General features: G+C 68.9%; 61 protein-coding genes, 3 tRNA genes and 1 pseudogene (2 of these 65 only partly in view). 38 read left to right on the forward strand and 27 right to left on the reverse strand.

Going from position 1 to position 53,748, the window contains the following annotated elements; translation table 11 throughout:
- On the forward strand, positions 1 to 539 hold the 3' portion of the coding sequence (locus NO364_RS10170; protein WP_157691271.1) for a DJ-1/PfpI family protein. Its footprint begins 67 nt before the window's first position; only the last 539 of its 606 coding nucleotides appear in the window; its start codon lies off the left edge, out of view; it ends in the stop codon at positions 537 to 539.
- 10 nt (positions 540 to 549) lie between these two features.
- On the opposite strand, the gene NO364_RS10175 is transcribed toward NO364_RS10170, so the two are convergent.
- Positions 550 to 1,719 (reverse strand): MFS transporter, encoded by a 1,170-nt coding sequence (locus NO364_RS10175; RefSeq protein ID WP_157690885.1) that lies wholly within the window; start codon positions 1,717 to 1,719, stop codon positions 550 to 552.
- Between the two features lie 130 nt (positions 1,720 to 1,849).
- On the opposite strand from NO364_RS10175, the gene sod reads away from it, so the two are divergent.
- The 3 genes from sod (at position 1,850) to NO364_RS10190 (ending at position 3,466) form a co-directional block, all read left to right on the forward strand.
- Positions 1,850 to 2,449 (forward strand): superoxide dismutase, encoded by a 600-nt coding sequence (sod, locus tag NO364_RS10180; protein WP_157690884.1) that lies wholly within the window; start codon positions 1,850 to 1,852, stop codon positions 2,447 to 2,449.
- A 131-nt stretch (positions 2,450 to 2,580) separates the two neighbouring features.
- Positions 2,581 to 3,156, forward strand: a complete 576-nt coding sequence (locus tag NO364_RS10185) for a nitrous oxide reductase accessory protein NosL (protein WP_257627451.1) — start codon at positions 2,581 to 2,583, stop codon at positions 3,154 to 3,156.
- A 40-nt stretch (positions 3,157 to 3,196) separates the two neighbouring features.
- Positions 3,197 to 3,466, forward strand: coding sequence for a DUF5827 family protein (locus NO364_RS10190; RefSeq protein WP_257627452.1), 270 nt, complete (start codon positions 3,197 to 3,199; stop codon positions 3,464 to 3,466).
- On the opposite strand, the gene NO364_RS10195 is transcribed toward NO364_RS10190, so the two are convergent.
- Positions 3,463 to 4,041: an MBL fold metallo-hydrolase gene (locus tag NO364_RS10195; protein ID WP_257627453.1), complete on the reverse strand. Its 579-nt coding sequence runs from the start codon at positions 4,039 to 4,041 to the stop codon at positions 3,463 to 3,465. The two genes, NO364_RS10190 and NO364_RS10195, sit on opposite strands and share 4 nt — an antisense overlap.
- A 152-nt stretch (positions 4,042 to 4,193) precedes the next feature.
- Positions 4,194 to 4,670, reverse strand: coding sequence for a dihydrofolate reductase (locus NO364_RS10200; protein WP_157690880.1), 477 nt, complete (start codon positions 4,668 to 4,670; stop codon positions 4,194 to 4,196).
- Between the two features lie 173 nt (positions 4,671 to 4,843).
- Between NO364_RS10200 and thyX the strand changes: the two genes are divergently transcribed.
- From thyX to NO364_RS10215, 3 genes are all read left to right on the forward strand, one after another.
- Positions 4,844 to 5,587 carry an FAD-dependent thymidylate synthase gene (gene thyX, locus NO364_RS10205; protein WP_257627454.1) on the forward strand — a complete coding sequence of 248 codons (744 nt, stop codon included), beginning with the start codon at positions 4,844 to 4,846 and terminating at the stop codon, positions 5,585 to 5,587.
- A gap of 68 nt (positions 5,588 to 5,655) precedes the next feature.
- Entirely contained in the window at positions 5,656 to 5,865 is a 210-nt protein-coding gene (locus NO364_RS10210; protein WP_157690878.1) for a TRAM domain-containing protein, read from the forward strand.
- Between the two features lie 159 nt (positions 5,866 to 6,024).
- Positions 6,025 to 6,765 carry an MBL fold metallo-hydrolase gene (locus tag NO364_RS10215; RefSeq protein ID WP_257627455.1) on the forward strand — a complete coding sequence of 247 codons (741 nt, stop codon included), beginning with the start codon at positions 6,025 to 6,027 and terminating at the stop codon, positions 6,763 to 6,765.
- On the opposite strand, the pseudogene NO364_RS10220 reads toward NO364_RS10215, so the two are convergent.
- The 5 genes and pseudogenes from NO364_RS10220 to NO364_RS10240 form a co-directional block, all read right to left on the reverse strand.
- Positions 6,762 to 6,966, reverse strand: a pseudogene (locus NO364_RS10220) (DUF7967 family protein). The gene NO364_RS10215 and the pseudogene NO364_RS10220 sit on opposite strands and share 4 nt — an antisense overlap.
- 242 nt (positions 6,967 to 7,208) lie before the next feature.
- A complete protein-coding gene (locus NO364_RS10225; protein ID WP_157690875.1) occupies positions 7,209 to 7,403 on the reverse strand; it encodes a cold-shock protein in 195 nt (64 codons plus the stop codon).
- Positions 7,404 to 7,553: 150 nt separating this feature from the next.
- Positions 7,554 to 8,300 (reverse strand): isopentenyl phosphate kinase, encoded by a 747-nt coding sequence (locus NO364_RS10230; RefSeq protein ID WP_157690874.1) that lies wholly within the window; start codon positions 8,298 to 8,300, stop codon positions 7,554 to 7,556.
- A complete protein-coding gene (gene mvk, locus NO364_RS10235; protein ID WP_257627456.1) occupies positions 8,297 to 9,301 on the reverse strand; it encodes a mevalonate kinase in 1,005 nt (334 codons plus the stop codon). The genes NO364_RS10230 and mvk overlap by 4 nt, the downstream gene beginning before the upstream one ends.
- 126 nt (positions 9,302 to 9,427) lie before the next feature.
- Positions 9,428 to 9,712, reverse strand: coding sequence for a hypothetical protein (locus NO364_RS10240; RefSeq protein ID WP_157690872.1), 285 nt, complete (start codon positions 9,710 to 9,712; stop codon positions 9,428 to 9,430).
- Between the two features lie 86 nt (positions 9,713 to 9,798).
- Between NO364_RS10240 and NO364_RS10245 the strand changes: the two genes are divergently transcribed.
- Together NO364_RS10245 and NO364_RS10250 are read left to right on the forward strand one after the other, a co-directional pair.
- Positions 9,799 to 12,561 (forward strand): ATP-dependent helicase, encoded by a 2,763-nt coding sequence (locus NO364_RS10245; protein WP_257627457.1) that lies wholly within the window; start codon positions 9,799 to 9,801, stop codon positions 12,559 to 12,561.
- 176 nt (positions 12,562 to 12,737) lie between these two features.
- Positions 12,738 to 14,471 (forward strand): sensor histidine kinase, encoded by a 1,734-nt coding sequence (locus NO364_RS10250; protein ID WP_257627458.1) that lies wholly within the window; start codon positions 12,738 to 12,740, stop codon positions 14,469 to 14,471.
- 14 nt (positions 14,472 to 14,485) lie between these two features.
- On the opposite strand, the gene NO364_RS10255 is transcribed toward NO364_RS10250, so the two are convergent.
- Genes NO364_RS10255 through NO364_RS10265 form a run of 3 tightly spaced genes read right to left on the reverse strand, consistent with a single transcriptional unit; the run spans position 14,486 to position 18,270 of the window.
- On the reverse strand, positions 14,486 to 17,161 hold the full coding sequence (locus NO364_RS10255) for an AAA domain-containing protein (protein ID WP_257627459.1): 2,676 nt from the start codon (positions 17,159 to 17,161) through the stop codon (positions 14,486 to 14,488).
- A 39-nt stretch (positions 17,162 to 17,200) separates the two neighbouring features.
- On the reverse strand, positions 17,201 to 17,812 hold the full coding sequence (locus NO364_RS10260) for a hypothetical protein (RefSeq protein ID WP_257627460.1): 612 nt from the start codon (positions 17,810 to 17,812) through the stop codon (positions 17,201 to 17,203).
- Positions 17,809 to 18,270 (reverse strand): hypothetical protein, encoded by a 462-nt coding sequence (locus NO364_RS10265; RefSeq protein ID WP_257627461.1) that lies wholly within the window; start codon positions 18,268 to 18,270, stop codon positions 17,809 to 17,811. The genes NO364_RS10260 and NO364_RS10265 overlap by 4 nt, the downstream gene beginning before the upstream one ends.
- 85 nt (positions 18,271 to 18,355) lie before the next feature.
- Between NO364_RS10265 and NO364_RS10270 the strand changes: the two genes are divergently transcribed.
- Positions 18,356 to 18,907, forward strand: a complete 552-nt coding sequence (locus tag NO364_RS10270; protein WP_257627462.1) for a hypothetical protein — start codon at positions 18,356 to 18,358, stop codon at positions 18,905 to 18,907.
- Here the strand turns inward: NO364_RS10270 and NO364_RS10275 are convergent, their stop codons facing one another.
- Positions 18,908 to 19,879, reverse strand: a complete 972-nt coding sequence (locus NO364_RS10275) for a transcription initiation factor IIB (RefSeq protein ID WP_257627463.1) — start codon at positions 19,877 to 19,879, stop codon at positions 18,908 to 18,910. It lies immediately after the preceding gene.
- Between the two features lie 249 nt (positions 19,880 to 20,128).
- Here NO364_RS10275 and NO364_RS10280 point away from each other — a divergent pair, with 249 nt between their 5' ends.
- The 5 genes from NO364_RS10280 (at position 20,129) to NO364_RS10300 (ending at position 22,972) form a co-directional block, all read left to right on the forward strand.
- The gene (locus tag NO364_RS10280) at positions 20,129 to 20,368 is read left to right on the forward strand and encodes a glutaredoxin family protein (RefSeq protein ID WP_257627464.1); all 240 of its coding nucleotides are present in this window, start codon (positions 20,129 to 20,131) and stop codon (positions 20,366 to 20,368) included.
- Positions 20,365 to 20,898 (forward strand): cob(I)yrinic acid a,c-diamide adenosyltransferase, encoded by a 534-nt coding sequence (locus tag NO364_RS10285; protein WP_257627465.1) that lies wholly within the window; start codon positions 20,365 to 20,367, stop codon positions 20,896 to 20,898. Before NO364_RS10280 ends, NO364_RS10285 begins: the two co-directional genes overlap by 4 nt.
- Before the next feature lie 84 nt (positions 20,899 to 20,982).
- Complete coding sequence (locus NO364_RS10290; RefSeq protein ID WP_157690862.1) at positions 20,983 to 21,240, forward strand: DUF7553 family protein; 258 nt, start codon at positions 20,983 to 20,985, stop codon at positions 21,238 to 21,240.
- A gap of 42 nt (positions 21,241 to 21,282) precedes the next feature.
- Positions 21,283 to 21,357 (forward strand) — tRNA-Val (locus NO364_RS10295).
- A 466-nt stretch (positions 21,358 to 21,823) separates the two neighbouring features.
- Positions 21,824 to 22,972: a CBS domain-containing protein gene (locus NO364_RS10300; protein ID WP_157690861.1), complete on the forward strand. Its 1,149-nt coding sequence runs from the start codon at positions 21,824 to 21,826 to the stop codon at positions 22,970 to 22,972.
- Here NO364_RS10300 and radB read toward each other — a convergent pair.
- On the reverse strand, positions 22,967 to 23,677 hold the full coding sequence (gene radB / locus NO364_RS10305; protein WP_199243683.1) for a DNA repair and recombination protein RadB: 711 nt from the start codon (positions 23,675 to 23,677) through the stop codon (positions 22,967 to 22,969). The genes NO364_RS10300 and radB overlap by 6 nt on opposite strands.
- A 94-nt stretch (positions 23,678 to 23,771) precedes the next feature.
- On the opposite strand from radB, the gene NO364_RS10310 reads away from it, so the two are divergent.
- The gene (locus NO364_RS10310; protein ID WP_257627466.1) at positions 23,772 to 24,500 is read left to right on the forward strand and encodes a hypothetical protein; all 729 of its coding nucleotides are present in this window, start codon (positions 23,772 to 23,774) and stop codon (positions 24,498 to 24,500) included.
- On the opposite strand, the gene NO364_RS10315 is transcribed toward NO364_RS10310, so the two are convergent.
- Together NO364_RS10315 and larC are read right to left on the reverse strand one after the other, a co-directional pair.
- The gene (locus NO364_RS10315; RefSeq protein ID WP_157690858.1) at positions 24,497 to 24,904 is read right to left on the reverse strand and encodes a RidA family protein; all 408 of its coding nucleotides are present in this window, start codon (positions 24,902 to 24,904) and stop codon (positions 24,497 to 24,499) included. The genes NO364_RS10310 and NO364_RS10315 overlap by 4 nt on opposite strands.
- A gap of 37 nt (positions 24,905 to 24,941) precedes the next feature.
- Positions 24,942 to 26,306: a nickel pincer cofactor biosynthesis protein LarC gene (larC, locus tag NO364_RS10320; RefSeq protein ID WP_257627467.1), complete on the reverse strand. Its 1,365-nt coding sequence runs from the start codon at positions 26,304 to 26,306 to the stop codon at positions 24,942 to 24,944.
- Between the two features lie 185 nt (positions 26,307 to 26,491).
- Between larC and NO364_RS10325 the strand changes: the two genes are divergently transcribed.
- The 3 genes from NO364_RS10325 (at position 26,492) to NO364_RS10335 (ending at position 30,632) form a co-directional block, all read left to right on the forward strand.
- Complete coding sequence (locus tag NO364_RS10325) at positions 26,492 to 28,720, forward strand: CDC48 family AAA ATPase (protein WP_157690856.1); 2,229 nt, start codon at positions 26,492 to 26,494, stop codon at positions 28,718 to 28,720.
- 45 nt (positions 28,721 to 28,765) lie between these two features.
- Positions 28,766 to 30,463, forward strand: coding sequence for a histidine kinase N-terminal 7TM domain-containing protein (locus NO364_RS10330; RefSeq protein ID WP_257627468.1), 1,698 nt, complete (start codon positions 28,766 to 28,768; stop codon positions 30,461 to 30,463).
- 49 nt (positions 30,464 to 30,512) lie between these two features.
- Positions 30,513 to 30,632: transfer RNA gene (locus NO364_RS10335), tRNA-OTHER, on the forward strand.
- A gap of 7 nt (positions 30,633 to 30,639) precedes the next feature.
- Here the strand turns inward: NO364_RS10335 and NO364_RS10340 are convergent.
- Positions 30,640 to 30,798 (reverse strand): DUF7563 family protein, encoded by a 159-nt coding sequence (locus tag NO364_RS10340; protein ID WP_199243682.1) that lies wholly within the window; start codon positions 30,796 to 30,798, stop codon positions 30,640 to 30,642.
- A gap of 150 nt (positions 30,799 to 30,948) precedes the next feature.
- Here NO364_RS10340 and NO364_RS10345 point away from each other — a divergent pair, with 150 nt between their 5' ends.
- The 4 genes from NO364_RS10345 to NO364_RS18380 all read left to right on the forward strand — a co-directional run bounded on the left by NO364_RS10345 (position 30,949) and on the right by NO364_RS18380 (position 33,841).
- Positions 30,949 to 31,182, forward strand: coding sequence for an LSM domain-containing protein (locus NO364_RS10345; RefSeq protein ID WP_257627469.1), 234 nt, complete (start codon positions 30,949 to 30,951; stop codon positions 31,180 to 31,182).
- Complete coding sequence (locus tag NO364_RS10350; RefSeq protein WP_049936239.1) at positions 31,179 to 31,352, forward strand: 50S ribosomal protein L37e; 174 nt, start codon at positions 31,179 to 31,181, stop codon at positions 31,350 to 31,352. Before NO364_RS10345 ends, NO364_RS10350 begins: the two co-directional genes overlap by 4 nt.
- A gap of 194 nt (positions 31,353 to 31,546) precedes the next feature.
- Entirely contained in the window at positions 31,547 to 32,989 is a 1,443-nt protein-coding gene (purF, locus tag NO364_RS10355; protein WP_157691270.1) for an amidophosphoribosyltransferase, read from the forward strand.
- 90 nt (positions 32,990 to 33,079) lie between these two features.
- The gene (locus NO364_RS18380; protein WP_420191824.1) at positions 33,080 to 33,841 is read left to right on the forward strand and encodes a halocyanin domain-containing protein; all 762 of its coding nucleotides are present in this window, start codon (positions 33,080 to 33,082) and stop codon (positions 33,839 to 33,841) included.
- Here NO364_RS18380 and NO364_RS10365 read toward each other — a convergent pair.
- From NO364_RS10365 to NO364_RS10375, 3 genes are all read right to left on the reverse strand, one after another.
- Positions 33,838 to 34,479, reverse strand: coding sequence for a helix-turn-helix domain-containing protein (locus NO364_RS10365; RefSeq protein WP_157690852.1), 642 nt, complete (start codon positions 34,477 to 34,479; stop codon positions 33,838 to 33,840). The two genes, NO364_RS18380 and NO364_RS10365, sit on opposite strands and share 4 nt — an antisense overlap.
- A gap of 82 nt (positions 34,480 to 34,561) precedes the next feature.
- Positions 34,562 to 35,677, reverse strand: coding sequence for a copper-containing nitrite reductase (nirK, locus tag NO364_RS10370; RefSeq protein WP_157690851.1), 1,116 nt, complete (start codon positions 35,675 to 35,677; stop codon positions 34,562 to 34,564).
- Between the two features lie 164 nt (positions 35,678 to 35,841).
- Positions 35,842 to 36,246, reverse strand: a complete 405-nt coding sequence (locus NO364_RS10375; RefSeq protein ID WP_157690850.1) for a MoaD/ThiS family protein — start codon at positions 36,244 to 36,246, stop codon at positions 35,842 to 35,844.
- A 123-nt stretch (positions 36,247 to 36,369) separates the two neighbouring features.
- Between NO364_RS10375 and NO364_RS10380 the strand changes: the two genes are divergently transcribed.
- Positions 36,370 to 36,747, forward strand: coding sequence for a winged helix-turn-helix domain-containing protein (locus NO364_RS10380; protein WP_257627470.1), 378 nt, complete (start codon positions 36,370 to 36,372; stop codon positions 36,745 to 36,747).
- The gene (locus NO364_RS10385) at positions 36,744 to 37,019 is read left to right on the forward strand and encodes a DUF7521 family protein (protein ID WP_157690848.1); all 276 of its coding nucleotides are present in this window, start codon (positions 36,744 to 36,746) and stop codon (positions 37,017 to 37,019) included. Before NO364_RS10380 ends, NO364_RS10385 begins: the two co-directional genes overlap by 4 nt.
- A gap of 79 nt (positions 37,020 to 37,098) precedes the next feature.
- Here the strand turns inward: NO364_RS10385 and NO364_RS10390 are convergent, their stop codons facing one another.
- On the reverse strand, positions 37,099 to 37,659 hold the full coding sequence (locus NO364_RS10390) for a DUF420 domain-containing protein (protein WP_157690847.1): 561 nt from the start codon (positions 37,657 to 37,659) through the stop codon (positions 37,099 to 37,101).
- A gap of 153 nt (positions 37,660 to 37,812) precedes the next feature.
- Here NO364_RS10390 and NO364_RS10395 point away from each other — a divergent pair.
- From NO364_RS10395 to artA, 6 genes are all read left to right on the forward strand, one after another.
- Positions 37,813 to 37,897: transfer RNA gene (locus tag NO364_RS10395), tRNA-Leu, on the forward strand.
- A 251-nt stretch (positions 37,898 to 38,148) separates the two neighbouring features.
- Entirely contained in the window at positions 38,149 to 38,487 is a 339-nt protein-coding gene (locus NO364_RS10400; protein WP_157690846.1) for a DUF7471 family protein, read from the forward strand.
- Entirely contained in the window at positions 38,484 to 38,999 is a 516-nt protein-coding gene (locus NO364_RS10405) for a winged helix-turn-helix transcriptional regulator (protein ID WP_257627471.1), read from the forward strand. The genes NO364_RS10400 and NO364_RS10405 overlap by 4 nt, the downstream gene beginning before the upstream one ends.
- Before the next feature lie 58 nt (positions 39,000 to 39,057).
- The gene (locus tag NO364_RS10410; protein ID WP_257627472.1) at positions 39,058 to 40,347 is read left to right on the forward strand and encodes a DUF7405 family protein; all 1,290 of its coding nucleotides are present in this window, start codon (positions 39,058 to 39,060) and stop codon (positions 40,345 to 40,347) included.
- A 57-nt stretch (positions 40,348 to 40,404) separates the two neighbouring features.
- On the forward strand, positions 40,405 to 41,481 hold the full coding sequence (locus NO364_RS10415; protein WP_157690843.1) for a DUF7350 domain-containing protein: 1,077 nt from the start codon (positions 40,405 to 40,407) through the stop codon (positions 41,479 to 41,481).
- A gap of 39 nt (positions 41,482 to 41,520) precedes the next feature.
- A complete protein-coding gene (artA, locus tag NO364_RS10420) occupies positions 41,521 to 42,465 on the forward strand; it encodes an archaeosortase A (protein ID WP_157690842.1) in 945 nt (314 codons plus the stop codon).
- A 262-nt stretch (positions 42,466 to 42,727) separates the two neighbouring features.
- On the opposite strand, the gene dph5 is transcribed toward artA, so the two are convergent.
- Both dph5 and NO364_RS10430 read right to left on the reverse strand, forming a co-directional pair.
- Positions 42,728 to 43,519, reverse strand: coding sequence for a diphthine synthase (dph5, locus tag NO364_RS10425; protein WP_157690841.1), 792 nt, complete (start codon positions 43,517 to 43,519; stop codon positions 42,728 to 42,730).
- A 27-nt stretch (positions 43,520 to 43,546) separates the two neighbouring features.
- Positions 43,547 to 43,702 carry a DUF7563 family protein gene (locus NO364_RS10430; RefSeq protein WP_166033678.1) on the reverse strand — a complete coding sequence of 52 codons (156 nt, stop codon included), beginning with the start codon at positions 43,700 to 43,702 and terminating at the stop codon, positions 43,547 to 43,549.
- A gap of 102 nt (positions 43,703 to 43,804) precedes the next feature.
- Between NO364_RS10430 and NO364_RS10435 the strand changes: the two genes are divergently transcribed.
- Complete coding sequence (locus NO364_RS10435; protein ID WP_157690840.1) at positions 43,805 to 44,245, forward strand: universal stress protein; 441 nt, start codon at positions 43,805 to 43,807, stop codon at positions 44,243 to 44,245.
- A 1-nt stretch (position 44,246) separates the two neighbouring features.
- Here the strand turns inward: NO364_RS10435 and NO364_RS10440 are convergent, their stop codons facing one another.
- Positions 44,247 to 46,511: an NADP-dependent malic enzyme gene (locus NO364_RS10440; RefSeq protein ID WP_257627473.1), complete on the reverse strand. Its 2,265-nt coding sequence runs from the start codon at positions 46,509 to 46,511 to the stop codon at positions 44,247 to 44,249.
- A gap of 42 nt (positions 46,512 to 46,553) precedes the next feature.
- Positions 46,554 to 47,864 (reverse strand): hypothetical protein, encoded by a 1,311-nt coding sequence (locus tag NO364_RS10445; protein ID WP_257627474.1) that lies wholly within the window; start codon positions 47,862 to 47,864, stop codon positions 46,554 to 46,556.
- Positions 47,865 to 48,134: 270 nt separating this feature from the next.
- On the opposite strand from NO364_RS10445, the gene NO364_RS10450 reads away from it, so the two are divergent.
- Positions 48,135 to 48,485, forward strand: coding sequence for a nuclear transport factor 2 family protein (locus NO364_RS10450; RefSeq protein WP_157690837.1), 351 nt, complete (start codon positions 48,135 to 48,137; stop codon positions 48,483 to 48,485).
- A 9-nt stretch (positions 48,486 to 48,494) separates the two neighbouring features.
- On the opposite strand, the gene NO364_RS10455 is transcribed toward NO364_RS10450, so the two are convergent.
- Entirely contained in the window at positions 48,495 to 48,770 is a 276-nt protein-coding gene (locus NO364_RS10455) for a HalOD1 output domain-containing protein (protein ID WP_257627475.1), read from the reverse strand.
- Positions 48,771 to 48,944: 174 nt separating this feature from the next.
- Positions 48,945 to 49,364, reverse strand: coding sequence for a VOC family protein (locus NO364_RS10460; RefSeq protein WP_157690835.1), 420 nt, complete (start codon positions 49,362 to 49,364; stop codon positions 48,945 to 48,947).
- Between the two features lie 83 nt (positions 49,365 to 49,447).
- Here NO364_RS10460 and NO364_RS10465 point away from each other — a divergent pair, with 83 nt between their 5' ends.
- Both NO364_RS10465 and NO364_RS10470 read left to right on the forward strand, forming a co-directional pair.
- Positions 49,448 to 50,497, forward strand: coding sequence for a LolA family protein (locus NO364_RS10465; RefSeq protein ID WP_257627476.1), 1,050 nt, complete (start codon positions 49,448 to 49,450; stop codon positions 50,495 to 50,497).
- A gap of 278 nt (positions 50,498 to 50,775) precedes the next feature.
- Positions 50,776 to 51,660: a DUF5794 domain-containing protein gene (locus NO364_RS10470; RefSeq protein ID WP_257627477.1), complete on the forward strand. Its 885-nt coding sequence runs from the start codon at positions 50,776 to 50,778 to the stop codon at positions 51,658 to 51,660.
- Between the two features lie 65 nt (positions 51,661 to 51,725).
- On the opposite strand, the gene NO364_RS10475 is transcribed toward NO364_RS10470, so the two are convergent.
- Entirely contained in the window at positions 51,726 to 52,172 is a 447-nt protein-coding gene (locus tag NO364_RS10475) for a universal stress protein (RefSeq protein ID WP_157690832.1), read from the reverse strand.
- 102 nt (positions 52,173 to 52,274) lie between these two features.
- On the opposite strand from NO364_RS10475, the gene NO364_RS10480 reads away from it, so the two are divergent.
- The 3 genes from NO364_RS10480 to NO364_RS10490 all read left to right on the forward strand — a co-directional run.
- Positions 52,275 to 52,553, forward strand: a complete 279-nt coding sequence (locus NO364_RS10480; RefSeq protein ID WP_157690831.1) for an acylphosphatase — start codon at positions 52,275 to 52,277, stop codon at positions 52,551 to 52,553.
- Positions 52,554 to 52,572: 19 nt separating this feature from the next.
- The gene (locus NO364_RS10485; protein WP_157690830.1) at positions 52,573 to 52,776 is read left to right on the forward strand and encodes a DUF8132 family protein; all 204 of its coding nucleotides are present in this window, start codon (positions 52,573 to 52,575) and stop codon (positions 52,774 to 52,776) included.
- Positions 52,777 to 53,027: 251 nt separating this feature from the next.
- Positions 53,028 to 53,748: the 5' end (the start) of a PrkA family serine protein kinase gene (locus NO364_RS10490; protein ID WP_157690829.1), read on the forward strand. The gene runs 1,346 nt beyond the window's last position; only the first 721 of its 2,067 coding nucleotides appear in the window; its start codon is at positions 53,028 to 53,030; its stop codon lies beyond the right edge, outside the window.

The raw sequence follows: 53,748 nt of genomic DNA on the forward strand, positions 1-53,748 counted from the left end.
CCTTCGGGATGGCGGCCGACGCGGGCGCACCCTTCGAGACGTCGCTCGTGACGCTGGACGAACGGGAGCGGATCACGGCGTCCCACGGCCTCCGGATCGAGCCCGACGGGCGACTGGCCGTCGACGACCCGCCGGATCTGGTCGTCGTCCCCGGTGGCGGGTGGAACGACCGCCGCGAGCAGGGGGCGTGGGCGGAGGCCGAACGCGGCGCCATTCCGGACGCGCTCGCCCGGGCCCACGACGCGGGCGCGACGCTGGCGGCCGTCTGTACCGGCGGAATGTTGCTCGCCCGCGCCGGCCTGCTCGACGGGCGGCCGGCCGTCACCCACAGCGGCGCGCTCGACGACCTGCGGGCGACCGAGGCGCGCGTCGTCGACGCCCGCGTCGTCGACGACGGCGACGTGGTGACCGCCGGCGGGATCACTTCGGGGTTGGATCTGGCGCTCCACCTGATCGAGCGGTTCGCGGACCGCGAGACGGCCGAGGGGGTCGCGGAGGGACTGGAGTACGAGCGACGGGGCGAGCGCTGGACGTCGTGAGTCGGCCCCGTCAGGCCTCGGTCAACCGGAGCAACCACCCGATCAGGAGCGCGGCGAGACCGCCCCCGGCCGCGAGCGCGTACCACCCGGCGGCGTAGCCGGCGGTGTCGACCAGGTAGCCGAACGCCGGCGGGGCGACCAGTCCGCCGACGTTGATCGTGAGCTGGCCGCCGGCGGTCGCCTCGCCAACCCGGTCAGCGGGAACGAGCGCCGTCATGCAGGCGTAGTAGGTGGCGGGGATCCCGAACAGGAAGAGACCGAGGGCGGCGAAGCCGGCGGCGGCGACGAGCGGCCCCTCGACGAGGGTGACGGCGACGAGACAGGCCGCGCCGGCGAGCGACTGGCCACAGAGGACGAGCGCGCTCGCCCGGGCGTCGCCGGCGGGGAGGCGGTCGACGAGGACGCCGCCGCCGATCCGGCCGACGCTCCCGGTCAACTGGACCAGCGCGAGGGTCGTCCCCGCGAGGCCGGCGGCGACGGCCACCGATTCGGTGAGATAGAGGACGACGTAGGCGGTGGTGGTGAAGATGGTGCCGCCGTAGAAGAAGCCGGCCGCCGCGAGCGTGCGGTAGTCGGGGCGGGCGAGCAGCCCACGGACGTCGGGGAGGCCGGGCGAGCCGTGACCGCCGTCGCCGCGATACCAGTAGCCGAAGGCGACGGCGACGAGGGCGGCCGCAGCGGCGGCGACGAAAAAGCCCCCGCGCCACCCGAAGCGCGTGGCGGCCACCCACGTCACCAGCACGGCCCCCAGCCCGCTCCCGACGGTCACGCCGACCTGTTTGAGGCTCATGGCCAGGTTCCGGCGACCGGGCGGCGCGACGGCGAGGATGGCGCGGTTGGTCGCGGGCATGGCGGCCGCGTAGGCGCCGCCGATCACCAGCAACGCGACCAGGAGCGCCGGATAGGTGGGCGCGACCCCCACCCCGACCGCGCCGGCGCCGAGCGCGAGGAGGCCGGCGATCATGACCGGCCGCTCGCCGTAGCCGTCGACCAGCGCCCCCATCACGAACAACAGGAGGGTGTAGCCGAGCATCGTCGCGGTGATGGTGACGCCGACGAGGGTTCGCGAGAGCGTGAACTCCGTCCGGAGGAAGGCCGTCGCGGCGAAGATGGCGTAGAAACAGAGGCTAGCGACCGTCTGCCACCCGCTCACCAGTCCGACGCCACGCCAACCACGCATCGTACTCCCCCGTCGACCACCCCGTTACAAGGGTCTGTTCATCCGCTCGAACGCCCGTGTGGCGTGTTAGCGTGCGTTTCCTCAAAGCTTAACAGCGTCCCGATACATCATCTGTGTGGAGGTTATTCCAATGAGCTACGAACTCGACCCACTTCCGTACGATTACGACGCACTGGAGCCGCACATCTCCGAACAGGTGCTGACCTGGCATCACGACACCCACCATCAGGGCTACGTCAACGGCTGGAACAGCGCCGAGGAGACCCTCGAGGAGAACCGCGAGGCGGGCGACTTCGGCTCCTCGGCGGGCGCCATCCGGAACGTCACCCACAACGGGTCGGGGCACATCCTCCACGACCTGTTCTGGAACAGCATGTCGCCGGAGGGAGGCGACGAGCCGAGCGGCGCCCTCGCCGACCGGATCGAGGAGGACTTCGGCTCCTACGAGGCCTGGAAGGGCGAATTCGAGGCCGCCGCCGGCAACGCCAGTGGTTGGGCCCTGCTCGTATACGACAGCTTCTCGAACCAGCTTCGCAACGTCGTGGTCGACAACCACGACGAGGGCGCGCTCTGGGGTTCCCATCCCATCCTCGCGCTCGACGTCTGGGAGCACTCCTACTACCACGACTACGGCCCGGCCCGCGGCGACTTCGTCGACAACTTCTTCGAGGTCGTCGACTGGGAGGAACCGAGCGCCCGCTTCGAGCAGGCCGTCGAACTGTTCGAGTAAGCGGTAGCCGCAACGCGACGACTCGGCCGATCCGATTTTTTTCGCCCCCACCCAGCCAGTGGCGATACCACGCCGTCAGTTTCGACGACCTAACCAAACAGCACAAGCCGGATGACAACGTTCGAACCAGTATGACACGATCGGTTACGCGACGGCGCCTCGTCGTCACCGCAGGCACGCTGACAGCGGCTCTCGCCGGCTGTACCGGCGGGACGGACGACACAGCCGAGCCGACGCCCACGACGACGGACTCGACGGCCGCCCTCACCGATTCCGCGCCCGTTCCCGAGGACGCGTCGTGTGGCGTCTGTAACATGATGCCCGCGAAGTTCCCGGACTACAACGCCCAGTTGACCGTCGAGGCGGGCGACCGCGTCTTCTTCTGCTCGTCGGGCTGTCTGGCTGCCTACTACGTCGACCCCGGCAACTTCGAGCCGGCCCACGAGGGCGCGACGTTCGCGGGGCTCTGGGTCCACGACCACGAGACGACGGAGTTGATCGGCGCACGGTCGGCGTGGTTCGTCCGCGAGACGAACGCCGATCGGGTAGCCGACCCGATGCAGCGCAACCCGTTGCCCTTCGCTGCCGAGAGCGACGCGGAGGCGTACGTCGCCGAGTACGACGATCTCTCCGAATCGGATATCCTCCGTCTGACCGACTTCGATATGGATCTGGCGACGTTCTACCGCGGCCGCTTCTTCGAGTAGGTTCGGTACCGTTTACGGGGCCGCCCGCCTATCCACACGCATGCCACGACCCAAGGAGTCGTTCGACGAAACCTTCGCCTGTGAGTTCTACACGCCCGAGGAGTTGCTCGACCCGGAGCGGATGTACACGATCGGGGAGATCGCCCGCCTGTTGCAGGGGCTGGAGCCCGACGCCGAGGTCGACGAGGGGACCGAGGCCGTCATCGTCGACTGGGCGGTGCCGTGGGTGATGATCAACGCCGAGGACCTGGTGATCGCCGAACCGCCGACGGAGGAGGATCCGGGCTACTACGGCCTGCGGGAGGACTAGCCCATCCGCGCCGCCTCGCCCGCCCGTTCGACGGTCGCGTAGGCGTCGGTCGTGACGCTCGGCCCGTGGCCGGTATGGAGGGCCGCGAGGTCGGGATCGACCGTCTCCCGGAGCCGGTCGATGCTCCGGATCAGCGTCTCGCGGTCCCCTTCCTCCAGATCCGTCCGTCCGAAGGCGCCGTTCGCGAACACCAGATCGCCCGCGAAACAGACCCGTGTCGACGGCGCGTACAGGCAGACGTGATCGTTCTTGTGGCCCGGCGTGTGGACGACCGAGAAGTCGTCGTCGCCGAGGCGGACCGTCCCGCCGAGTTCCCGGTCGACCGACGGCTGACCCGGATCGTACCCCCACGTCTCGACGCCGAAGGCCTCGCGGACGGCGTCGACGTTACCGACGTGGTCCGGGTGGGTGTGGGTGAGGACGACGGCGTCGAGGCCGTCGCTCCGGGCGTCGACGCGGCTCACCACTTCGAAGTTCGCGCCGGTGTCGACGAGTACCGTCCGGTCGCCGGTCACGAGGAAGGCATTGCTGGTGAACGCCTGCACGTCGGCCGCGAGGTTCTCGATATCGGTCATGTGGTTGCCCTACCGGTCCTCGCGGCTTGAACGGTTCGTCCCGGCCTCGCTCCGCTATCCCTCCGCGTAGCGAGGGGACCGCGTCCCTCGGGCCCACCGTCGAACCGGCGGATTGCCGTCCCCGGGCCTCCGCGGCGTCCGCGGCCGTGGGACTAGTTCCGCACCCACTCTTCGAGCGTGAACGCCTCGTACTCCGTGCGGTCGGCGAGGTTCCAGTCGTCGGGGTTCCAGTCGGGGAAGGACGTATCGCCCTCGTACTCGTCGGGGATCCGACTGAGCACCATCCGGTCGGCGTGGGGCTGGAACAGGTCGTAGATCGCCGCGCCGCCGATGACGTAGGCCCGGTCGCTCCCGAGCGATTCGACGGTCGCCACCGCGTCGTCGACGCCGGTGGCGTGGTGGGCCGACGCGACGTCGTACTCGGTCGTCGACCGACTCAACACGACTTGGGCGGTCCCGGGGAGGTCGTCGCGCATCGAATCGAAGGTTCGCCGACCGAGGATCACGGGCGAATCCGCGATCCGTTCCCGATACTGGCGCTTGTCGGCCGGGATCGACGGCCACGGCAGGTCGCCGTCCCGACCGATCACGCCGTTCGCCGCCACCGCGGCGACGGTTATCAGTTGCATGCCGTCTCTCACCTCACCGCCGTCCGCGGCCGTCCGTCGGCGGACGCCGCGACGCGCATCCGTTCCATCGGGGATTATCGTCGCGGCGTGGACAAAAACGTCCCCCTCGGGTCGTCGGTCCCACGATGGGGCACTCCCGATGGTTAAAGTAGCCCGGCGCCCCCCTCGAAGTTATGGACGTCAAACTGCTCGAAGCGACGCCCGATCCGGAGCGGGTGATCTGCTCGGCGGCGCGAAACGACTACCTCTCGGAGTTCGTCGGCGACGTCCCCTTCCAGGAGGCGATGGAGGGGATCGACGGCGACACGATCGAGGAGAAACGGGAGACGCTGATCGGCCACCTGCTGGATCACGGCCACTTCGGCCCGTTCGAGCATCCGCAGGCGACCTTCGCCATCAAGGGCGTCAGCCGGTCGTGTATGGCCCAGATCACGCGCCACCGACACGCCAGTTTCGACATCCAGAGCATGCGATACGTCTCCTTCGACGACGTCGACCCCGCGGACGTCGAGGAGGGAGCGATGGTGGTGACGCCGCCGTCGGCGGTCGATCCCGACTGGATCGGCCGCAACCAGTCGAGCGGCTCCGTCGACGAGGAGACGGTCGCCGAACGCAAGCGCGTCTTCCGCGAGACGGTCCGTGACTCCGTCGAGTCCTACCAGCGACTGCTCGACCTGGGGATGCCGCCGGAGGACGCCCGCTTCGTCCTCCCCATCGGCACCGAGGTCAACATCGTCATGTCGGTCAACGCCCGGATGCTGATGCACATCGCGGACATGCGCGCCGCCGCCGACAGCCAGTGGGAGATCCGGGAGATGACCGAATCCATCCTCGACCTGGCCGCCGACTGGTGTCCGACCACCTTCGAACACTACGAGAAACACCTGAAGGGTCGGAAGAACCGCCTCGCGCCCTGATCCGCGATCCGAGGCGCCGACACGTCGTCGCCACGACTTATTTCCGTCTCCGTGTGCTACTGTTTGCCATGGTTGATCGACCGGTCACGGCCGGCGAGACGTACGTCGTCGCCATCGAGGAGTTGGGCGACGAGGGCGACGGGGTCGGCTACGTCGACGAGTTCGCCGTCCTCGTCGACGGCGCGTCGCTCGGCGAGACGGTGCAGGTCGAGATCACCGACGTGGGGTCGAACTTCGCCCAGGCCGACGTCCTCGGCGACGAGTTCGGCTTCGACTGATACGGATTATTGTAACTGTTTACCGGGGGTTCGCCAGGATAGTCCGGCGAACCACCGGTACTGACGTACAATAACCAGTATGAGGGGAGTCGCCGGGACGGGTCGATGGGCGTCCCGACGATCCGAACGTCTTTCCGAACCGCCACCCCACGGCCGAGCATGTACCTCACCTTCCTCGGCACCGGGAGCGCGATGGCGCTCCCCGACCGGGCACAGACCGGTCTGTTGCTCGACGACGGTGACCGGCGCCTGCTGGTCGACTGCGGTGCGGGCGTCCTCCACCGCCTCGCGGGGACCGACGCGGGTTACGAGGGCGTCTCGACGGTGCTTCTGACTCACCACCACCTGGATCACGTCTCCGACCTCCTAGCGCTTCTGAAGGCGCGGTGGCTGGCCGGCGAGGACTGGCTCGAAGTCGTCGGCCCCCGGGGGACGAAGGCCCTGGTCGACGACCTGCTCTCGGCTTTCGACTACCTCGACGGCCGGGTCGACCTCCGGGTGCGCGAGGTTGGCGCCCACGAGTTCTCGGTCGCCGGCTTCGACGTCAGCGCCCGCGAGACGCGGCACTCGGTCGACGGCCTCGCGTACCGGTTCGCGGGCGCTGCGGGCGACCTCACGATCAGTAGCGACACGGAGGCCTTCGAGGGGATGGCCGCCTTCGCCGACGGCTCCGCGGTCCTCGTCCACGACTGCTCGTTTCCCGACGACGTCGACGTCTCGAATCATCCCTCACCGTCGACGCTCGGCGACGCCCTGGCGGGCCACGACTACGGACGGGTCTACCTGACCCACCTCTACCCCCACACCGAGGGCCGTCACGACGAGATGCTGGACGCGGTCGAACGGCGGTACGACGGCGACGTGCGCTTCGCCCGCGACGGGCTCCGCGTGGAGTGTTAGATCACGTCCTCCGGGTCGTGTTCGGCGGCCATTCGCCGGGCTTCGGCCGCGTACTGCTCGCGCCGGTCGTCCGCGACGTCCCCCAGGTCGGTCGGGGACGCCTCGACCGCCGCGGTCGTATCGCGGACATCGGAGAAGGAGGTGAGCGCGCGCTCTCCCGAAGTACCGCTCGCCATCGGTCGTCGCGTACGTGAGGATGATGACGTTCTGCTCGTCGTCCGAGTACGTCCGCTCCACGAGCCAGACCCGGACGGTGTCGTCGGTGGCCATGGGCCAGGCGACGGGGCCCCCGAGTGAAAAGCGACCGGCCGGACCGCGCCGTCGCTACGTCGTGTGAGTCCGGTGAATCGCCTCGGGGTCAAGCCCGGGGTATTCGCCTTGTCCGCCGATAAAAAACGGCGTCGTGTGAGCCGTCGCTCCGAAGCGACGGGTCGAAAGTCGTCTTAGTTGCGAACGACGTTGGTCGCGCGCGGACCCTTCGGGGAGTCCTCAATTTCGAATTCCAGTTCCTGTCCTTCCTCGAGGTCCGGACCGCCAACGTCCTCCATGTGGAAGAAAACGTCGTCGTCAGCATCCTCAGTCTCGATGAAACCGTAGCCGCCAGTGTTGTTGAAGAAATCAACCTTACCGTTTGCCATTGCAAATATACGTACAGCCGCTTCGGGGATAACCCTTGCGAGGGTCGTGGTACCACGACCGCCGACCCCATACGGTTTACTGTAAGCCATCACCGGGGGTTCGCCGGACCGTCTCGGCGAACCACCGGTGAACAGTTACCGTACTCCGTATCAATCGATCCGGGTTCCCGGCTCGCCGCCCGCGAGGAAGGCCGGCAGGTCGTCGGCGCCGAAGACGTACGCCGGCGCGTCGAGGTCGAGGAGGGTCCGGACCTTCCCGGCCATCCCGCCGGTGACGTCGGTGGCGTCGCTCCCGCCGAGGGCGTCGGCCACGTCCGCGAAGGAATCGATCCGGTCGATCACCGCGCCGTCGGCGTCGTAGACGCCGTCGACGGTCGAACAGAGGCCGACCCGGTCGGCGTCCAGCCCCGTCGCGAACCGGACCACCACCTCGTCGCCCGAGATGATCGTCGTCCCGCTCCCCGCGTGGGCGATGACGTCGCCGTGCGAGACGGGGACGAACCCCTCGCCGAGCATCGTCCGCACGGTCTGGATGGGGAGTTCGAGCGTCGCCTCGGCGTCGCGGGCGCCCGCCGAGAGCGGGTGGACCGGCAGGGCCGGGACGTCGCAGTCGTGCAGTCGCGCGAGGACGAACCGGTTGAGCGTCGTCATCGACCCGTGGATCTCGAGGGCCGCGCCCGCGTCGGTCGTCCCTTCGGTCACGCTCACGCCGTGTTTCTCGGCGTAGTGGTGGCCGAAGCTCCCGGCGCCGTGGACCAAAGCGAGGTCCGCGGGGGCGCCGCCACCGACGGCGTCGGCGACGGCGTCGGTCGCCGCCGAGAGCGCGTCGTCGTCGAGCGTCTCCCGGCGCTCCTTGTCGGTGACGAGGCTTCCCCCGAGTTTGAGGACGGTCGTCATTCCAGCCTCCGGACGCCGTCGGTCGCGAGTTCGGCACGGAAGGCCTCCTCACAGCCCGGCGTGAACTGGAGCGCGGTCAGCGTCTCGGGCGTCGGATCGAGGGCGACGATGCAGCCGCCGCCGCCGGCCCCGGTCAGTTTCGCGCCGTGGGCACCGGCCTCGCGGGCCGCCCACACCATGCTGTCGAGCGACCGCGAGGAGACGCCCAGGGATTCGAGCAGACCGTGGTTGAAGTTCATGAGCCGACCGAGTTCCGTCAGCCGGTCGTCGGCCGACCCGTTCTCGGGGTCGAGGAGCCGTTCGCCCGTCCGGACCAGATCGCCGATGGTCGAAACGGTGTCGGCCGCGAAATCGTACTCCTCCTTGAGCGCGCGGACGCCGGCGACGAGTTCGCCGGTGTCGCCCGCGCCGCCGTCGAACCCGACGACGAAGGGGAGGTTCGGCGTCTCGATGGCCCGGCAGTCGTCGCCCTCGACCCGCACGGCGCCCCCGACGGCCGAACAGAAGGTGTCGGCCCGGGAGGCCTGGCCGTCCTGGACGGCCGCCTCGGCGCGGTACGCGCGGTCCGCGAGTTCCCGCGCCGGGAGCTCGTGGCCGAGTTCGCGGGTCGCGGCGTCGATGCCGGCCACGGTCACCGCGGCCGAGGAGCCAAGCCCCGCCCCGAGCGGGATGGAACTCTCGACGGTGATGTCGAAGCCGGCGTCGGGCCGGCCGACGGCCTCGCGGGCCTGTTCGACCGCCGCGTCGACGTAGCCCATCGCCGCCTCGACCAGCGACGCCGGCACGTCCACGTCCGGCCGGCCGTCGGTCGTCCCCGCGTACTCGACGGTGAAGCCGTCGAGGCTGAGGTCGGACGCCTCCACGCGCACGTGGTCGTCGTCGCGGGCCTCGACGGTCACCGTCGCTCGCCGCTCGATGGCACACGGGACGGCGGGTTCGCCGTAGACGACGGCGTGTTCGCCGAAGAGGTACACTTTGCCCGGCGCACTCGATACCGTCATACGAACCCCTACGGACCGGGCGTCGCTTAAGGAGTCCGGATGGGCAGACGGATTACCGTGACCGGTTACCGGTGGTTCGCCGGACCGTCTCGGCGAACCACCAGTACTGACGTACCGTAGACGGTATCACTCCTCGTCCAGGTCGGCGAGGTCCTCGAGTTCGTCGAGGTCGTCGCCGCCGCCGCGGAGCTTCTTCGCGACGACCGCGAGGAGCACGAGGCCGCCGAGGACCAGGAGGAGTGTGCCGAGTTTGCGCCCGGGACAGCCACAGCCCTCGGCCGCGTCGCCCTCGTCCTCGTCGTCGACGGTCGCGTCGTCGTCGTCCGACGACCCGCCGAGCGTCGCGGGACCGATCTGCACCGTACCGTCGCCGAGGTTGAGTTCCAGGAGGGTGAGCTTCTTGTCTACCATACCGACCATAGCGCCAGCCGCGACTTATATTGTCGGTTGCGTGTCCGGACGCAACCGACTTGGTCGTCCGCACCAAGGGAAGACCGATGGATCGGCCCGAGGCGGAGGTCCCCGAGCGACTGGCCGCCGCGGCGGACGACGTCGACGTCCTCGAACTGCTCGACCCCGCCGTCCGCGACTGGTGGGTCGACCGGTTCGGGGCGTACGTCCCCGAGAACGGCGGCTTCTTCACGCCGCCACAGCGGGGCGCCATCCCGCTCGTCCACGAGGGGGAGAACGCGCTCGTCTGTGCCCCGACGGGCAGCGGGAAGACCCTCGCCTCCTTCATCGCGATCATCAACGAACTGTTCCGCCGGGAGCGGGCCGACGGCCTCGACGACACGGTGTACTGTCTGTACGTGTCGCCGCTGAAAGCACTCGCCAACGACGTCCAGCGGAACCTCGCTGACCCGCTGGCCGGCATCCGGGAGCGACTGGAGACGCGGGGGGAGTCGACGGAAGTGCGACAGGCCACCCGCCACGGCGACACCGACGACGCCGCCCGCCGGCGGATGCTCGCGGAGACGCCACACATCCTCAACACGACCCCCGAGACGCTCGCCATCCTGCTCAACGCCCCGAAGTTCCGCGAGAAACTGCGGACCGTCGAGTACGTCGTCGTCGACGAGATTCACGCGCTCGCCGCGAACAAGCGCGGCACGCACCTCTCGGTGTCGTTGGAACGGCTGGCAGACCTGACCGAGGGCTCGCCGACCCGGATCGGCTGTTCGGCGACGGTCGAACCCCTCGATACCGTCGCCGACTTCCTCGTCGGGCGGGCGGAACCGGGTGGCCCGGCCCGGGACTGCGAGGTGGTCGACGCCCGCTTCGCCCGCGAGTTCGACCTCCGGATCGACTGCCCGGTCGACGACCTGGTCGCCACGCCCGGCGACGTCGTCCGCGACCGCTTCTACGACCGCCTCCACGACCTGGTCGACTCCCACACCAACACGCTGGTGTTCACGAACACCCGCTCGGGTGCCGAGCGGGTCCTGCAGGCGCTCCGCGAGCGCTACGGCTACGACGACGGGAACTCCGGCTGTCACCACGGGAGCCTCTCGGCCGAGCGCCGGGACGCGGTGGAGGCGGCGCTCAAGGCCGGCGACCTCGACGTGGTGACCACCTCCACCAGCCTCGAACTCGGTATCGACATGCCCCACGTCGACCTGGTAGTGCAGGTCGGCTCGCCGAAATCCGTCGCGGCGTTGCTCCAGCGGGTCGGACGGGCTGGCCACCAAGTGGGACAGGTCGTCGAGGGGCGCGTGGTCGCCCTGGACCGCGACGACCTGGTCGAGTGTGCCGTGATGGGCCGCAAGGCCGAATCCGGGTTCGTCGACCGCGTGTTCGTCCCCGAGAACGCCTTCGACGTGGCCGCCCAGCACGTCTATGGGATGGCGATCAACGGCGTTCGCCCCGAGTCCGAGGTGCGGGCGATCCTCCGCCGAGCCTACCCCTACCGGAACTTCGGCGGCGACGACTTCGAGACGCTCTTTCGGTACCTCACCGCCGATTACGAGGGACTGGAGGAGCGAAACGTCTACGCGAAGGTCTGGCGGGACCGGAACGACCCGCCGGACGGCGAGCACCACCACCCGTCGTTCCCGGTCGGCGAGCCACTGATCGGCAAGCGGGGCCGCCTCGCGCGGATGATCTACCTGACGAACGTCGGGACCATCCCCGACTCCTTCGCCTGTGACGTGTTCGTTCGCGGCGGCGAGGAGTGGGTCGGCCAACTCGACGAGGACTACCTCGACACCCTCGATCCGGGCGACGTGTTCGTCATCGGCGGCGAGCGCTTCGAGTTCCGCTACCGTCGCGGTTCGAAGGTGTACGTCGACCGCACCGCCGCCCGGCCGACGGTGCCCTCGTGGTACTCCGAGCGCCTGCCGCTCTCGGCGGACCTCGCGCGGGAGATCCTCGCCTTCCAGCGCGACCTCCTCGACCGTCTCGGCGAGGGCGGTCCGCCGGCGGCCCGGGACTGGCTCCGGAGCGACGTCCTGTCGGAACGGGCGGTGCGGGCGCTGACCCGCCTCTACGACCAGCAGGTCGCCTTCGCCGGCGCGGAGAGCGTCTCGACGCCGACCCGCCTCGCCATCGAGGAGGTACGCGACCGGGAGACCTACCGCCGCCGGTACTACGTCCACGCTGTCTACGGGCGGCGGTGCAACGACGGCCTCTCGCGGCTGCTGGCCGCGAAGTGTGCCAACGAGGCGACGGCGAACGTCACCGTCGCGGTCGCCGACAACGGCTTCGTCCTCTCGATGCCGCTGAACCGCCGGATCGACGTCGCCGGCCTCCTCCGGGGACTCGACCCCGACGACGTGCGGGCGGAACTCCGGGCGGCCCTCCGGGGGACCGACCTCCGCAAGCGGTACTTCCGGATCGACGCCACGCGCTCGCTGATGATCCTGAAACGGTACAAGGGGACGGAGAAGTCGGCGGCTCGCCAGCAGGTCGAAAGCGAGACGCTCCTCTCGCTGGCCGACGACCTGGAGGACTTCGCGGTGATCGAGGAGACCGACCGGGAGCTACTGGAGGACAAACTCCACGTCGAGGGGCTCGAACGCGTGCTTCGGGGGATCCGGTCGGGGAAAATCGAGATCAGCGAGCGGACGGTCGAGACGCCCACGCCGCGGGCCTTCGGCCTGGCGACCCTCGCCGCCACCGACACCGTCCTCGCCGAGGACGAGGACGCGGTGCTCCGGGAGTTCCACGAGCGGGTGCTGGCGGATATCGACGGGAGGTCGGCGGGAAGCGACGCCGATGTCGCCGGCGGTAACGGGCCACGCGGAGCGGACGGCGACGGGTAACGGCACGACTGACCGGCCCGGCGGGCGGACGGATCGACCAACGGACATTTGTCGGTGTGGCAAATACGATCGGGTGACGGAAACGGTAATTCGGCTATCGCCGGGGACGGTCGGGGGGCCACGATGTGGGACATAGGACGGTCGTCATGGTAAGGTCGGCTCACGCTCTCGGGTAGATGGATCTCTCGCTCACGCTGTTCGTGCTGCTGGAGCTCGTCGTCGGCGCGACAGCGACGGTCGTGGCGTTCGTGGCGTGGACCTACCGCGACAGGCCGGGGGGAACTCCCCTGCTGGCGATGGCGGTCACGGGCGTCGCCTACGCGGCGACGAGCGTCGTCGAGTCGACCGTCGGCGACCCGATGCTGTGGGAGCTGGTCACGGGCCTCCAGTATCCACTGACGGCCGCCCTCGCCGTCGAGTCGTTCTACCTCGCCGCCGAGTTCACGCGGCGCGAGCGGTACCTGCGGCCGGCGGTCACGGGGCCGCTGGTCGGCGTGGTGGTGGTGATCCTAGCAGTCTCGCTGACCGATCCCGCACACGACCTGCTTCGAGGCCCACCCGAACTGACGGCCATGGGCGTGTTCACCGCCACCTACGGCCCGCTCTTCTGGATGCATACGCTCGTCTCGCTGGCGATCATCCTCGCCAGCGTCACCCTGTTGACCGTCGAACTGGCGAACGCGGACGGGATCTACCGCGAGCAGATCACAGCCGTCGTCGTGGGCTTTCTGCTCGGAATCGCCTTCTTCCTCTGGGAGTCGCTCGCACCGATCCATCCGGCGTTCAACCTCGCGACCGTCGGGATCGTCGGCTGGTGTTTCGCCACGCTCTGGGGCGTGTTCCGGGTCGATCTACTCGAAACGAGACAGGTCGCCCGCAAGACGCTCATCGACGGCATGGCCGATCCCGTCATCGCGCTGGACACGGAGGACCGCGTCCTCGACACCAATCCACGGGCGCGCGACCTCCTCGACCTCGACGACGACGACGTCGGGACCCCCGTCACGGCGGCGCTCTCCGCGTATCCGCCGCTGCTGGACGCGATCGATGCCGGCGAGGACGAACGGGAGATCACGCTCCGGCGGGACGGCGGGGAGCGCCACTACCGGATCAAGCAGTCGCCGGTGTATCACACCCGGTCGCACGCGGGCCGCCTCGGCGATCGCGAGGTCCGACTCGGTCGGACGGTGGTGATCGAGGACGTGACCGAGCGCAGGAACCGTGAGCGGGAACTCGAACGACAGAACGAGCGCCTCGACGAGTTCGTGAGCGTCGTCTCTCACGACCTTAGAAACCCGCTGAACGTCGCCGCGGGACACGCCGAGCTGGCCCGTCAGGAGTGTGACAGCGACCACCTCGACGAAGTGCTGCGATCGCACGAGCGGATGGAGACCCTGATCGAGGACCTCCTGACCCTGGCACGGAGCGGGCGCTCCATCGACGAGACGGAGGCGGTCGACCTGCCGGCGGTCGCCCGGCGCTGCTGGCGGAACGTCGAGACCGACGGCGCGACTCTCTCCGTCGAGACGGACCTGACGGTCGTCGCCGACCGGACCCGCCTCCAGCAGCTGCTGGAGAACCTCGTGCGGAACAGCGTCGAACACGGGTCGACCGACAGCCGGCCGGAGGCCGACGATAGCGTCGAACACGGAGCGGGCAACGACGACGGCGTCACGGTCACGGTCGGTGCGGTCGAGGACGGCTTCTTCGTGGCGGACGACGGCTCGGGGATCGACGCGGCGGAGCACGAGCGGGTGTTCGAGAGCGGCTACTCGACCGGGGACGAGGGGAGCGGGCTCGGATTACACATCGTCGAACGGATCGCCGAGGCACACGGTTGGTCCGTCCGCGCCGCCGAGAGCGCGGCGGGCGGGGCGCGCTTCGAGATAACCGGCGTCGAGGCGGCGTAGGTCTCGGGTCGTCGTCACCGCCGCGCCCAGTCCAGCATCCGGGCGTAGAACGGCTCCGACGCCAGCGCCCCGGCGTCCCCGACGAGGACGAGCGACTTCTTCGCCCGCGTGAGCGCCACGTTCACCCGCCGGGTATCCTCGAAGATGGGGCCGTCGAGGTCGCCGGTGGCGACGAAGGAGACGACGACCACCTCGGCGCTCGACCCCTGGAAGCGGTCGACGGTGTCGACGGCCACGTCCACCCGGCGGCTGATCTCCGCCACCTGCGCGCGGAAGGGGGCGATCACCACCACGTCGTCGGGGTCGACGCCGGCGTCGAGGTACTCCGCGACGACGGCGGCCACCCGCTCGGCCTCGACGGGGTTGGCGTTGCCCTCGCGGCACCCGTCGGGGTCGATAAATCGGACGCCCCGCCGAAGTTCCGGACCGAGGGCCGCCCCGTCGACGCCCGGGAGGTCGGAAAGCGTCCCGCCGGCCACCTCGGGGGTCGCCGGACGGAGCGCGCCGTCGTAGAACTCCCGGGAGGCAAAGGCCTGGATGCGCTGGCTCATGCGGTACTGTCTGTCGAGCATGGTCGCGGCGTCGGGATGCGCGTCGTGGAGGCGCTCGAACAGCGATGTAGCGAGCCGTTCGTCGCCCGACTGGACGACCGGCGGGAGTTGCTGGTGGTCGCCGACGAGAACGAACCGGTCCGCGAGGTTGATGGCCGCGAGCGTCCCCGGCTCCGTCAACTGCGACGCCTCGTCGACGACGGCGACGTCGAAGGAATCCTCGCGGAGCTCCCGGGAGCCACAGGTGGCGGTGGTGGCGGCGACGACGGGCGCCGACCGGAGCGCGGCCGCCCGGTCGTTCGGCTCGCCCCGGCGCTCCAGGCGCACGTCGAGCATGTCCTCGCGGACGCCAGTCGCCGTGCCCACCCGGGCCACGTCCTCGAACCCCTGTTCCCGGAGGGCTTCGAGGGCGTTGTCGACGGCACGGTTCGTAAACGCCGAGAGGAGGACCCGCTCGCCGCGTTCGACCAGCGCTCGGACGAGGTGGGCGATGGTGTAGGTCTTGCCCGTCCCCGGCGGGCCGTGGACGAGCGCGAAATCCTCGGCGCCGACGGCCCGCCGGACGGCGTCGTTTTGGGCATCGTTGTTGTCGACGAACGTCTCCGTCACCTCGTTGAAGGTGGGGTCCCGCCGGCCGAACAGGACGTCCTTCCGCTCGGGGTCGCCCTTCAGGAGCGCGTCGTGGAGTGCCGTCAGCTGGCGCGAGACCGAAATCTCCGAGGGGTAGACGTCGAGCCGTCGTAGGTCGAGCGGTTCGTCCGCCCTGACGACCGCCTCGTCGCCGAGTTCCTCGATCCGCCCGAGTTCGGCGTCGCCGTCGATGGGGTCGCCCGCGCTGGCGAGGGCGACGTCGCCCTCGCGGAGTTTCGAGACGGCGCCGTCGGGGACCCGTGCCCGGAGTTCCCAGTCGCCGTCGGGGAGCTGCCGACGGTCGAGCGGCTCCAAGTCGATCAGGGCGCGGTCGGCCGCCGCCCGCTCGGCCGGTCGCTGTTCCCACAGCTTCCGGTACTCCGCGTGGACCGCCCGGCGCTCGTCCTCGATGGCCCGGTAGAACGTCTCGAAGTACTCGCGTTCCTCCTCGGGGATGGCGGTGCCGACCTGTCCGGCCTTGGACTCCTGATCGAGGCGCCCCGAGACGACCATGCAGGTGTCCTGCTCGAAGCACCACTCGCATTTGGCGTCGGCCTCGTAGCCCGTAGGGACGCGACGCTCGGCCTCGGCGGCCGCGATCTCGTTGCGCGTCCGGACGACGAACTCCAGCAACCCGCGCCCGACCGAGAACTCCTTGGCCGGGGAGAGGTCGCCGCTCGCCTCGCTCCGGTCGAGGGCCGCGTTCTTCGTGTAGAGGAGCGTCCCCGTGTCCGGCGGGTCGCCCGACTCGCCGAGCAGGAGGGCGTACGTCGCCGCCTGGATCTTGTCGTGAAAGCGCGGGTCGCGCTTGGTGTTTTTCCCCGTCTTGAGTTCGACCGGCATCCCGCGCCGGAGCGCGTCGGCGCGTCCCTTGATGCCGAAGGTGGGACTGATGAGCGTGTACTCCGAGCGCCACTCGTCCTCGTCGGTGAGGGTACCCTGTGCCAGCCACCCCTCGATGGCGGCGGCGTTCCGGCGCACCTCGTCGCGGACCTCCTCGGCCTCGCGGCCCAGCAACCCGAGTTCCAGCCCCGCGGCTTCGACGTGGTCCGCGACGGCGGCGTCGAGGTCACGGCCCCGCAACAGGTCGCCGAACACCTCGTGGACGATGGTCCCCTTGACGACGGGGTAGGCGAGTGGCACGCCCGAGAGCTTGTTCAGGTAGTACATCCGCGGACACTGCACCCACGAGCGCACGTCGGTCACGTCCACGAGGAAGTCGGGTTCGAGGACGACGTAGGAGTCGCCGGTCGTCGCGTATCCCCGCTCGCCCCGGAACTCCGTCTCTTCGGCCTCGGTCACGAGGAGGTCCATCCCCTCGCCCGCATGCTCGGCGGTGTGGGTCCACTTCCCCCAGAGCGTCACCGTGACCGATCCGTCGGCCGTCGTCGCCCCCTCGCCGTCGATGCGCTCGGGACGGATCGTCGCCTCGACGAGTTCGCGTTCGCCGTGTCGCGTCGAGACGCTTCGCACCTCGCCGACGTCGATGATCGTCCCGCGGAGGTTCACGACCGGGGGTGGGCGGTCGCCGGCGAAAAACCCTGCGGGTCACCCACCGTCGCCGTCCCCCTCGCCGCTCCGGACGTCGCCGAGGCGGTCGACCGCCTCGTCGTCCGCCGCCGAGACCGTGGTTCGCCCCCGCGGCGACCCGGGCGGGCCGTCCCCGGCTTCGGCCGACCGCACGTCCGTCGACCCGCACAGCGGGCACGCCCCGGTCGGGTCCTCGACGGCCGTCCCGCAGACTGCACAGACGACGTCGCCGGTCGGGTCGTCGTCCGCCATCTCGCGGTCGCCGGTCGGGTCGTCGACGTCGACCGCTCGCTCGCCCGCCGTCGGCGCATCGGTCCCGCCGGCCACCGACTCGGCGTCGGGGATGGACACCCGGTCGGGGCGCTCGACGTCCTCGCCGTCGCCCGACGTGTCGTCGCCGTCCTCGGTCGTGGCAGCGTTCGGAACCGTCCCCGACGACGTTTCACCCTCCGAGGGGGGCGATGGATCGAGATCCGACGGCGTCTCCAACGGTCGGTCGTCCCGGTGGACGACGGTGGGGGACTCGCCCGCGAACCGATCCTCGTCATCCGGGGGCGCGTCGTCGCCATCAGTCCCGTCGCCCAAAAAGGAGCCGAGCCACGCGCGGAGGCCATCGAGGAGCCCCGTCATCGGTAATGTTTGAACAGGAGCGCCTTCACGTCGTCTTTGGTCCGGACCTGCTCGGTCGTCCCGTCGGGCAGTTCGACCGCGTACCGCTCGTCGCCGTCGGACTCGCCCCACTTGTCGTCGTGGGTGTCCAGCAGACTCATCATCTCGTTCAGCATGGCGTCGTCGCCGCCGGTCGTGGGGTCGCCGTCGGTCGTCCCGTCCGCGGCCTCGCCGTCGTCGTCGTCGTCGACGACACGGGCCGTCGCGGCCTCGGTGCCGCCGACCGAGTCGCCCCCGTCGGCGTCGTCCGCCGCGTTCGCGGGGTCCGCCTCCTCGTCGTCCTCGTAGCGATCGAGGAGATATTCGACGGCGTCGCGGGGCCGGACGTGGCCGTACTTGCCGACCACGTCGCGCGCGATCTCCTCCTGGAGGGCGCGCAGACGCTCCTCCTGTTCCGAGGTGATCTCGATTTCGGGCATTGCCCGAGTTTGCGTCCCGCGACCTATGAAGGTGGGCGTCTCCGCGACCGATACACTCTCGGGGATCGCTCGTCAACCGCGGCCCATGCGGGTCAGAGAGTGGCAGGACATCCTCGACGACGTGAGCGAAGGAACCGTCGACCCGGACGGGTGGCGTGCCGTCGCCGGACAGCGCCGTGACGGCGTCGGCGAGGATCTCTATCTCGGCCATCCGGGCGTCGGCGTCTACCACCTGAAGACGTACGCGAAGAACCCGTACGACGTCCGGGGCGTCGGCACGAAGGTCACCCGGTCGCTCGACGACGACATCGCCGCTCACTTCCCGACCGAGGACCGCCCCCGGCGCTTCGCGGTCCAGTCGCCGCCGGAGAACGAGGACGAGGCCGAGTCGACGGCCAGACGGCTGGCCGAGACGGTACGGGTTCACGCCGAGGCACCGACGACGCCCGAGGACTTCTTCGAGGACGTGATGGAGACCGTCGACAGCCCGGCCTACGGACCGATGTCCTTCGACCTCGCGGACCGCCCCGAGCCGCTGGACGCACTCTCGGAGACGTTCGAGGAGGCGGAGGAACTGCTCGATGCGGAACTCGATGATCTGATCGAAAACGACGGCGTCGGCCGCGGCTTCCAGTGACTACGCGGCGTCGGCGGCGCCCTTGGCTTCGAGGAGCTCCTTGTACCGGTTGCGGATGGTGACCTCGCTGATGTTGGCCACCTCGCTGACCTCGCTCTGGGTCACCGTCTCGTTGGTGAGGAGGGCGGCGGCGTAGACGGCGGCGGCCGCGAGGCCGACCGGGCTCTTGCCGCTGTGGACGCCGCGCTCGCGCGAGGAGCGGAGCAGTTCGCGGGCCTGTCGGCTCACCTCCTCCGAGAGGTCGAGATCGGAGGCAAAGCGCGGGACGTACTGCTCGGGGTCGGCGGGTTTGACCTCGAGTTTGAGTTCGCGGACGACGTAGCGGTACGTCCGGGTCAGCTCCATCTTCTCGACGCGGGAGACGGTGGCGATCTCGTCGAGGCTTCGTGGGGTGCCGGCCTGGCGCGCGGCGGCGTACAGCGCGCTGGTGGCGACGCCCTCGATCGATCGGCCGGGTAGGAGGTCGTCGGCGAGCGCGCGGCGGTAGATGACGCTCGCGGTCTCGCGGACGTTCTCGGGCAGGCCGAGCGCCGAGGCCATGCGATCGATCTCGCCGAGGGCCTGCTTGAGGTTGCGCTCCTTCGAGTCACGGGTGCGGAACCGCTCGTTCCAGGTCCGCAGGCGCTGCATCTTCTCACGCTGGCGCGAGGAGAGCGCCCGCCCGTAGGCGTCCTTGTCCTGCCAGCCGATGTTCGTCGACAGCCCCTTGTCGTGCATCATCTGGGTCGTCGGGGCACCCACGCGGGACTTGGAGTCGCGCTCGCTGGAGTCGAAGGCGCGCCACTCGGGGCCGTGGTCGATCTCGTCCTCCTCGACGACGAGCCCACAGTCGGCACACACGGTCTCGCCGTGTTCCTCGTCGGTCACGAGGGAGCCGCTACACTCGGGGCAGTTCGGGGCCGTCCGCTCGTCCGTTCGTTCCTGTTCTCGCTCGGCCGCGTCCGTGGTACTGTATGTCGTTGTTTCGCTCATGGTTGGTGTCGGATGCCCCCGTACCGAGAGAGAAGCGAAGAGACGAACGGCGGGTGGGTCCTTAACCAAAAGTACGGTCGTGACAGTTATAAACGTTTCGGCACCGAAACGCCCGAATTCGGGTCGTTAACGGTCTTACACGGGTATTTTGCCGTGTGAGTGAGGCACACGGACGCGCCGGCGACGTATATATCTATTTCGCTCGTCGCGTGGGCCAAGCTACTTGACCGCAGCGACCGAACCCGCGGTATGTCGATCACGCTGTACGCGCTCGACGGCTGCCCGTACTGTGAGAAGATCCACGACGCGCTCGCGGCACACGACGTCACCTACGACACCGTCTGGGTCGAGGCGCTCCACTCGGAACGAAACGAGGTAAAGCGAGTCAGCGGCCAGCGAGGCGTCCCGGTCCTCGTCGACGACGAACACGGCGTCACGATGGCCGAGAGCGACAACATCCTGCAGTACGTCGAGCGAACCCTGGCATGACGGTCTACACCGGCCGCGGCGACGAGGGCATGACCGACCTGCGGGACATGTCCCGCGTCTCGAAGACGAGTCCCCGGATCGAGGCCTACGGCACCGTCGACGAGGCGAACGCCCTCATCGGGACGATCCGACCGTCGGGGTACGACGACGTCGACGACCGGCTCGAACGGATCCAGAACCACCTCCACATCGTCCAAGCGGACTTCGCGAACCCCGACCCGGACGACGACGACCCTGCCGTCGACGAGGCCCACGTCGAGGAACTGGAGGCGTGGATCGACGAGGCCGAGGCGGAACTCGATCCGCTGCAGTCGTTCGTCCTCCCCGGCGGGAGCGAGGCCGGCTCCGCCCTCCATCACGCCCGAACGGTCGTCAGGCGGGCCGAACGGCGGGCGGTCGACCTAGCCGACGCCGACCCGGTGAACCCCGTCGCCGTCGCCTACCTGAACCGGCTCTCCGACGCGCTGTTTACGTTCGGTCGCCTCGTCAACGCCCGCGACGGCGTCCGCGAGGACCGCCCGACGTACTGAACGGGCGACACACCACCGCGCCCCCGTGCCGACGGCCGGTCATCCCCCACAAGAGCTATATTTGTCGTCCACGTCTGGTCACATATGAACAAACACTTCGAAGACGCACTGTACTACATCGGCCGCGCCGGCGAGCACGCGAAGGAAGGCGTCATCGAGGAACTCGATCCGCTGGAGGAGCGATTCCGGGAGCTCACCGGGGAGGAGAAGGAGCCGGAACCGTCGCGCCTGGAGAAGCTACAGGACGACCTGCAGGAACTGGAATCCCGGGCCGAGGGCGAGGCGAAGACGGCCATCGAGGACGCCCGCGAGCGCATCCGTCGGTACCGCTCGGGCGAGTAAGACAATCCTTAAGTCGGCGTCGCCGGTACCGACGTACTGCGCGGGTTGGTGGTCTAGCCCGGTTATGACGGCTCCTTCACACGGAGCAGGCCGGCGGTTCGAATCCGCCCCAACCCACTTCTGCCGACGCAACGACGACGAGCGAAGCGAGGAGTCCGTTCGTCGTCGAAGTGGTCGGCGGATTCGGTCCCAGAGGACGAGCGAAGCGAGTCCTCGCGGTTCGAATCCACCCCAACCCACTCGTTTTCCTGACGTTCCTGAAGGAGGGATGGAACAGGCCGGCGTTCCCGCCGAGCGGAGCGAGGCGGGAGGCAGCGGACGACCGGCGGGAGTCCGCCAGCGTTCGAATCCGCCCCAACCCACTTCTGCCGACGCAACGACGACGAGCGAAGCGAGGAGTCCGTTCGTCGTCGAAGTGGTCGGCGGATTCGGTCCCAGAGGACGAGCGAAGCGAGTCCTCGCGGTTCGAATCCGCCCCAACCCACTTCCCCTGCATCGTACCGAGCTACCGGTGACAACCGCGGTTCCACGCCGACACACGCAAGAAACAACTTTCAAGCCACCGGGCGGTTCACGTGTAGCTATGGATATCTCCGATATTGCGACTCCCGAATACATCGAAGTCGACGCGGGCGAGCGCTTGGGGAAGGTCCGTTCCATCTTCGAACGCGAGAACCCCAAGGGGCTCATCGTCACTCGGGACGGCGAGTACGCCGGCGTCATCGGCGAACGCGACTTGGTTCGATCGCGGATCGAAGACGACACCAAGGCCGACGTGCTGATGAAGTCCGCCCCGCGGGTCGACCGCACGGAGGACGTCCGCGAGGTCGCCCGGGTCCTCGTCGAGGGGGGAACCAAGGTCGCCCCCGTCTACGAGGGCGAGAAGCTCTGGGGGATCGTCACCGCCGACGCCATCCTGGAGGCGGTTCTCGACAGCCTCGACGCGCTGACCGTCGAACAGATCCAGACCGACGACGTGATCACCATCGGCGAGAAGGCCCACGTCGGACAGGCGATCAACCGACTGCGCGAGCACGGCGTCTCGCGACTGCCCGTCGTCGACGACGATGACGGGTCGCTCGCCGGCGTGTTGACCACCCACGACATCGTCGACTTCGTCGTCCGTGACGCCGACCGGCAGGGTCGCGGCGACCGCCGGGGCGACCTCGATCGGATGCTCGATCTGCCCGTCTACGACCTGATGACCAGCCCCGTCCTGACGACGACCGCCGACGAGACCGTCGAGGACGCCGTGCGGACGATGCTCGACAACGACGTGTCCGGTCTGGTGGTCACGCCGACCGAGGCCGACGACGGGACGGTGGCCGGCGTGCTCACCAAGACCGACGTGCTCCGCGCGCTCACCTTCACCGAGGAAGGACAGATGGACGTCCAGATCACCAACGTGGCCCTGCTCGACACCATCGCCCGCGAGGAGATCGTCGAGGGCATCACCGACGTGGCGGACAAGTACCAGAAGATGCAGGTCCACCACGCCCACGTGCGCTTCCACGAGCACAAGGAGAAGCTCCGTGGAACGCCCCTGATCCAGTGTCAGATCCGCCTGCGGACCAACCACGGGCAGGTCGCCGGCTCCGGCGAGGGGTACGGCGCCGATCACGCCTTCCACGTCGCGGCCGACACGCTCGAGCGAAACGTCCTCGAACTGAAGGGACTTCGGGCCGACGAGCAGTACCGCGGGCAACTGCTCCGGAAACTCGGCGAACTATAGGCTCTCCTCGCCCGCGGCCAGGCCGTCGCCGGTGATGCGGAAGGTGACCGTCTCGCCGGCGGGCTTCGACCGGTGTTTCTCCAGCGTGGCTCGCCGGTTGCCGCCGCGGAACCGATCCAGGCGGACGACCGTCCCCGTCCAGTGGTTGAGCGTGTTCCCGCCGAGCGCTCGCGTCCGGTCGGCGTCGGGATCGGTGAACACCTGGTTGGTGACGACGACCGCGAGGTCGTGTTTCCGCGCGAGCGACAAGAGGTGGGTCACCTGCCGCCCCACCCGTCTGAGCGTCTCGCCCTCGTCGCCGTCGCGGCGTTCGAGCCGATAGAAGCCCGTGGCGCTGTCGAGGACGATCAGCTCCGCCCGGGAGGCGAAGTCGGCGGCGTCGCGGACGGCCTCTTCCTGTTCGGCGAAGTCGTGAGCCTCGGTGACGACGATGCGGGAGGTAACCGCCTCCAGGTCCCCGTCGTCACCGAGAACCCCCGTCGCGAGCTGTCCGAACCGTTCGACCGAGAGCCCCTCGGTGTCGATGTACACCGCGGTCCCCCCCTCGGCGGCGACCTGGACGGCCGCGGAGAGCGCGACGTTCGTCTTGCCGGCGGCCGGCGAACCGTACAGTTGGGTGACGGTACCGCGTTCGAAGCCGCCGCCCAGAAGGTCGTCGAGCGGGGCACAGCCGGTCGACACTGGCGCTGGCTCTGACTCGGACACACACCTCATCGGTCGTTCCGGGTCATAAACCCTCGACACCGCGGTCGTCGCTCGACCGCGATACGTTTTACCGCCGCGGCGTCGAAGGGAGGTCGTGATCGTCGTCGCCACCGCGGACTTCGAGCTGTACCACGAGGTCGTCGACCTCCTCCGGGAGCGCGGCGTGGCGTTCACCACGGTCGAACCGGACGACGACCTGCCCGAGGGGACGTCGGTCGTCGTCACGGCGCCGGACGACCACATCGACGGTGACGCCGACGTGGACCGCGTCACCGCGACGGCCGACGAGGCCAGACGCGCCGTCGACGAGGCACTCGCACTCCTGCGTGGCGGCGAAGGCCGGACCGTCGTCGGGGTCGATCCCGGCACCCGGCCGGGAGTCGCTGTCCTCGCCGGCGAGACGGTCGTCGCGGCCTTTCACGTCCCCCTCGCCGACGCCGTCGAGACGATCCGCCGGGAGGTCGCGGACGCGGTCGACCCGCTGGTCCGGATCGGCGACGGCGCCCGCATCCAGGGGGCCCGACTCGTCGACGACCTCGACGACGTGACCGTGGAACTCGTCGACGAGACGGGGACGACCCCCTACCTCGGAACCGGCACTCGGGGGATGGGCGACGTCCTCGCCGCGGTCAACATCGCCCGTCTGGAGGGCGAACGGGTCGACTCGCGGGAGATCGAACCCACCGCCGGCGAACTCCAGCGGATCAAGGACCGCTCGCGGCGCGTTTCGACTGACGACCGGACCATCGACGACGCGCTCGCCCGCCGAGTCGCCGTCGGCGACCTCACCGTCAAGGAGGCGCTGGACGAGCACCGCGACTAGACGCGCGCCGTCGCCTCCACCTCGATCAGCATCTCGGGGTCGATCAACCGCTCGACCTGCACCATCGTCGTGGCCGGCCGCCCTCCCGAGGAACGTCGTTCCTCGCTCTCGTCGAACGCCTCGGCGTGGGCGCGACCGATGGCCTCCCAGTCGTCGATGTCGGTCACGAACAGCCGGGTCCGCACCACGTCGGACAGCGAGGCGTCGAGTGCCGCGAGCGCCGTGTCGACGTTCTCGATCGCGCGACGGGTCTGTGCGTAGGGATCGCCGGGACCGACCACCGCGCCGTCGTCGTCGGTCGCCGTGGTCCCCGAGACGTGGATCTCGTCGCCGGCGCGGACCGCCCGCGAGTAGCCGACCGCCGATTCCCACTCTGTACCCGAGGAGACGCGTTCTCGCTCCATGTCGGGCGCTCGACGCGGAGCCTCGAAACGGTGTCGCCTACCGGTCCCGGATCGCCGCCTCGGCCCGTTGCAACACGGTGCGGACCGGCAGGTCCGTCGCACGGGCGACCGCGAGCGCGTCGTCGTACTCCGCGCTCACGTCGTAGACCGTCCCGTCGGCATCGGTCGCGACCTTCACCGCCACGTCGTAGTCCTCGCCGTCGACGTCGAGCGTCGCCGTCTCGAAGACCCGGTCGGCGACCCAGCGGTGCCCGGCGCTCCCCTCCCGGACGCCGAGCGTCCCCGTCTCCTCGGCGAGACGGCGCGCCACCCGCTCGGCGTCCGCGGGGTCGACGACCACCTTGACGAGGTGACCCGGTCGCGATTTCTTCATCGTCGCGGGCAGGATCGACACGTCGCGGGCCCCCGCCTCGGCGAGCGTCTCCTGCAGCGCCCCGAGGACCTCCGGCGTGGCGTCGTCGAGGTTGGTTTCGAGGACCGTGATCGACTCCCGACGCAGCCCGCCGCCGCCGTCGCCGACGAGCGCCCGGAGTACGTTCGGGCGGTCGGGAACGTCCGCGTCGCCGGCGCCGTAGCCGACCGTGTCGACGGCGAGGTCGGGGAGTCGGTCGGCGCCGTCGGCGAGTTCCGCGAGGATGGCCGCCCCGGTCGGCGTGAGGAGTTCGCGGTCGACGGGACCACCGCGGATCGACCAGTCGGCGTCGGCGACCACCTCCGTCACCGCGGGCGCCGGGACCGGGTAGGTGCCGTGACTCATCGTGACGGTCCCCCCGCCGACCGCGACGGGCGTCGTCACGATCCGCTCGACGTCGAGGTCGGCGACGAGGAGGCAGACACCCACCACGTCCGCGATGGCGTCGTCGGCGCCGACCTCGTGGAAGTGGGTGGTATCGAGGTCGGTACCGTGGACCGCCGCCTCCGCCTCGCCCAGGCGACGGAAGACCGCGAGGGCGTTCCGCTCGACGGCGGCTGGGAGATCCATGCCCTCGACGAGGGCGACGACCTCGGGATAGGTGCGGTCGGGGCCGGCGCCCTCGGCATGCGTGTGGGTATGGTCGTGGTCGTGACTGTGGTCGTGGTCGTGGCTCTGGTCGTGACTGTGGTCGTGGTCGTGGCTCTGGTCGTGACTGTGGTCGTGGTCGTGGCTCTGGTCGTGACCACGCTCCGGGTCGTGCTCCGGACGCCGCTTCCGAGCCGGATCGTCGGCCTCGGCGTCGTCGAGGATCACGTCGACGGTCGTCGCGTCGATGCCGGCTTTCGTCGTCGACCCCACGTGGTATCGGACGTCCAGCGCCGCCTCGACGGGGTCGAGGACGGCCGGATCGGCGCCGGCGGCGACCAGGGCTCCGAGGAGCATGTCGCCGCTCGCCCCCATGCGGCCGTCGAACGCGAGCGTGTGCATACCCCCTCGGTCGGGTTCGACGGGCAAACGGCTTGCGACCGCCGCCGGACCGGCAGGGGTTTGTACCGCCCCGTCGTATGCTACGGTATGTCACAGTCCACGGCGAAATCGGACCCCGAAACCCCGGGTAACAACAAACTTATCCCGCATCATCGCCCAGTCACGACCATCCTCGCGGGTACATCATGAACGAAGTGCAACTCGAAGTGGCGAAAGCGTACCCGAACGACTCGGGACGCGGCATCGCCAGACTGGACCCCGACACCTTGCTCCACCTGAAGCTGTCGCCAGGTGACATCATCGAGATCGAGGGGGCCGAGACGACGGCGGCGAAGGTGTGGCGTGCCGACAGACAGGACTGGAACACGGACACCGTCCGCATCGACGGGTTCACGCGACAGAACGCGGACGTTGGGATCGGCGAGCGTGTCACCATCCGCAAAGCGGAGGCGACGAAAGCCGAGAAACTCGTCCTCGCGCCGCCGGAGGAGGCGAGCGTCCAGTTCGGCTCCGACGCCGCCGGCATGGTGAAACGCCAGATCCTCAAGCGCCCGGTGGTCGAACGCGACATCGTGCCCGTCATGTCGAGTACGAACCACCCGTTCATGCGCTCGCCGGGACAGGCCATCCCGCTGATCGCCGTCGAGACGGAGCCCGACGGCGTCTGTCTGGTCACCGAGGACACCGAGGTCGAACTGCGGGAGGAACCGATCTCGGGGTTCGAGAAGACCGGCGGCGGCATCACCTACGAGGACATTGGCGGCCTGCAAAACGAGATCCAGCGGGTCCGGGAGATGGTCGAACTCCCGATGAAACACCCGCAGATCTTCAAGAAGTTGGGGATCGAACCCCCGCAGGGCGTTCTCCTCCACGGCCCGCCGGGGACGGGGAAGACCCTCCTCGCCAAGGCCGTCGCCAACGAGACGTCCGCGAGTTTCTTCTCCATCGCGGGCCCGGAGATCATCTCGAAGTACTACGGCGAGTCCGAACAGCAGTTGCGCGAGATCTTCGAGGACGCCAAAGACGAGTCGCCGTCGATCATCTTCATCGACGAACTCGACTCCATCGCGCCGAAACGGGAGGACGTGACCGGCGAGGTCGAACGCCGCGTGGTGGCGCAGTTGCTGACGATGATGGACGGCCTCGAAACCAGAGGGCAGGTCATCGTCATCGCGGCGACCAACCGCGTCGACAGCGTCGACCCCGCGCTCCGCCGCCCGGGCCGGTTCGACCGCGAGATCGAGATCGGCGTCCCCGACGAGGAAGGGAGGAAGGAGATCCTCCAGATCCACACCCGCGGGATGCCGCTCTCGGACGACGTGAGCCTCGATCACCTCGCCGACGAGACCCACGGCTTCGTCGGCGCCGACATCGAGAGCCTCACCAAGGAGGCGGCGATGAAGGCGCTCCGGCGCTACCTCCCCGAGATCGATCTCGACGAGGAGGACATCCCGCCGAGCCTCATCGACCGGATGATCGTCAAGGACGACGACTTCGGCGGCGCGCTCAACGAGGTCGAACCCTCGGCGATGCGGGAGGTGCTGGTCGAACTCCCGAAGATCACGTGGGACGACGTGGGCGGGCTGGAAGAGCCAAAACAGAACGTCAAGGAGGCCGTCGAGTGGCCGCTCTCCTCGCCGGAGAAGTTCGACCGCATGGGGATCGAACCCCCGAAGGGCGTCCTCCTGTACGGCCCGCCGGGGACGGGGAAGACCCTGATGGCGAAGGCCGTCGCCAACGAGACCAACGCCAACTTCATCAGCGTGCGCGGCCCGCAACTCCTCTCGAAGTGGGTCGGGGAAAGCGAGAAGGCGATCCGGCAGACCTTCCGGAAGGCCCGGCAGGTGTCGCCGACGGTCATCTTCTTCGACGAACTCGACTCGCTGGCCCCCTCGCGCGGGAACGAGGTCGGCAACAACGTCTCCGAGCGCGTGGTCAACCAGCTCCTGACGGAACTCGACGGGCTGGAGGAGATGGGCAACGTGATGGTCATCGGCGCGACCAACCGGCCCGACATGATCGACCCCGCGCTCCTCCGCTCGGGGCGGTTCGACCGCCTCGTGTTCATCGGCGAACCCGAACAGGAGGGTCGCGAGCAGATCCTGAAGATCCACACGCAGGACTCGCCGCTGGCTCCCGACGTGAGCCTGCGCGAGATCGCGGAGATCACCGACGGCTACGTCGGCTCCGACCTGGAGAGCATCGCCCGCGAGGCGGCCATGGTCGCGCTCCGCGAGGACGACGAGGCCGAGGACGTGGAGATGCGCCACTTCCGGCAGGCCATGGAGAACGTCCGCCCGACGATCACCGACGAGATCATGGACTACTACGAGCAGATCGAAGAGCAGTTCAAGGGCGGCGGCGGCGAGAGCTTCGCCGAGCGCGGCAGCGGCGGTCGCATCGGCTTCCAGTAACGCCGCCACGGCAGGTTTATCTCCCCGTCAGTCCTGCCTCGGGACGTGGCGTGGGATCCGACGCTGTACTCCGTCGTCGGCATCGCGGCGGCGGCGCTGTTGTTCGTCGTCGCCGCGGCAGGGTGGCAACACCGAACGGAGCCCGGGGCCAAGGCGTTTATCGGTCTCATCACGGCGCTCGGCGCGTGGGCGCTCGTCTACGGGATTCAACTCGGATTCACGACTCTCGACGCACAGCTCGCCTGGCAGCGCGTCGCCCTCGCCATCGGGGGACCGGTGCCGACGCTCTGGTTTCTCTTTGCGGTCCAGTACACCAACCGCGACGCCTGGCTCACCCGTCCGGTCCGGGCGATCATGCTCCTCGATTCGGCGGTCTTCGGCCTGCTGACGCTCACGAACCCGTCACACGGCCTCGTCTGGCACGACGCATCGCTCGTCTCCTACGGCACGCTCCAAGCGCTCGACATCGCGTTCGGGCCGGGGTATCTGCTCCACATCGCGTACACCTACGTCGTGACGCCGATCGGGTTCGGTCTGCTCGCGGTCGCGACGCTCCGGTCGACGCTGTATCGCGCGCAAGCGGGACTCTTGGTGGTGGGGGCGATCCCGCCGCTGGTGGCGAACGCGGCGTTCTCGCTCGGACTGCGATGGACGTCGTTGCCGCCGGTCGATTTCACGCCGTTCGCGTTCGTGATCACGGGGCCCTGTTTCGCGCTGGCGCTGTTCCGATTCGACCTGCTGGAACGCGTCCCCGTCGCGAGACGGAAGATCGTCGCGGACGCCGACGACGGGTTCGTCGTCCTCGACGAGGACGAACGGATCGTCACGTTCAATCCGAGCGCGGCACGGCTGCTCGACGATCCGATCGAGGGACGTCCGCTCCGAGAGCACCTTCCGGCTGGAAGCGACGGCGCGACGCTTACCGCCCTCGACGGGACGACCCTGACGGCGGTCGTCGGCCAGCAGCAACGCGTCTACGACGTGACCTGCTCGACCCTGTCGGACCACCACGACCGGGTGGTTGGCTACGTCCTCCGCTACCGGAACGTGACGGATCGTCACCGGTACGAGAAGCGCTTGAAGGTCGCCAACCGGGTGTTGCGACACAACCTCCGCAACCGGATGAACGTCATCATCGGGTGGGCCGAGGAACTCCGGGAACGCGACGACCCGGAGGTCGCCGCCGCCGGCGAACGGATCACCACGACGGCCGTGGACCTGGTCGAACTGGGATCGCAGGTCCGACTGCTGGTCGAGACGGCCGACGACGTCGGCGAGACCACCGAACGGGTCGTCCTGCGTGATCACCTCGAACCGTTGCTGAACCGCCTGCGGGAGAGTCATCCCCAGGTCGCCGTGGAGGCGGACCTCCCGTCGACGGCGACGGCGGTCGTGCCGAGCGCGAAACTCCTCGTCATCGCCGTCGAGAACCTGCTCCAGAACGCCGTCGAACACAACGACGCCGAACGGCCGTGGGTCCGGTTGGTCGTCGAGGACGACGGCGAACACACGCGAATCCGGGTGGCCGACAACGGGCCGGGCATCCCCGACGACGAGCGGGCGGTGTTGCGCCGGGGCAGCGAGACGCCCCTCGAACACGGGAGCGGACTCGGCCTCTGGCTGGTCCACTGGACCGTCACCGCCGCGGGCGGCGAGGTGTCGTTCGGGGAAAGCGACGCCGACGGGAGTGTCATCACCCTCACGTTGCCGTCCGGTACCGACGGCGGGGCGGCGTCGGCGTAGCGGCCCACGGGCCGGTGCGTATTAGTGATTCGTCGGCGTACGCCAGCGTGGAAGGGTGGCTCAGTGGTAGAGCGCACGCCGTCGTCCGCCCGACGAGGGTGGCCGGCGGGGCTGTCGACCGACCCCGGTCGGCGCGTGGCTTCGCGTGGTTCGACTCCCGCCCCTTCCACTTCGGGTTAGGAGTTGCGGGGAGAGCGAGCGTCGCGAACGTCGGCGCCGTCACGGACCATGTCCTCACAGCGGGGACACACGCGCGGTTCCTCGACGCTGTTCGGCGTGAACACCCGGGCGTAATCGCGAGTGACGAAGGCTCCACAGTTCTGGCACTCGGGCATACCGCCGGAAAATCACGTCAGATTTGACATAAGTCTTGGGGGATCGGCGATCACCGGGCGTCGTCCGGTCCGTTCCGACGCGAAGCGAACGGCAGCGACGGCGCCCGACCTTCGGTACGTTTATTATTCCGACCACCCGCTTTTGATGGCATGGGCGGACGACCCCTCGACGTGCTGGAGGCCTCGCTCGACGAGGACGTGACGGTGTATCTCAAGGACGGCCGTGCGTTCCACGGCCTTCTCGGCGGGTACGACCAGCATATGAACGTCGTACTCGAACCTGGCGACGAGATCGGCGAGGGCGCCCTCGACGATCCGAACGTCGAGCAGGTCGACAACACAACCATTATACGCGGCGACAACGTCGTGACGATAAGTACATGACCGGAGCAGGAACGCCGAGCCAGGGCAAGAAGAACAAGACGACCCACGTCAAATGTCGACGTTGCGGTGAGAAATCCTACCACGTCCGGAAGAAGGTCTGTTCGTCGTGTGGCTTCGGCAAGTCGGCGAAGCGACGCGACTACGAGTGGCAGAGCAAGGCCGGCGAGTAACCCGGCTCCGAGCGGGCCGACGCTCCGTTTTTCGTCTCTCCTCACGATCGCCGTTCAGCAGGGATAGCGGCGCTGATACGGCCTATCGCCGCTCGGGGTCGAGGCGAAAACGTACCCAATAGCGTGCCTTTTTACCCCGCGGCACACTACCCACGCTCATGGCACACGGGCGGGATCACCGTACCCCGGACGGGATGACCGAGAAGTGTGGCGTCGTGGGCGTTTCCCTCGCCGACCGCGACGCCGCTCGGCCCCTGTATTACTCGCTGTACGCACTCCAGCACCGGGGGCAGGAGTCGGCCGGCATAGTGACCCACGACGGGTTCCAACAACACAGTCACGTGGAGATGGGACTGGTGGGCGACGCCTTCGGCGCCGACGACCTGGACCAGTTGAACGGGACCGCCGGGATCGGTCACGTTCGGTACCCGACGTCCGGCGGCGTCAACGCCTCCTGCGCTCAGCCGTTCTCCGTCTCCTTCAAGTCCGGATCGCTCGGCCTCGCACACAACGGCAACCTCGTCAACGCCGCGGAGATCCGCTCGGACCTCGAGGCGCTCGGCCACGCCTTCACCTCCGACGGCGACACCGAGGTGATCGCCCACGACCTCGCGCGCAACCTGCTGGAGGAGGACCTCGTGCGGGCGGTCAAGCGAACCATGGGCCGCATCCACGGCTCCTACGCCCTGACGATCATGCACGACGACGCCGTCCTCGGGGTCCGCGATCCGGAGGGGAATCGCCCGCTCTGTATCGGGAAACTCGACGACGGCTACGTGTTGGCCTCGGAGTCGGCGGCCATCGACACGCTGGACGGTGAACTCGTCCGCGACGTGGCTCCCGGGGAACTGATCGTCCTCGAACCGGACGGCTCCGGATTCGACTCGTATCAACTCGTCGACCGCGACGACACGGCCCACTGCTTTTTCGAACACGTCTACTTCGCCCGCCCGGACTCGGTCATCGACGACGACCTCGTCTACGACGTGCGGCGTGACCTCGGGCGCGAACTCTGGGCGGAGAGCGGCATCGATACGGACGTGGTGATGCCGGTGCCGGACTCCGGGCGCTCCTTCGCCTCCGGCTACGCCGAGGCCGCGGGCGACGACGGCGGCGACGTGGAGTTCGCCGAGGGACTGATGAAGAACCGCTACGTCGGCCGGACGTTCATCATGCCGACACAGGACGAGCGCGAACGCGCCGTTCGGCTGAAACTCAACCCGATCCGGAGCACGGTCGAGGGCAAGACCGTCACCATCATCGACGACAGCATCGTCCGTGGCACCACCTCGACCCAGTTGGTCGACCTCATCCGCGACGCCGGGGCCGAGGAGGTCCACGTCAGGATCGGTGCCCCACCGATCGTCGCCCCCTGCTATATGGGGATCGACATGGCGAGCCGGGACGAACTCATCGCGGCGGACAAGAGCGTCGACGACATCAGGGAGATCATCGGCGCCGACAGCCTCTCCTATCTCTCCATCGACGCCATCGCCGACGTCCTGGGTCGGGCGAAAGGCGACCTCTGTCTGGGCTGTGTGACCGGGGAGTATCCGTACGACATCGAGGGCGAGCGGACCGACCGCGACGTCTCCCGGCCGGCCGTCGGTGGCGAGTCCGCGCCGGCGGACGACTGAACTCCCGTCACCGAACTGACCGAAAACCCCGCGGATCGGGCCCGAAACCGGCAATATTTTTGAAGGGGTCGTGTGTAGGAGGAGGCGACCATGAGCGAGGAACGCGACGCTCGGCTGGGACGGCGGCGGCTGTTGCAGGCGAGCGCCGGGGCCGTGGGTGCCGGGCTACTCGGTGTGGGAGCGACCGGGACCGCCGCGGGCCAGTCAGGCCCGTTCGACGGATGGATGAGTGACGTGAGCAACTACGAGGGCGTCGTCGACCAAACGGGGTCGGGCGAGGTGACCGTCGAGGTGGGCGTCGAGGCCAACAACGGCGCGTTCGGGTTCGGTCCGGCGGCCATCCAGGTCGACACCGGGACCACCGTCGTCTGGGAGTGGACCGGCCAGGGCGGACAGCACAACGTCGTCGCGGAGGAGGGCGGCGACTTCGAGAGCGAGCTCTCCGCCGAAGCCGGCTTCACTTTCGAACAGACCTTCGACTCCGAAGGCGTCGTCAAGTACTTCTGTACGCCCCACCGGGCGCTCGGCATGAAGGGCGTCGTCGTCGTCGGCGACGTCGACACCGGCGCGGAGGTCATCAGCGGCGGTGGCGGCGACGGCGGTGGCGGCGGTGGCGACGGCGGTGGCGGCGACGGCGGTGGCGGCGGTAACAGCGGTAGTGAGGGGAGCGGGAGCGGCGGTGACGGCGGCAGCGCGGCCAGTCAGGTGATGTCCCTGGCGATCGGCGGGTCGCTCGTCGCCGCGTTCCTCTCGCCCATCGTCTTCGGGCTGATCCTGATGCTCCGGGATGCCGGCGGCTCTCGCTCCGACGACGCGAGCGCCGAACACGGGGAGCCGAGCCACGAGGACTAGTCGACGACGCTCGCGTCGGCGACGAACGCGCGGATGATCGCGCCCTCGGCGCGGTGGAGCCGTTCGCTGGCGGTCGACTTGGCGATATCGAGGTGATCGGCCAGCTCGGTCAGCGTACAGGTCCGCGGCGTGTGGTAGTAGCCGCGTTCGACCGCCGTCTCGAGCAGGTCGCGCTGGCGGTCGGTGACGACCGACTCGGGGTCCATCGAGGTGCGGACCGACCGCACGTCGAACTCGAGGCCGAAGGTACGAAGCTGGTCGGCGAGCGACGACAGTCGGTCCCGCGAGGCCGTGAGTTCGAGGTCGGCGACGCCGTCGACGATGGTGATCGGCGGCTCGAACGGCGTCCGGGAGTTACGGATCGAGAGCAACAGGAGGGGTTCGTCGGTCTCGAACTGGATCAGCGCCCGGTCGTCCCCACGGTGGAGCAGTTCGAAGACCCGGACGCCGGAGACCGCATCGAGCTGCGAGAGGACGGCCTCCATGTCGGGGGCCGTGATCTCGACCAGCCCGACGCCCGTGTCGTCGTCGTCGGGGAGCGCGGCGAGTACGCGGAAGGTCGCCTCGGGATGGCGCGACGAGAGATCGGCGATCCAGACGTCCTCCGGAAGTGTCACCGCGAGCCGTGCCGTGGGCATGACAGTACGGTTGTCCGCGACGGGTATAAGTCGGTCTCGACGCGCCGGAACGGCGAACGGATCGACATCGACCACAAGGATGTCAGGCGTACTGTGCCCCTTCGTGGCTGGTGCCGTGGGCGTCGGGGTCGTAGATGTCCTCGTTCTCCTCGCCGACCACGTCGACCTCCGCGAGCATCCCCCGGCGGGCGACGCGACTGAGCGCGTGGTCGACGAGCTTGATCCGCTCGGGGACGGGCGTGTCCATCTCGCCGATCATACAGCTTCCGGGCGGCACCTTCACCGTCTGGATGTTCTTGTCGGCGTACGCCTCGAAGTCACCGTCCTCGGGGATGCCACCGTCGCGGTAGGCCCGCTTCCAGACGTTGCCGATCGGGTGGAAGTTGCTGGAGTAGTTCGGGCCGCCGTCGACCATGAACACGCGCACCCGTTCGCCCTGCTGGACCTCGATCGGGCCGCGGTTGGCGGCCGCCCACGCGTACTTCTCGCCGTTCAGGAGGACGTAGGTCGGGTTCTCGTTCCGCATCGCGGCCATGTCGAAGCTGTGCTTGCCCTCCTGTCCGACCTCGCCGTCGGTGTACACCTCGTGCTGGCCGAAGTAGAGCTCGCGGTCCACCTCGGGGAGTCCCCCCTCCGGTTCGACGAGGATCATGCCGAACATCCCGGCACTGATGTGCATGTCGAGGTTCGGCACGGCACAGTGGTAGATGAACGCGCCGGGGTAGTCGGCCCGGAACCGCATGGCGTTCTCCTCGCCGGGTGCGGCGGTGGTCGCCACCGCCCCGCCGCCGGTACCGTAGACGGCGTGGAGGTCAACGTTGTGTGGCAGCGCGTTACCCGAAGGACTCTCGAAGGTCAGGTCGACGGTGTCCCCCTGCCGGACCCGGATCATCGGGCCCGGAATCTCCCCGTCGAACGTCATGAAGTCGAAGGTGACGCCGGGTTCGATCTCGGCGGTCACCTCCTCGGCGGTCAGCGTAACCTCGTGCGTCGTCGGCTCGTCCCGATCGATCGGACCCGGGATGTCGGTGGGATCGGCAGCCACCTGGTCGGTAGTCGGCGTCGACGTCTGTTCGACCTGTTGTCGCTGCGTCTCGGCTTCAGAGGCTCTCGGAGCCTCGGCGCTGCACCCTGCAACTGTCGCCGCGCCGCCGATACCGAGCGCCTGGAGCGCCCGTCGACGGGTGGTTTCGAACATCGGGTGTCACCTCTGTTTGGATCATCGGGAGCAACCCGTATCAACCGGTCAGTCGATTCCTGACGGGTGGGTCCGCGACCGAACCGGTTCGGCCGGGTACATAAAAGGGCCGGCGGACGGGCGACGAACGGTCGCTCCGACGGTGACGCGGCAACGCCGCGCAGTCAACAGCAGAAGATGAACGGGTAGACCAGGCTCACGCGGTCCTCGTCCTCGATTTTCGTGTCGAACCCGTCGAGGACCTCGTTGAACTTCCCGTTGACCAGCACACGCGCGTAGGGTTTCGTCTGTTCGCCCTCGGGATTCTTGTGCCACGTGCCCGGGAGGTTCTCCGGGGGTTTCGCCCACCCGTCGGTCGTCGCCTCGGCCTCCGTCTCCGCGACGAGCATCTCCGCGAGCCCGGGCTGTTCGTCGAACAGTTTCTCCAGCAGGTCCCGGAGGGTATGCCCCTCGAACGTGAACTCTTGGTGGGGCTGGTCCATCGCGTCGCGGACGTGTCCGGTCGCGTGGAGCGCCACCGTCGTCGTTCGTGGATCCGTCCGGCCCTCGGAATCGGTAGTCGTACTCATGACGACTACACATACGTGAGTATCACCCGAAAAGCTGTGTCCGAACATGTTCGATCGGCTCCGTGTCGTCGTCGCGCTCCGGGAAACGGCGGGCCTAAGTGAGTTCCTCGGCGATGGGTGTGTATGGTGCGCGATCCGCTGTCGGGCGACGATCCGCCCGACCTGCAGTCGGTGTTGGACGCTCTCGACGACGCCGACTGCCGGACCATCATCCGGCACCTCGACGAGCCGATGACGGCGACCGAGGTGTCGGAGGAATGTGATATCCCCATGTCTACGACCTACAGAAAACTCGAGCTACTGACCGAAGCATCGTTACTCGTCGAGGGAACGGAGATCAGACCGGACGGTCACCACGCCACGCGCTACGAGGTCGACTTCGAGGCCGTCACCATCGGGGTGACCGAGCAGCGCGACCTGGACGTGAGTATCGACCGGCCGTCTCACAGCGCCGACGAGCGCCTCGCGTCACTGTGGGGGGAGGTTCGCAAGGAAACATGAGCCACATCGACATCGCGCTCATGGCGGTCAAGACGGGGACGCTTTTGCTCGGGAGCCTCATCACCTTCCTCTCGCTCAAGGCCTACCGTCGGACTGGCACACCCGCGCTCCGGGCGCTCGGCATCGGGTTCGGTCTCGTCACCGTCGGCGCGCTCCTCGCCGGCGTCGGCCACCAGTTCACCGCGCTCTCGCTCACGCACTCGGTCGTCATCGAGAGCGGACTCACCCTCGTCGGCTTCGCGGTCATCGTCTACTCGCTGTACGTGGAGTGACACCGCTCCGCCGCCGGTTCGGCGCCGGTCTCCTCGGGTACCGTTACGGTCGGTTGCGACAGGATCGACTCGTGGTCGGTCAGTAGCGGAGATAGAGCAGGCCGTAGACGACGTTGCCGAGGACAAAAGAGAGCAGCCAGAGCGCCGCGGCCACCCGTCCGACGCGGGCGTGGGCGGTGTCGGCGAGCGCCGCGACCGGACGTGTCGTCCCGAGCAGGAGCACGTAATAAAGGAGGGGGATACAGACGATGGCGAGGAGGATGTGGACCGCGAGGAGGGGGAGATACACCCAGCGGCGGACGGCGTCGGGGCCGGGGAACTCCGCGGGCCCAACGAGTGTCACCTTGTAGAGGTAGAGCACGAGGAAGACGGCGAAGAGGGCGGCCGAGGTAAGCATCATCGCGCGGTGTCTGTCGAACTCGCCGCGGCGGGCGAAGGCGATGCCCGCGGCGATGGTGACTACGGCGACGGCGCTGACGGCGGCGTTGACGTGGGGGATGGCGGTCAGAACCGCCTCGGGCGCGCGCGGAACGGCGCCGCGGGGAATCGCGCCGAGCACCGCGCCGAACACCAGAGCGAGCGACGCGGCGGTGAGGACGGCGGTGAGTGCCGGCACGCGGTTCCGTGCGTCGAGCTGCATACCCGACGGTGAGGTAGCAACTCACAAAACGTCGGGGATTTCGGTGCGGGCGCCACGACGGAGGCCACCGAACGACGACGGGCAAAAGGAAAGCCATTTCAAATACCCCCGACAACGGTGGTATGCGTACCGACGAAACACAGAACACTGCGAGCGTGGGTAGCCAAGCTAGGCCAACGGCGCAGCGTTGAGGGCGCTGTCCTGTAGAGGTCCGCCGGTTCAAATCCGGTCCCACGCATCGCACGGACGCGAACGGACGTGAGCGGCCGGGGATGCACACCCGGGTTCGAATCAGGGAGAACGCGCGAGCGTTCGACCGTGGTTCAAATCCGGTCCCACGCATCGCACGGACGCGAACGGACGTTCGCGCCCACCGATGCAGGTGATTCCCATCCGGGACATCACCCACGCAAAACTTCTCCACGGACGTCGACGGCGAGCGGCAGCCACGACGAAGCGTTCAGGTGCGCCCGGTCCGAACGGGCGCACATGGAACCGTCTTTGCCTCTGCACGCCGTCGCCGACGCGGGCTTTAGGTCGCCCGGGCTGGTCGCCGTCGTCGTCGTCGCCACGCTCGGAGCAGCCGTGCTCCTCGGGGTGGCCTTCGCCGCCTTCGTGCAGCGGCGCTCCCGGCCCTACCTCCTGCTCGTCGCCGCCTTCGCCGCGCTGCTCGGTCGGTCCGCCGTCGTCGGGATGAGCCTGCTCGGGGGACTCTCACCCGCGGATCACCACCTCTTCGAACACGGCCTCGACGTGGTGCTGGTGGCGCTCGTCGTCGCGGCGGTGTACTACGCCCGGAGCGTCGACCGGGAGGTGTCGGCCTCGTGACGACCCAGCGCGACCGTATCCGCCGACACGTCGCCGCCAACCCGGGCGTCCACTTCAACCGGCTCGCCCGCGAACTCGATCTGGCGACGGGGCAGGTCCAGTACCACCTCAAGAAGCTCCGCCGGGCTGGCGACCTGGTCGCGGAGCCGCTGTACGGCCGCACGCATTACTACACGCCGGAGTACGACGCGGCGGAGCGGGGGGCCATCGCCGTGTTGCGACGGGAGACGGCGCGGGACGCGTTGCTCTCCCTGATCGACCGGGGGCCGAGTCCACCGGGGACCGTCGCGGCGGACCTCGGCATCGCCCGGAGCACGCTGGAGTGGCACCTGGATCACTTAGTCGAACAGGGCCTCGTCGAGAAGCGACGCGACGAGCGCGACCGCGTGACCCTCGCCCTGTCGCGGCCGGGGGCGACCGCCCGCGCGCTCCGCGAGATCGAACCCAGCCTCCCCGAGCGACTCGTCGATCGGTTCACGCGACTCGTCGACGGACTGGTCGCCGACGAGTAGCCTTCGAGAGCCACACCACAACCCGCTTCCCGTCGAGGCCCGAAGGCTCCGCCGACCGATGTCCACTGACGGCGACCGATCGCGGCGCGCGGTTCTGAAGGCGGCCGTCGCACTCGGCGGCGCGAGCGCGCTGAGCGCCTGTCTGGACCGCACCGACGACGACCCCGTCCCCACGGGCGACCCGGCGTCCAAGCCGCCCAGACAGCACGCGTGGCGCGAGTACGTTCGCCACGACGATCACGGGAACACGCAGTTACCGTCCCACCAGATCCTTCTGTACCTCGATTTCGACGTCGAGGGGCCGCCGACGGACGAGGACCAGGAGGCGCTCGCGGCGTCGCTCACCGCCCTCGACCGCGCCTACGCGTGGCGTCACGAGGGGCTCCTCCACTCGCTCGCTTACTCCCCGGCCTACTTCGACCGGTTCGACGCGTCGCTCCCCGAGGGGATCGACCTCCCCGAGCCGACGGCCCTGTCGCCGTTCGAGTCGCCGACCTTCGACCGACAGGATGCCGTCCTCCACCTCGCCAGCGACCGGGCCGACGTCGTGCTGACGGCCGACCGCGCCCTCCGCGGGGAGCGCGAGACGGCCAACGGCGTGTCGGTGCCGCCGCTGACCGAGGTGGCGACGGTGGCGTCCCGGCGGACGGGCTTCGTCGGCGCCGGTCTCCCCGCGGCCAACCAGGACGCGGCGGGCATCCCCGACTCGGAACCGGTGCCCGAGGCGTCGCCGCTGTTCATGGGCTTCGAGGCGGGGTTCCGCGGCAACCAGGCGACGGAGGACTACGTGACTATCGAGTCGGGGCCTTTCGCCGGCGGGACGACCAAAGTGATCGCCAACCTCCGCCAGCGACTCGACGACTGGTACGACGAGCAGTCCGAAGCGGAGCGGGTGATGGAGATGTTCAGCCCGGGGCACGCCGAGAACGGCCTCGTCGAGGGCGTCGGCGACAACCTCGGGTCGTCGAGCGGGATCGACCAGTTCGTCGACGGCATCGTCGACGACGCACGGGAGCACGGCCGGGTCGGCCACGCCCAGAAGGCCGCGCGGGCCAACCGCGACACGGACGGGAACGTCCGCCTGCTCCGCCGGCATTTCGAGTCGACCGACGACATCGGGTCGGATCAGCGGGTCGCGAGCCTGCATTTCCCGTCGCTCCAGCGGCGGATCTCGGCGTTCGAGGCCGTGCGCCGGGCGATGAACGGGACCGACCTGACGGAAGCGACGCCGGCGATCCGCCAGCGGGTCAACAACGGCATCCTGGAGTACATCTTCGTGCGTCGCCGGGGGAACTTCCTCGTCCCGCCACGTCGACACCGTGTCCTGCCGACGCCGCGGCCGGAGTGAGCACCCGTTCGACGACCGGACCAGAACCGGTTTTCCGTCCGAGCCCCGAGCGGGGATATGAAGCGCCGGGAACTGCTCCGGACGGGCGCGGCCCTGTCGGGAGCGCTGACGCTCGCGGGCTGTTCTAGGCTGATGGAGACGCGGGCGGCCGGCGTTCCCCCGGTCCCGGAGGACCGTCCCGACGGCGTCTACCTCCCCAGTCACGTCGAGGGAATGGAGATGGTCGGCACGGCGTCGAGCGGCGACTACGTGGTCGGCCTCATGTACAGCTACCCCCACCGGTTCTGGAACGTCAACGGCGAGAACGTCTCGCTGACCGAGATCGACACCGACGACGCCGTCCACCTGATGGCGAGCGTCTGGGACGCCGACACCGAGGCGATCCTCCCCGACACGGGCCTCTCGGCCGAGATCTATCGGAACGGGTCGCTCGTCTCCCAGGAGGCCATCTACCCCATGCTCTCCCAGCCGATGGGGTTTCACTACGGGGCGAACTTCGGCCTCGACGGGGAGGGGACGTACGCGGTCCGCCTGAGCGTCGGTGCGGTGTCGACGCGCCGAACGGGGGCGTTCGAGGGGCGGTTCGCCGACCCGGCGACCGTCGAGATCCCCTTCGAGTACAGCGAGGCGGCGAAAGAGGAGATCGAGTTCCGAACCCTCGACGACCGGGCCGGCACGCCCGGGGCGGTCGACCCCATGGGCATGGAGGGGCTCCCCGACTCCTTCGCGCCGCCGGAGTCGGCGCTGCCGGGGCGTGTCCTCGGCGCGGCGACGAGCGACGACGCCCGCCTCGTCGTGACCGCACTCGACGGCCCGCCGACGGGGATCGACGCGGAGGGGACCTACCTCGCCGTCTCGGCACGGACCCGGTACAACCGGATGGTGATCCCCGCGATGGGGCTGTCGGGACGGCTAGAGCGCGACGGCGAGGCCGTATACGACGGCGAGTTCGCGCGCACGCTCGATCCGGACCTGGGCTATCATTACGGGGCGGTCGTCGACGGCGTCGAGTCGGGGGACACGCTCACCCTCTCGACGACCGTCCAACCACAGACGGCGCGCCACGAGGGCTACGAAACGGCCTTCGGCGGAGTCACGGGCGGGATGCCCGACGTGACGGTCGAGGCACCCTGAACGACAAGGGATTTATCGGTCGATGTCGTTGTCACGGATATGGCAGGCCCCGTCACCGACGTACTCGCCTGGGCCGTCGTCGGCCTCTTTCTCGTCGGTGCCCTCCTCCGGTGGCAGGACCGCGACGGCGGTCGGGCGGTGACCGTCGCCGCGTGGGCCGTCTTCGCCGCCTTCTGGGCCGCGCTCGTGCCCCACTTCGCGTTCGAACAGAAGAGTTTCGTCGAGGGCTTCCTCTCGCTCGTCGCCGTCCCCGCGTCGCTGTACGTGGGCTGGCTCCTCTACGACGGCCGGGACTCCCTCTTCGTCCTCTCGAAGGCCATCGCCGTCATGGGCGTCGTCTACCTCCCCTTCGAGACGATTCCGGCGCTCACGGTCGGCGGCCTCGCGCTCCCGTCGCCTCGCTATATCCTCATCTCACATACGACCGCCCAGACAGAACGGGCGATGGAACTGTTGGGCTACACGCCGACGCTCGTCGAGGGCGACCAGGGGTATCTCAACACGTTCAAGTTCGTCACCGAGGGCGGACACGTCATCCTGTTCTCGATCATTCTCGCCTGTACGGGGCTGGGCAGCATCGCCATCTTCGTCGGCCTCATCGGCGCCGTCGAGGCACCGCTGCGTCGAAAACTCCGGGCCCTCGCCGTCGCCGTGCCGATCATCTACGTCCTCAACATCGCGCGCACGACGTTCATCGCCGTGATGTTCGGCGAGCAGTACATGCAGTGGTTCGTCGACGAGGTGCTGTTCCTGTTCGGCGGCACCGACCCCTACAAGGTCTCGTTTTACATCTCGGATCGCGTCATCAGTCAGGTGCTCGCGGTGTTCGCCCTGATCGGCGTCACGTTCCTCGTGGTGCGTGAACTCCCCGAACTCCTGACAATCGTCGAGGACGTCCTCTATGTCGTCACCCGCGAGGAGTACGACCTCCGGGAGGCGCTCGACCTGCCCGAACCGGACGAGATCGGACCGGGCGCCGATTAGGGGGAGACGGCCACAATGCTTTCGTGGGCAGGCTGAGCGTTCCTGATCGGTATGGCGTGTCGCGGCGGCGGGCGTCACCCGGCCTCAGAGCCTGCCGACCCCGACCGCTTCCCCCGTTCGACAGGAACTCCTCAACCGTATTAAAATTTTATCCCGTTTGCCCGTGTTTTTGCAAAAAAACCGGCGATCTCCCGCATCTGCATAATATTTTCGTGATATTTTTCGCGTCGGTGTCGCGTTTCCAATGGTGGATCGACGCTCCCTACTCCGGGAGGAGCGCCGCGGGCGCGTCCGCGAGCGTCCGGAGGGCGTCGGCCTCGACGTGGTGGACCTCGCCGGGGATCACCAGCAGGTGGAGCGGGTCGCCGAAGTCGCGGTCAGCGAGCGCCGCGAGGCGGTCGGCGGCGACCAGTGGATCCGGGCTCCCCGCCCGCGCCACGGCCACGGCGAGGCGGTCGGGCCACTCCGCGGCGAGCAGATCTGCGGCGACGTCGGCGGTCATGAACCGCTCGCCGGCGTCCGGTCCCCGTCCGTCGTCGACCTTGATGTCGAGGTAGACGAGGGTGTGGAGGCCACGCTCGCGGTTGGCCGCGACCGAGTCGACGACCGAGTCGGGGACGCCCGCCCCGCCGTGGGCACGGGGGAAGGGGAGCGTGACCGCCTTGCCGAAGCGGTAGTTCTGGAGGCCGGTGAGGCCGCTTGCGGCGGACTGGGCGGTGACACCGTGGACGACCCTGGTGTCGATCCCGCGGTCGATGGCGCGCAGGCGGAGGTCGACGTGGGTCGTCGAGATCATGGCGTCGCCGGCGGTCAGGAAGACGGCGTCGCCGTCCGCGGCGGCGTCGAGGATGGGATCGGGGTTCCGTTCGACGCCGGCGCGGTCCCGGACCTCGATGTCGACCCCGTGGTGGGATTCGAGGGCGTCGACGCTGGTCCCGACGAGGCGACTGGTGTAGAACTCCGCGAACGCACGGTCGGCCGCACGGAGGGCGTCGCGTCCCTCGACCGTGATCGACCGTTCGTCGTAGAGTCCGAGGCCGACGAAAGTGAGCATACGGGTCGTGGGACGCGAGCCGATAAATCAGGTGCGTCTCGCGCGCGCTTGCCGAACGTCCGCGCCGTCGCGGACCAGATCCTCACAGTTCGGACAGACGCGCGGTTCCGTCATGCCGGTGGGGGCGAACACTCGGACGTAGTCGTCGGTGACGAACGAACCACAGTTCTGACAGCTCGGCATACGTGCCAACGAGTGACGTGAACCATCATGTACGTTACGGCCGACCGACGTGATCGGGACGGGAGTCGTCGTTTCAAGTGCTCGGGGGTCGAACGGCCGCGTATGTACGACGCGATACTCGTCCCGACGGACGGTAGCGAGGGCGTCGAGCGGACGCTCGACCACGCCCTCGAGATGGCGCGCAACCACGACGCGACGGTCCACGCCCTCTATGTCATCGACCGTCGGTTCGAACTCGCGGCCGACGAGGACCGCGACGACCTGATCGCCCGCCTCACGGAGCGCGGCGAGGGGGCCGTCGCGGCTGTGGCCGAGCGGGCCGGGGCGGCCGGCGTCGACGCCGTGACCGGCGTCCGCGAGGGCATCCCCTACAAGACCATCCTCGGGTACGCCGACGAGGCGGACGTGGACGTCATCGCGATGGGGACCCACGGCCGCACCGGTCGGGACCGACTCGCCCACCTCGGTTCGGTCACCGAGCGCGTCGTCGAGAACGCGACCGTCCCCGTGTTCGTCGTCAACATCGGGGACGACGCCGACTGAGCTACCCGTCGCGTTCCTGTGCGTCGACGACGGCGACGCCCGCGAGGTTGACGATGTCCTTGACCTCGTCGCCACGCTGGAGGACGTGGACGGGTTCGTCCATGCCGACCAGCATCGGCCCGACGGCGTCGGCGCCGCCGAGGCGCTGGAGGAGCTTGTAGCCGACGTTACCGGCTTCGAGGTTGGGGAAGATCAACACGTTCGCGGGTTCGTCGAGCTCGGCGAAGTCGTAGGTGCCCTCGAGGACGTCCTCGACGACGGCCGTGTCGGCCTGCATCTCGCCGTCGACCGGGAAGTCGACCGCCGGATCCGCCCGGAGTCGCTCGGCGGCTCGCCGCGGTTTGCGTGTCCCCGCGTTGTCGACGCTCCCGAAGTTCGAGTACGAGAGGAAGGCCGTCCGCGGCTCGACGTTGAAGCGGCGCGCCAGGTCGGCGGTGTGGCGACCGATCTCGGCCAACTCGTCGGCCCCAGGGTCCTGGTTGACCGTGGTGTCGGCGACGAAGATCACCCGGTTCCGGAAGGCGAGCATGTAGACGCCGGCCGCGTAGTCGGCGTCCTCGGCGGTCCCGATCACCTGGAGCGGCGGCCGCAGCGCCGAGGGATAGTGGTGGGTCAGTCCCGTCAGGAGCGCGTCGGCGTCGCCGGCCTCGACCATCACGCTCCCGAAGTAGTCGGTGTCGGTGCGGACGCGGTCCGCGGCCTCGACCCGCGTGAGGCCCTTTCGCTTGCGCGCGTCGTAGAGCCGGTCGGCGTAGGCGTCGAGCACGTCGGCCTCGGCCGGGTCGACGATCGCCGGGTCGAACTCGAGGCCGAGATCGGCCAGTCGTCCCTCGATCGTCTCGCGGTCCCCGAGCAGGACGGGGTGGGCGATCCCCTCCTCGACCATCCGGGCGGCGGCGCGGATGGTCGTCGGGTTCGTCCCCTCCGCGAGGGCGACCCGCTTGGGGTCGGTCTTGGCCTTGTTGAGGACGATCCGCATCATCTCGCGGTCCTTTCCGAGGCGGGCCTCCAGGTCCTCGCGATAGGTGTCGAGGTCGAGGTCGACCCGGGCGACGCCGCTCTCGACGGCTGCTCGGGCGACGGCGGGGGCGACCTCGAACAGCACGCGCGGGTCGAGCGCCTTCGGGATGAGGTACTCGGGACCGTAGCGGAGCGGGTCGTCGCCGTAGGCCTTCGCGACGGCGTCCGGGACGTCCTCGCGGGCGAGTTCGGCGAGTGCGCGGGCGGCCGCGACCTTCATCTCCTCGTTGATCTCGCGGGCGCGCACGTCGAGCGCGCCCCGGAACATGAAGGGGAAACAGAGGACGTTGTTCACCTGGTTCGGGAAGTCCGAGCGGCCGGTGGCGGCGATCACCGTGTCGTCGCGGGCCGCCCGGGCCTCGTGGTATCCGATCTCGGGGTCGGGGTTGGCCATGGCGAAGACGACGGGGTCCCGGGCCATCGAGCGAACCATCTCGGGGTCGACGAGGCCGCCGACGGCGAGGCCGACGAAGACGTCGGCACCCGCCATGGCGTCGGCCAGGTCGCCGGCGGGGCGGTCGCTCGCGAACCGTGCCTTGTAGTCGTTGATCTCGCCCGCGTCCGCGCGCGCAGTCGTGACGATTCCCTCGGAGTCGACCATCGTCACGTTCTCGCGGGGGACGCCGAGCGAGACGTAGAACTCGGCGGTGGCGATGGCACTGGCGCCCGCGCCGGCGAAGGCCACCTCCAAGTCGGCGAGGTCCTTGTCGACGAGGTCGACGGCGTTGAGCAGGGCCGCCCCGGAGACGATGGCGGTGCCGTGCTGATCGTCGTGGTAGACGGGGATGTCCATCCGCTCGCGGAGCCGTTCCTCGATCTCGAAACACTCGGGGGCCTTGATGTCCTCGACGTGGATGCCGCCGAAGGAGGGTTCGGTGAGCGCGACGGCCTCGACGATGGCGTCGGGGTCGTCGGTGTCGAGTTCGAAGTCGAACACGTCGATGTCGGCGAAGCGCTTGAGTAGGACACCCTTCCCCTCGATGACGGGTTTGGACGCCTGCGCGCCGATATCACCCAGTCCGAGGACGGCCGATCCGTTCGAGACCATGCCGACGAGGTTCCCCTTCGCGGTGTAGGTGTAGGCGTCGGTCGGGTCGTCGGCGATGGCCCGACAGGGCGCGGCCACGCCCGGCGAGTACGCGAGACTCAGGTCGCGTTGCGTGCTGGTCGGTTTCGTCGTCTCGATGGCGACCTTGCCCGGCGGATCGCGCCGATGGTAGTCGAGGGCGTCTTCGTCGAGTCCCATACCGCCGACTCGACACCCGCGCTGATAAAACGGGGCGGACGGTTACGCGTCCGCGGGCGGGGTGTCGAGCCAGGTGCCACGCAGGCTGGCGGCCCACTCCGGCCGGCGCTCCCACGGCACGTCGGACGGGAGCGCGGTGACGACCGCCGCGCCGGCGCGGATGCGGTAGGCGTAGACGGTGGTGCCGTCGATCTCGTAGAGCACGCGGTCCCACGGCCGCCCGGCGAAGGTGGCGGTGCCGGACGCGGTCACGGGGCCGTCATCGGCCGACGCGACGGCCGACCGGGCGACCTCGGGGGAGGCGAACCGTTCGACGTACAGCGGTTCGGCGTCGAACCCCGCGTCGACCGTGTCGATCAGCATCGTGACGCCGGCCGTCCGACTCGGTGATCGGACCGGGCCGAAGAGGTCGGTGAGGACCGGTTCGAAGTCGTCGAGTCGCTCGCGGTAGTCGACCGTGTCCTCGAGGAGAGCCACGGTACCGTCCTCGCCGACAGCGTACAGTTCGTTGTACTGCGGTTCGTTCTCGTGATCGCCGACCGGATGCGGGGGGGAGTGGGCGTGTGCGTGGGTGTAGGTCCGGTGCCCGCTCGGGAACTCGTGGGTGTGCCGGTCGATCCCGTCGCCGGCCGTCGACTCGGTGCGGTCCGGATGGGACCAGGTGACGAAGTCGTCGTCGGCGCTCACGAGCGCGACGACCCGGTCGTCCCCGCCCGGGACCAAGGTGTCGTACAGTGGCCCGTAGATCGGCCGCCGGGAGAACGCGTTCTCGACGTACTCCGTCGAGATGGCCCGCTGGTAGAACACCCGGGCACTGGAGAGCGCCCGCCGCTGTAGTTCCTCGTCGTTCCGGGTGACGCCCCGCTCGAAGTCACGGACGTAAACGTTGTCGCCACGCCGGAGCGCGGCGTCGACGACGAAGTGATCGACGAGGCTCGACCGCACGTAGTCGGCGACGGTCGTGGTCGCCTCCCGCAGCGCCGTCACGTGGGACTGGGTCGCCTCGTCGGCGGTCTCGGCGTCGCCGATGGCGCCGAGCACCCGGTTGACCCGCGTTCGGAGTCCGCGGATGGCCGCCGGATACTCCGTGCGGAACCACTCGAACTCCGCGACGACGTCGGCCGTAGCGCCCGCGAGGTCGGCGTGGGCCACCGGCGTCGCCGTCGCCGTCGCCGTCTCTGTCGCGTTCGTCCCGGTCGGTTCGGGGGTCCCCGTTGCCGCCGCAGTCGACCCGCCGTCGGCGTTCGATCCGTCGTCGGCGGTCGTACCGTTGGAGCCGTCGAAACACCCCGCGAGGATGGAGGACTGGGCGAGCGCCGCGGCCGCCAGGAGTCCCCGTCGGGTCACGGACATTCGGTGAAAGGGAGGGCCGGCGGCCAATTAGCTCTGTCGGCCGACCGCTCGGCGAGCGTTAACGTCTTGAACCGGGGTGTCGAACGACGCCGTATGAACCTTCCATCGTTGACGACGCCGGACGGTCTCTTCGAATACATGATGGTGTTTATCCTCCTCGCCGCGGCGCTCGGGTTCGCAGTCATCTACTTCGGCGGGTGACCCCGCCCGGCCCGTCTACGGGTAACGTTCATGATAGTGTGCCCGAAACGGGTAGCCGGTGTTACACCGATGACAACGACCGAAGACGTGCTGGACCACCACCTCGACGCCTTCACCGCACAGGATCTCGACGAGACGCTCGCGGACTACACGGACGAGTCCGTCGTCATCACCAACGTCGGGACGTTCCGGGGGCTCGACGAGATCGAGGGCCTGTTCGCCGATCTGTTCGAGGAGTTCTCCCAGGAGGGCTCGCGGATCGACCTCGAACGGAAGACCGTCGAGGACGAGTACGCGTACATCGTCTGGAACGGGGAGACCCCAGAGAACGACTACGAGTTCTGCACCGACACGTTCGTCGTCCGTGACGGGACGATCCACCGACAGACGTTCGCCGGGAAGATCGAACCGAAGGCGTAGCCGTCGGCGTCAGGACGGTCGGACGAAGACGCGGCCGTCGGCGTGGACGGTGACCCGCATCTCCTCGACCCCGAAGGTTACGCTCATCGAGGGGCCCGAGTCGGTCACGAGCGCGTCCAGCGCGTCGGGATCGACGTAGTCGAACAGCGGTCGGTCGCTCCCCTCGCGGGCCACATCGAGCGCCTCGGCGACGGCGATGCTCGGCGGGAGGCCCTCGGCGTCGAAGTCGGCCACGTACGCGTCCCGGTCGTCGTCCCAGGAGGCCGGGGGATCGGTCCCGATCATGGCCGACGGGACACCTCCGTCGCCGCTGGAGGGAGGGCCGTGTTACGGCCGCTCGAGGGAGATTCGGCGATACGCCGCCGTCGGGGGCCGCGATGGTGGTCGGGCATGATGTGTGCCTGTGCTACGGGGACCAGCTAGCCGCCTCGCTGGAATACGTCTTTTGGCAAACGTGTCTCAGGCTTCGAGCACCTCGACGAGGTTCCCCTCCGGATCCCGAACGAAGAGGATGCGCGTCCCGCTCTCGGTCGTTCGGGGTTCGCTGAGGGTGGTGACGGCGGGGTCGAGGCCGGCGTAGAAGGCGTCGAGGTCCTCGACGGAGAGGCCGAGGTGTTTGGCCCCGGGGCGGTTCACGGTCCCGCCGGAGGCGTCGGGACCCTCGGGGTCGTACTCGACGAGTTCGATCCGGGCGCCGCCGGCGTCGAAGTGGGCGAACCGCCCGGTGGCGCCGTCGACGTCGACGGCGTCGGCAAAGGCTTCCCCCGAGACGCTGAACCGCTCGGGGTCGCCGAGCCCCAGGGTGTCGCCGTAGAACTCGACCGCACGATCTAGGTCGGAGACGGTCACGCCGAAGTGGTGGGCAGCGAGTCGGGTCACGTCGTCGGGCGGGGCCGCCGTCGACATAGCGGCTTCGATACGGCCGGGGGAACCTTCTTTGAGATCCGGGCGTACTAGCAGTCATGCGACCGACACTCGGCGAGTGGCGCCGCCTGGCGCTTCTGGTCGTCGCGGTAGTCGCCCTGGTGGCCGTGGCGGGCGCCGCGACGACCGGCACCGACGACGGGCAGCCCTCGGGCGAGTCGGTGCTCAACGACACGCGGGACCGGTACGCGGCCGCGGACACCGTCGTCGTGACGGCGAACGTGACCGTCGACAACGGGAGCGCGAACCGCACGTCGACCGTCGAGTTCGCCGCCGCGGGTAACCGGTCTCGGACCGTCGTCGCGGGCCAGAACGTCACCTACCGGACCGGCGTCAACGAGACGGTCGCCTGGTACGTCGGCCCCAATCGGAGCGTCGCCGTGGAGCGCGGCGCGGCCGGCCGCGTGGCCGGCGTCGAACCCGTCGGGAACGCCTCGTCGACCCTCGACCCCACGAACCGGTCCGCCGACGAGGCGAACCTGAGCGCCACGTACCTGCGCCGCGGGAGCGACGACGGGACGGACGCCCACGTCGTCGAGGTGCGCCCGGACGACCCGTCGGCGACGACCACGGCGACCGTCTGGGTCGCCGTCGACGACTCGCGGCTTCTGCGGGTCGAGACCGAGGACGGGACGAACACCACGGTGATCGACTACCGCGAGACGCGGTTCAACGCGAGCGTCCACGACAGCACCTTCGACCCGCCGGGCGACCGCCTCTCGGTCGCTTCGGTCGAGCGCTACGACGCCTTCGGCGCGGCGCAGGCGAACACGAGCCTCGACCTGCCGCGGCTGGACGCCGAGTTCCGCAACGCGACGGTCCTCACGCGGGCCGCAGGCACCAACGTCGCCCAGCGGTACCGCGACGACGGCGACGACGTGACCGTCGTCTCGACGACGGCGGACCGCGAGTTCGATCGGTCGGGCGAGAACGCCACCCGCGTGACCGTGGACGGCCACGAGGCGAACGTGACGACGGTCCGCGACGCCGCCGTGGTCTACTGGGAGGACGACGGCGTGACGACGGCCGTCGTCGTCGAGGGGAGTGAGGACCGAGCCGTGTCGCTGGCCCGCCGACTGGACGGGTAGGGAGGCACCGCGACGGCCGGATCGGTGCCGTCGACGGTCGTGGGGCCCCGTCCCACGCAACGTTTAATACCGCCGTGGCCCCACTTACGCCTATGGCTTCGAAGCGTTCCATCGCCACGCGCACTGCCGCCCGGACGAGTTCCGTCGAGAACTCCGGCATCTTTACAGCGCTGGCGAATTTCAAACGCTTCGGAACCGACGCGAACGTCTCCGACCGACCCGATAGGTCGCGGGCGTTACACCACCGGTCGGCCGATGGTTACGGCCGCTAGCGTGGCATGAGCGTCTCTCAACACCCGATCGCACTCCGCCTCGAGCGACGCGTCGGTGGTGCGACGAAGCTCCTCGCGACGGTGATGATGCTCCCGCTGATCGACGGGATCTTTCCCGCGCTGATCCTGGCGGGGGCGCTCACCTATCCGTTCGGCATCCTCGAGACCGGCCTGCTCATCTTCGGTGGCTCGGCCACCGTCGCCGTCGTCCTCGCCGAGATGGACGGCTCGCCCCGCGAGCGCGTGCGTGCCATCGCGCTGCTGGCGCTCGTCCTCCTCCCGGCGGCGGCCGTGGAGGCCGCGCTGGCGCCGACCGTCCAGAGTCTCATCGACATGGCGGTCTTCGAGCGGTTCGCCGGGTTGGTCATCCTGACCGTCGCGGCCAAGACGGCGAGCGCGCGCGTCGGCGAATACCTCCCCCGGCCGGCGGTCATCATCGGCCTGGGGCTGATCGCCAGCCTCCAGCCTGCGGGGGCGTCCGTGACGTTCGTGGCCGATCCCGGCCTCGTCGTCCGCGGGGTCGCCGCCGCCGGCGTCGGCGTCGGCTTCGCCATGCTGATCGCGGCGCTCGGACCGGTGCTGCAGGAATCGGTCGACCTCGATCTGTTCCGGTTCGGGAGCGCCGTCGCCCTCGGCATGCTGGCGCTCTCCGTGTTGGGCCTGATGCCCACCGAAGCGCCCGTGGCGCTCGGCGTCCTCTGTGTGACGGCCCTGTTCTCCTTCGACCCCGGCCGTGCCCCGGCGGAGGACGACGCGGACGCCGGAGACGAGGATCCGGCCCCGGAGGGGTCACCGGAGGTCGCCGACGAGGACGCCGACGCCCCCGCCGAGGACGAGGGTCGCCCCTCGCCGTTCCCCGTCGAGGAGGAGTCCCGCGCCCCGTGGTTATGATACTGTTTATTGTACGTCGTTACCGGTGGTTCGCCGAGACGGTCCGGCGAACCACCGGTGAACAGTTACGATAATCCGTATGAGTCGTCCGCCGACCGGACGGTGAGCACGGGAAGCGGGGACGACCGGACGATCCGTTCGGTGACGCTTCCGAGCAGGTATCGGTCGATGCCCTGTCGGCCGTGGGTCCCCATCACGATCAGGTCGGCCTCGGCCTCCTCGGCGTAGTCGAGGATCGATCGGTGGACGGCCCCCTCGACGACGGCCGTGTCGGCCTCGACGCCCGCGTCGGCGGCCGCCTCCGCGACCGCCGACACGGCCCGCGATCCCTCCTCGTGCAACGCCTCGACGACCGTCGGCGTACTCTCCCCGAGGACGCCGTACGACCCGCTGTCGACGACGTACAGCGCGTGGATGCGGGCGTCGTATCGGTCGGCCAGATCCACCGCGTGATCGACCGCCGCCGCCGAAGCGTCGCTTCCGTCCGTGGGCACCAGGATGGTTCGATACATACGTCCCCCTAGGTCGGCCGGCGGGCGTAGTGTTGTCGGCGGCCAGCACGGTCCCGGGTCGCACGCTTCGGGTTTTTATCGGTGGATCACGAACGAACCACCATGAGCGAGCGAGTGCGGGCCCGCGTCTTCGTCTCGGGACGGGTCCAGGGTGTGTACTACCGTGCGAACACCCGGGACGCCGCGCGAGCCAGGGACGTCGACGGCTGGGTGCGCAACCTGAGCGACGGACGCGTCGAGGCCGTCTTCGAGGGCGAGGAGGCGGCAGTCGAGTCGATGATCGAGTGGTGTCACACCGGCAGTCCCGCCGCCGACGTCCGGGACGTCGACGTGAGTTACGAGAAACCGGACGGCGAATCGGACTTTACGATCCGCCGATGAGTGAGGGTGACCGACCGACGTGAGTTCGGTCGTCAAGCTCGTGGCCGGCGTCGTCGGCGCCCTGGGACTCGTCGTGACGCTCGGCGCGGGGTATCTCGTCGTCCGCGGACCCTTCCTCGGCGGCCCCACGCTGGCGCCGCGACCGCTGCTCGCGACGCTCGGCGCGTTCGTCGTCGGCGTCACCGTGGCGGCCTGGGGCGCCACGCGCTACGCCAGACTGTAGTCGGTCGCACGACGGGGCACGGTTTCGATCCGGCCGATTACCCGGGATCCCAGCAAGACTTATCCGTGTGTACTCCTGACATGGTTTATAGTCTCGGTTACCAGCGGACTGGTCGACCGCCCCCGCCGTCCGGCGTCCCCTGGAGTCAACGCACGCACCCCGTGGTCGCGACCGGGGCGTGGTAGAAGTAGCCATACCACACGCGTCGGGGGACGTGACGCCGGTCCTCGGGCCCGAGACACGACGAGACAATGACGAAGGAAACCCTCGAAGACCTCAGCCAGCACTACAAGGAATCGGTTCCCGCGGACCTCCGCGAAGCGAAGCGCTTCGACTGGTATCTGGACGAGGTGTACGACCATCCGCGGATCGCCCGTAACTCCCACCAGCGTGTCGCCGACATGTTCGACTACTACGGGACGGAGTACGACGAGGACGCCGGCGTGGTGGAGTACCTCATGGCCTCGGAGGACCCGTTGCACGACGGGGAGAACACCTTCTACGGCCGGGAGGTCCACGAGTCGATCCACGAGTTCGTCAACAAGGTGAAAAGCGGTGCCCGGGGGCTCGGCCCGGAGAAACGCATCAAACTGTTGCTCGGGCCCGTCGGCTCCGGAAAGTCCCACTTCGACTGGATGGTCCGGCGCTACTTCGAGGACTACACCATGAACGACGACGGCCGGATGTACACCTTCCGGTGGACCAACCTCTGTGACATCGTCCGCGATCAGGACCCCGCGGACGACACCGTCGTCTCGCCGATGAACCAGGACCCCCTCGTGCTCCTCCCACAGGAGCAACGCGATCGGGTGCTCGAACGCCTGAACGGGGCGCTGGAGGCACCGTACACGATCCGGAACGAGCAGTCGCTCGACCCGGCCAGCGAGTTCTACATGGATCGCCTGCTGGCCCACTACGACGACGACCTGAAGGCCGTCCTCGACAACCACGTCGAGATCGTCCGGCTGGTCG

The sequence above is a fragment of the Haloplanus salinarum genome (assembly GCF_024498175.1).
GTDB lineage: Archaea > Halobacteriota > Halobacteria > Halobacteriales > Haloferacaceae > Haloplanus > Haloplanus salinarum.

Bases quoted from the DNA above. Each gene is read 5' to 3' on its own strand.
- NO364_RS10175 (WP_157690885.1), bottom strand. From the start codon at position 1,719: ATGCGTGGTTGGCGTGGCGTCGGACTGGTGAGCGGGTGGCAGACGGTC.
- sod (WP_157690884.1), top strand. From the start codon at position 1,850: ATGAGCTACGAACTCGACCCACTTCCGTACGATTACGACGCACTGGAG.
- NO364_RS10185 (WP_257627451.1), top strand. From the start codon at position 2,581: ATGACACGATCGGTTACGCGACGGCGCCTCGTCGTCACCGCAGGCACG.
- NO364_RS10190 (WP_257627452.1), top strand. From the start codon at position 3,197: ATGCCACGACCCAAGGAGTCGTTCGACGAAACCTTCGCCTGTGAGTTC.
- NO364_RS10195 (WP_257627453.1), bottom strand. From the start codon at position 4,041: ATGACCGATATCGAGAACCTCGCGGCCGACGTGCAGGCGTTCACCAGC.
- NO364_RS10200 (WP_157690880.1), bottom strand. From the start codon at position 4,670: ATGCAACTGATAACCGTCGCCGCGGTGGCGGCGAACGGCGTGATCGGT.
- thyX (WP_257627454.1), top strand. From the start codon at position 4,844: ATGGACGTCAAACTGCTCGAAGCGACGCCCGATCCGGAGCGGGTGATC.
- NO364_RS10210 (WP_157690878.1), top strand. From the start codon at position 5,656: ATGGTTGATCGACCGGTCACGGCCGGCGAGACGTACGTCGTCGCCATC.
- NO364_RS10215 (WP_257627455.1), top strand. From the start codon at position 6,025: ATGTACCTCACCTTCCTCGGCACCGGGAGCGCGATGGCGCTCCCCGAC.
- NO364_RS10225 (WP_157690875.1), bottom strand. From the start codon at position 7,403: ATGGCAAACGGTAAGGTTGATTTCTTCAACAACACTGGCGGCTACGGT.
- NO364_RS10230 (WP_157690874.1), bottom strand. From the start codon at position 8,300: ATGACGACCGTCCTCAAACTCGGGGGAAGCCTCGTCACCGACAAGGAG.
- mvk (WP_257627456.1), bottom strand. From the start codon at position 9,301: ATGACGGTATCGAGTGCGCCGGGCAAAGTGTACCTCTTCGGCGAACAC.
- NO364_RS10240 (WP_157690872.1), bottom strand. From the start codon at position 9,712: ATGGTAGACAAGAAGCTCACCCTCCTGGAACTCAACCTCGGCGACGGT.
- NO364_RS10245 (WP_257627457.1), top strand. From the start codon at position 9,799: ATGGATCGGCCCGAGGCGGAGGTCCCCGAGCGACTGGCCGCCGCGGCG.
- NO364_RS10250 (WP_257627458.1), top strand. From the start codon at position 12,738: ATGGATCTCTCGCTCACGCTGTTCGTGCTGCTGGAGCTCGTCGTCGGC.
- NO364_RS10260 (WP_257627460.1), bottom strand. From the start codon at position 17,812: ATGACGGGGCTCCTCGATGGCCTCCGCGCGTGGCTCGGCTCCTTTTTG.
- NO364_RS10265 (WP_257627461.1), bottom strand. From the start codon at position 18,270: ATGCCCGAAATCGAGATCACCTCGGAACAGGAGGAGCGTCTGCGCGCC.
- NO364_RS10270 (WP_257627462.1), top strand. From the start codon at position 18,356: ATGCGGGTCAGAGAGTGGCAGGACATCCTCGACGACGTGAGCGAAGGA.
- NO364_RS10275 (WP_257627463.1), bottom strand. From the start codon at position 19,879: ATGAGCGAAACAACGACATACAGTACCACGGACGCGGCCGAGCGAGAA.
- NO364_RS10280 (WP_257627464.1), top strand. From the start codon at position 20,129: ATGTCGATCACGCTGTACGCGCTCGACGGCTGCCCGTACTGTGAGAAG.
- NO364_RS10285 (WP_257627465.1), top strand. From the start codon at position 20,365: ATGACGGTCTACACCGGCCGCGGCGACGAGGGCATGACCGACCTGCGG.
- NO364_RS10290 (WP_157690862.1), top strand. From the start codon at position 20,983: ATGAACAAACACTTCGAAGACGCACTGTACTACATCGGCCGCGCCGGC.
- NO364_RS10300 (WP_157690861.1), top strand. From the start codon at position 21,824: ATGGATATCTCCGATATTGCGACTCCCGAATACATCGAAGTCGACGCG.
- NO364_RS10315 (WP_157690858.1), bottom strand. From the start codon at position 24,904: ATGGAGCGAGAACGCGTCTCCTCGGGTACAGAGTGGGAATCGGCGGTC.
- larC (WP_257627467.1), bottom strand. From the start codon at position 26,306: ATGCACACGCTCGCGTTCGACGGCCGCATGGGGGCGAGCGGCGACATG.
- NO364_RS10325 (WP_157690856.1), top strand. From the start codon at position 26,492: ATGAACGAAGTGCAACTCGAAGTGGCGAAAGCGTACCCGAACGACTCG.
- NO364_RS10340 (WP_199243682.1), bottom strand. From the start codon at position 30,798: ATGCCCGAGTGCCAGAACTGTGGAGCCTTCGTCACTCGCGATTACGCC.
- NO364_RS10345 (WP_257627469.1), top strand. From the start codon at position 30,949: ATGGGCGGACGACCCCTCGACGTGCTGGAGGCCTCGCTCGACGAGGAC.
- NO364_RS10350 (WP_049936239.1), top strand. From the start codon at position 31,179: ATGACCGGAGCAGGAACGCCGAGCCAGGGCAAGAAGAACAAGACGACC.
- purF (WP_157691270.1), top strand. From the start codon at position 31,547: ATGACCGAGAAGTGTGGCGTCGTGGGCGTTTCCCTCGCCGACCGCGAC.
- NO364_RS18380 (WP_420191824.1), top strand. From the start codon at position 33,080: ATGAGCGAGGAACGCGACGCTCGGCTGGGACGGCGGCGGCTGTTGCAG.
- NO364_RS10365 (WP_157690852.1), bottom strand. From the start codon at position 34,479: ATGCCCACGGCACGGCTCGCGGTGACACTTCCGGAGGACGTCTGGATC.
- nirK (WP_157690851.1), bottom strand. From the start codon at position 35,677: ATGTTCGAAACCACCCGTCGACGGGCGCTCCAGGCGCTCGGTATCGGC.
- NO364_RS10375 (WP_157690850.1), bottom strand. From the start codon at position 36,246: ATGAGTACGACTACCGATTCCGAGGGCCGGACGGATCCACGAACGACG.
- NO364_RS10380 (WP_257627470.1), top strand. From the start codon at position 36,370: ATGGTGCGCGATCCGCTGTCGGGCGACGATCCGCCCGACCTGCAGTCG.
- NO364_RS10385 (WP_157690848.1), top strand. From the start codon at position 36,744: ATGAGCCACATCGACATCGCGCTCATGGCGGTCAAGACGGGGACGCTT.
- NO364_RS10390 (WP_157690847.1), bottom strand. From the start codon at position 37,659: ATGCAGCTCGACGCACGGAACCGCGTGCCGGCACTCACCGCCGTCCTC.
- NO364_RS10400 (WP_157690846.1), top strand. From the start codon at position 38,149: ATGGAACCGTCTTTGCCTCTGCACGCCGTCGCCGACGCGGGCTTTAGG.
- NO364_RS10410 (WP_257627472.1), top strand. From the start codon at position 39,058: ATGTCCACTGACGGCGACCGATCGCGGCGCGCGGTTCTGAAGGCGGCC.
- NO364_RS10415 (WP_157690843.1), top strand. From the start codon at position 40,405: ATGAAGCGCCGGGAACTGCTCCGGACGGGCGCGGCCCTGTCGGGAGCG.
- artA (WP_157690842.1), top strand. From the start codon at position 41,521: ATGGCAGGCCCCGTCACCGACGTACTCGCCTGGGCCGTCGTCGGCCTC.
- dph5 (WP_157690841.1), bottom strand. From the start codon at position 43,519: ATGCTCACTTTCGTCGGCCTCGGACTCTACGACGAACGGTCGATCACG.
- NO364_RS10430 (WP_166033678.1), bottom strand. From the start codon at position 43,702: ATGCCGAGCTGTCAGAACTGTGGTTCGTTCGTCACCGACGACTACGTC.
- NO364_RS10435 (WP_157690840.1), top strand. From the start codon at position 43,805: ATGTACGACGCGATACTCGTCCCGACGGACGGTAGCGAGGGCGTCGAG.
- NO364_RS10440 (WP_257627473.1), bottom strand. From the start codon at position 46,511: ATGGGACTCGACGAAGACGCCCTCGACTACCATCGGCGCGATCCGCCG.
- NO364_RS10445 (WP_257627474.1), bottom strand. From the start codon at position 47,864: ATGTCCGTGACCCGACGGGGACTCCTGGCGGCCGCGGCGCTCGCCCAG.
- NO364_RS10450 (WP_157690837.1), top strand. From the start codon at position 48,135: ATGACAACGACCGAAGACGTGCTGGACCACCACCTCGACGCCTTCACC.
- NO364_RS10455 (WP_257627475.1), bottom strand. From the start codon at position 48,770: ATGATCGGGACCGATCCCCCGGCCTCCTGGGACGACGACCGGGACGCG.
- NO364_RS10465 (WP_257627476.1), top strand. From the start codon at position 49,448: ATGCGACCGACACTCGGCGAGTGGCGCCGCCTGGCGCTTCTGGTCGTC.
- NO364_RS10470 (WP_257627477.1), top strand. From the start codon at position 50,776: ATGAGCGTCTCTCAACACCCGATCGCACTCCGCCTCGAGCGACGCGTC.
- NO364_RS10475 (WP_157690832.1), bottom strand. From the start codon at position 52,172: ATGTATCGAACCATCCTGGTGCCCACGGACGGAAGCGACGCTTCGGCG.
- NO364_RS10480 (WP_157690831.1), top strand. From the start codon at position 52,275: ATGAGCGAGCGAGTGCGGGCCCGCGTCTTCGTCTCGGGACGGGTCCAG.